The 43,970-nt window shown below is 59.2% G+C and carries 38 protein-coding genes; 27 read left to right on the top strand and 11 right to left on the bottom strand.

The features are described from left to right. Positions 1 to 93 precede the first annotated feature (93 nt). Positions 94 to 561 carry a hypothetical protein gene (locus DW913_RS09995; RefSeq protein ID WP_147349627.1) on the bottom strand — a complete coding sequence of 156 codons (468 nt, stop codon included), beginning with the start codon at positions 559 to 561 and terminating at the stop codon, positions 94 to 96. Positions 562 to 837: 276 nt separating this feature from the next. Here DW913_RS09995 and DW913_RS03920 point away from each other — a divergent pair, with 276 nt between their 5' ends. Continuing rightward, positions 838 to 1,269 (top strand): Hsp20/alpha crystallin family protein, encoded by a 432-nt coding sequence (locus tag DW913_RS03920; RefSeq protein WP_055251783.1) that lies wholly within the window; start codon positions 838 to 840, stop codon positions 1,267 to 1,269. Positions 1,270 to 1,351: 82 nt separating this feature from the next. Here the strand turns inward: DW913_RS03920 and DW913_RS03915 are convergent, their stop codons facing one another. Further along, a complete protein-coding gene (locus tag DW913_RS03915; protein WP_117797653.1) occupies positions 1,352 to 2,161 on the bottom strand; it encodes an MBL fold metallo-hydrolase in 810 nt (269 codons plus the stop codon). Between the two features lie 48 nt (positions 2,162 to 2,209). Here DW913_RS03915 and tilS point away from each other — a divergent pair, with 48 nt between their 5' ends. The 5 genes from tilS (at position 2,210) to DW913_RS03890 (ending at position 8,928) form a co-directional block, all read left to right on the top strand. Then, positions 2,210 to 3,751 (top strand): tRNA lysidine(34) synthetase TilS, encoded by a 1,542-nt coding sequence (gene tilS / locus DW913_RS03910; protein ID WP_199580746.1) that lies wholly within the window; start codon positions 2,210 to 2,212, stop codon positions 3,749 to 3,751. A gap of 147 nt (positions 3,752 to 3,898) precedes the next feature. Next, positions 3,899 to 4,447, top strand: coding sequence for a hypoxanthine phosphoribosyltransferase (gene hpt / locus DW913_RS03905; RefSeq protein ID WP_055251779.1), 549 nt, complete (start codon positions 3,899 to 3,901; stop codon positions 4,445 to 4,447). A gap of 61 nt (positions 4,448 to 4,508) precedes the next feature. After that, positions 4,509 to 6,587 (top strand): ATP-dependent zinc metalloprotease FtsH, encoded by a 2,079-nt coding sequence (ftsH, locus tag DW913_RS03900; protein ID WP_304999772.1) that lies wholly within the window; start codon positions 4,509 to 4,511, stop codon positions 6,585 to 6,587. A gap of 169 nt (positions 6,588 to 6,756) precedes the next feature. Further along, positions 6,757 to 7,947, top strand: a complete 1,191-nt coding sequence (locus tag DW913_RS03895; RefSeq protein ID WP_117797651.1) for a pyridoxal phosphate-dependent aminotransferase — start codon at positions 6,757 to 6,759, stop codon at positions 7,945 to 7,947. Between the two features lie 159 nt (positions 7,948 to 8,106). Then, positions 8,107 to 8,928: a phosphatase gene (locus tag DW913_RS03890; protein WP_117797650.1), complete on the top strand. Its 822-nt coding sequence runs from the start codon at positions 8,107 to 8,109 to the stop codon at positions 8,926 to 8,928. Positions 8,929 to 9,028: 100 nt separating this feature from the next. On the opposite strand, the gene rlmD is transcribed toward DW913_RS03890, so the two are convergent. After that, on the bottom strand, positions 9,029 to 10,477 hold the full coding sequence (gene rlmD / locus DW913_RS03885; RefSeq protein WP_117797649.1) for a 23S rRNA (uracil(1939)-C(5))-methyltransferase RlmD: 1,449 nt from the start codon (positions 10,475 to 10,477) through the stop codon (positions 9,029 to 9,031). A gap of 337 nt (positions 10,478 to 10,814) precedes the next feature. Between rlmD and DW913_RS03880 the strand changes: the two genes are divergently transcribed. The 4 genes from DW913_RS03880 (at position 10,815) to DW913_RS03865 (ending at position 15,618) form a co-directional block, all read left to right on the top strand. Beyond that, on the top strand, positions 10,815 to 11,675 hold the full coding sequence (locus tag DW913_RS03880) for a transporter substrate-binding domain-containing protein (RefSeq protein WP_117797648.1): 861 nt from the start codon (positions 10,815 to 10,817) through the stop codon (positions 11,673 to 11,675). Between the two features lie 150 nt (positions 11,676 to 11,825). Beyond that, the gene (locus DW913_RS03875) at positions 11,826 to 12,479 is read left to right on the top strand and encodes an amino acid ABC transporter permease (protein WP_233502679.1); all 654 of its coding nucleotides are present in this window, start codon (positions 11,826 to 11,828) and stop codon (positions 12,477 to 12,479) included. After that, complete coding sequence (locus tag DW913_RS03870; protein WP_117797647.1) at positions 12,472 to 13,236, top strand: amino acid ABC transporter ATP-binding protein; 765 nt, start codon at positions 12,472 to 12,474, stop codon at positions 13,234 to 13,236. The genes DW913_RS03875 and DW913_RS03870 overlap by 8 nt, the downstream gene beginning before the upstream one ends. Before the next feature lie 306 nt (positions 13,237 to 13,542). Then, a complete protein-coding gene (locus DW913_RS03865) occupies positions 13,543 to 15,618 on the top strand; it encodes a translation factor GTPase family protein (protein ID WP_117797646.1) in 2,076 nt (691 codons plus the stop codon). A 113-nt stretch (positions 15,619 to 15,731) separates the two neighbouring features. Here the strand turns inward: DW913_RS03865 and DW913_RS03860 are convergent, their stop codons facing one another. After that, positions 15,732 to 16,715, bottom strand: a complete 984-nt coding sequence (locus DW913_RS03860; protein WP_117797645.1) for a DNA/RNA non-specific endonuclease — start codon at positions 16,713 to 16,715, stop codon at positions 15,732 to 15,734. A 119-nt stretch (positions 16,716 to 16,834) separates the two neighbouring features. Then, positions 16,835 to 17,845 carry a LacI family DNA-binding transcriptional regulator gene (locus DW913_RS03855; protein ID WP_233541990.1) on the bottom strand — a complete coding sequence of 337 codons (1,011 nt, stop codon included), beginning with the start codon at positions 17,843 to 17,845 and terminating at the stop codon, positions 16,835 to 16,837. A gap of 415 nt (positions 17,846 to 18,260) precedes the next feature. Here DW913_RS03855 and DW913_RS03850 point away from each other — a divergent pair, with 415 nt between their 5' ends. From DW913_RS03850 to DW913_RS03820, 7 genes are all read left to right on the top strand, one after another. Next, a complete protein-coding gene (locus tag DW913_RS03850) occupies positions 18,261 to 19,733 on the top strand; it encodes a PTS fructose transporter subunit IIC (protein ID WP_117582933.1) in 1,473 nt (490 codons plus the stop codon). Positions 19,734 to 19,877: 144 nt separating this feature from the next. After that, a complete protein-coding gene (locus tag DW913_RS03845; RefSeq protein ID WP_055251764.1) occupies positions 19,878 to 21,146 on the top strand; it encodes a class II D-tagatose-bisphosphate aldolase non-catalytic subunit in 1,269 nt (422 codons plus the stop codon). 125 nt (positions 21,147 to 21,271) lie between these two features. Next, positions 21,272 to 21,955 (top strand): fructose-6-phosphate aldolase, encoded by a 684-nt coding sequence (gene fsa / locus DW913_RS03840; protein ID WP_006235616.1) that lies wholly within the window; start codon positions 21,272 to 21,274, stop codon positions 21,953 to 21,955. Between the two features lie 64 nt (positions 21,956 to 22,019). Further along, positions 22,020 to 22,850: a transketolase gene (locus DW913_RS03835; RefSeq protein WP_117797643.1), complete on the top strand. Its 831-nt coding sequence runs from the start codon at positions 22,020 to 22,022 to the stop codon at positions 22,848 to 22,850. Then, positions 22,850 to 23,788 carry a transketolase family protein gene (locus DW913_RS03830; RefSeq protein WP_117757860.1) on the top strand — a complete coding sequence of 313 codons (939 nt, stop codon included), beginning with the start codon at positions 22,850 to 22,852 and terminating at the stop codon, positions 23,786 to 23,788. The genes DW913_RS03835 and DW913_RS03830 overlap by 1 nt, the downstream gene beginning before the upstream one ends. A gap of 12 nt (positions 23,789 to 23,800) precedes the next feature. Next, entirely contained in the window at positions 23,801 to 24,253 is a 453-nt protein-coding gene (locus DW913_RS03825; protein WP_117797642.1) for a PTS sugar transporter subunit IIA, read from the top strand. Between the two features lie 244 nt (positions 24,254 to 24,497). Then, the gene (locus DW913_RS03820) at positions 24,498 to 25,148 is read left to right on the top strand and encodes an HAD family phosphatase (protein ID WP_158566188.1); all 651 of its coding nucleotides are present in this window, start codon (positions 24,498 to 24,500) and stop codon (positions 25,146 to 25,148) included. A 594-nt stretch (positions 25,149 to 25,742) separates the two neighbouring features. On the opposite strand, the gene DW913_RS03815 is transcribed toward DW913_RS03820, so the two are convergent. Further along, the gene (locus DW913_RS03815) at positions 25,743 to 26,621 is read right to left on the bottom strand and encodes an ATP-dependent sacrificial sulfur transferase LarE (RefSeq protein ID WP_117797640.1); all 879 of its coding nucleotides are present in this window, start codon (positions 26,619 to 26,621) and stop codon (positions 25,743 to 25,745) included. Between the two features lie 173 nt (positions 26,622 to 26,794). Between DW913_RS03815 and DW913_RS03810 the strand changes: the two genes are divergently transcribed. Further along, complete coding sequence (locus DW913_RS03810; RefSeq protein WP_117759233.1) at positions 26,795 to 27,445, top strand: HAD family phosphatase; 651 nt, start codon at positions 26,795 to 26,797, stop codon at positions 27,443 to 27,445. 201 nt (positions 27,446 to 27,646) lie between these two features. On the opposite strand, the gene DW913_RS03805 is transcribed toward DW913_RS03810, so the two are convergent. Further along, complete coding sequence (locus DW913_RS03805) at positions 27,647 to 28,852, bottom strand: ATP-binding protein (protein WP_117759248.1); 1,206 nt, start codon at positions 28,850 to 28,852, stop codon at positions 27,647 to 27,649. 213 nt (positions 28,853 to 29,065) lie between these two features. Continuing rightward, entirely contained in the window at positions 29,066 to 30,199 is a 1,134-nt protein-coding gene (locus DW913_RS03800) for a LacI family DNA-binding transcriptional regulator (protein WP_233541989.1), read from the bottom strand. Between the two features lie 312 nt (positions 30,200 to 30,511). On the opposite strand from DW913_RS03800, the gene glmS reads away from it, so the two are divergent. Then, the gene (gene glmS / locus DW913_RS03795) at positions 30,512 to 32,359 is read left to right on the top strand and encodes a glutamine--fructose-6-phosphate transaminase (isomerizing) (RefSeq protein WP_117797638.1); all 1,848 of its coding nucleotides are present in this window, start codon (positions 30,512 to 30,514) and stop codon (positions 32,357 to 32,359) included. Between the two features lie 120 nt (positions 32,360 to 32,479). Here the strand turns inward: glmS and DW913_RS03790 are convergent, their stop codons facing one another. After that, positions 32,480 to 33,181: a GntR family transcriptional regulator gene (locus DW913_RS03790; RefSeq protein ID WP_050766156.1), complete on the bottom strand. Its 702-nt coding sequence runs from the start codon at positions 33,179 to 33,181 to the stop codon at positions 32,480 to 32,482. 193 nt (positions 33,182 to 33,374) lie between these two features. On the opposite strand from DW913_RS03790, the gene DW913_RS03785 reads away from it, so the two are divergent. The 3 genes from DW913_RS03785 (at position 33,375) to DW913_RS03775 (ending at position 36,560) form a co-directional block, all read left to right on the top strand. Next, positions 33,375 to 34,409 (top strand): YeiH family protein, encoded by a 1,035-nt coding sequence (locus DW913_RS03785; RefSeq protein ID WP_117797637.1) that lies wholly within the window; start codon positions 33,375 to 33,377, stop codon positions 34,407 to 34,409. Positions 34,410 to 34,682: 273 nt separating this feature from the next. Further along, a complete protein-coding gene (locus tag DW913_RS03780; protein ID WP_117797636.1) occupies positions 34,683 to 35,900 on the top strand; it encodes a helix-turn-helix domain-containing protein in 1,218 nt (405 codons plus the stop codon). A gap of 84 nt (positions 35,901 to 35,984) precedes the next feature. Next, the gene (locus DW913_RS03775) at positions 35,985 to 36,560 is read left to right on the top strand and encodes a hypothetical protein (protein ID WP_147349626.1); all 576 of its coding nucleotides are present in this window, start codon (positions 35,985 to 35,987) and stop codon (positions 36,558 to 36,560) included. Between the two features lie 63 nt (positions 36,561 to 36,623). Here DW913_RS03775 and DW913_RS03770 read toward each other — a convergent pair whose 3' ends face one another. Continuing rightward, positions 36,624 to 37,145: a nitroreductase family protein gene (locus DW913_RS03770; RefSeq protein ID WP_117797634.1), complete on the bottom strand. Its 522-nt coding sequence runs from the start codon at positions 37,143 to 37,145 to the stop codon at positions 36,624 to 36,626. A gap of 295 nt (positions 37,146 to 37,440) precedes the next feature. On the opposite strand from DW913_RS03770, the gene DW913_RS03765 reads away from it, so the two are divergent. The 4 genes from DW913_RS03765 to DW913_RS03750 all read left to right on the top strand — a co-directional run bounded on the left by DW913_RS03765 (position 37,441) and on the right by DW913_RS03750 (position 42,137). Next, entirely contained in the window at positions 37,441 to 37,731 is a 291-nt protein-coding gene (locus DW913_RS03765) for a CDP-alcohol phosphatidyltransferase (RefSeq protein WP_118260475.1), read from the top strand. 176 nt (positions 37,732 to 37,907) lie between these two features. Further along, entirely contained in the window at positions 37,908 to 38,408 is a 501-nt protein-coding gene (locus DW913_RS03760; RefSeq protein WP_117797633.1) for a MarR family winged helix-turn-helix transcriptional regulator, read from the top strand. Beyond that, on the top strand, positions 38,408 to 40,132 hold the full coding sequence (locus tag DW913_RS03755; protein ID WP_117797632.1) for an ABC transporter ATP-binding protein: 1,725 nt from the start codon (positions 38,408 to 38,410) through the stop codon (positions 40,130 to 40,132). The genes DW913_RS03760 and DW913_RS03755 overlap by 1 nt, the downstream gene beginning before the upstream one ends. Before the next feature lies 1 nt (position 40,133). Beyond that, entirely contained in the window at positions 40,134 to 42,137 is a 2,004-nt protein-coding gene (locus DW913_RS03750) for an ABC transporter ATP-binding protein (protein ID WP_117797631.1), read from the top strand. A gap of 111 nt (positions 42,138 to 42,248) precedes the next feature. Here the strand turns inward: DW913_RS03750 and cysE are convergent, their stop codons facing one another. Further along, positions 42,249 to 42,953, bottom strand: a complete 705-nt coding sequence (gene cysE, locus DW913_RS03745) for a serine O-acetyltransferase (protein ID WP_117797630.1) — start codon at positions 42,951 to 42,953, stop codon at positions 42,249 to 42,251. A gap of 223 nt (positions 42,954 to 43,176) precedes the next feature. On the opposite strand from cysE, the gene DW913_RS03740 reads away from it, so the two are divergent. Further along, positions 43,177 to 43,815, top strand: a complete 639-nt coding sequence (locus DW913_RS03740) for a VTT domain-containing protein (RefSeq protein ID WP_117797629.1) — start codon at positions 43,177 to 43,179, stop codon at positions 43,813 to 43,815. Positions 43,816 to 43,970 lie beyond the last annotated feature (155 nt).

Here is a 43,970-nt window from a genome sequence, read left to right as displayed (position 1 = left end):
GGGGAGGCCTCGCGGCCTCCCCCTTTTTTGCGTTTACCGGGCATAAATGATTCATTTACGCCAGACGATTTAATTCTTTTTGGTATTGAGCTTTTATTTAAAGAAAATAAAACGAATAACAAGGGCAATTGCTATGGCTGCAATGATCAAAAGCAGGATTGTCAGTCGATGCTGCTTGCGTCGTTTACTTGATGAAACGAAGATTGATTTTCCCTGTTTTGGCGTTTCGAGATAGCGAGCCGAATGCGTCAAGGTTTGCTTTGGTCGAGGACCTCTTTGTTGATGAGCGGCGGATGCTTTCATCGGCTCATCACTAGCTGCGCTGTTTTTAGATAATGGTGCGTCTTTCAGATATACAGGGTCTCCCGAGGCGACGCCCATATGTTTGCGTCCCGTTTGGGCATCCTCGAGCGTTTGATATCGATTTCTCGTCACATACTCTGGCTCAGGATCATTAATGGGCTCTTGCGAGATGTGGGGGCGATGGAACCGTGGCGGCTGCGTGGAAGTTTCTTCCCCCTGCGTCTGCATAAACATTTTGTTCTGGTTTTGGTCGTCCATGATGCCCTTTAGCTCGTTACCAACAACGTGTACGCGCTCATTGTAAGCCCCTTGTTATTTGTAGCTGCGAACATACTCGTTATTTAAGCTCTGGTTCAAAGAACCTTAACCTTACTAAAACCTGAGTCAATTACACTTAGATATGCTTATAGTACTTGACTCAAAAAACTTTATAGCCAATGTATATATAAGCACTGTGTGGGCATATATATGAGCGTCAAAAGAAGTCCCAGTCACCTAGAAGATGGCTCGGCAGTCCTAAAAGGAGTGGTAAACATGGCAAGCATGGTTCCTTATCGTTCGGTTTTTGGCGTTCGTCCTTCTGCTAGCTCGCTGTTCGATCTGTTTGATGATATGACCGATCTTGCAAACAACTCGATTGCTTCCAAGGCGTTCCCCGTTGACGTTGAGGACAAGGGCGATGGTTATGAGGTCAAGGCCTATCTGACCGGCGTCGCTAAGGATGATATCGACGTTGAGCTTAACGAGGGCCGCCTGTCGATTAGCGTGAACGTTGTGGAGGACGAGGAGAACGAGGGCAAGAACTTCCTGCAGAAGGAGTTTAGCTCGTACAGCGCGACGCGCGGCGTGTATCTAAAGGACGCTTCGAGCGAGGGCCTCTCGGCTAAGTACGCTGACGGCATCCTGACCGTTACGGTTCCCAAGATCGTCGAGAAGAAGAACGTTACGAAGATCTCCATCGACTAACTTCGTTGGTGTTCTGCGCTATTAAAAGACAGCAAAAGGGGCTGGGAAGCGATTCTCGGCCCCTTTTGCTGTCTAGGACAGTCTATTGAATGGTTGCCGGCTGATACTGACTCGCAGGGCGTATCGAGAGTTTTCGCGATCCTTGGAGAAGGGTTGCGGAGCTGCCGACCTCGTCATCCAGGGTTGCGGCCAGAGCTTTGGCATAGCTTTTAACGGTAAGGCTCGGACGATTGTTATCTTGGCTGATATGCATGGCAATGAGCTGTTCGGTGCGATCGGTAACAAGTTCGCGCGCGGCTTCGGCGGCTTGACCATTGGAGAGGTGTCCCCTTGCAGACAGGATGCGCTCCTGAAGAAAGCGGGGATATTCTCCCTCGCGCAGCATGGCCACATCGTGGTTGCTTTCGAGCGCGAGGACTCGACAATCTTTGAGGGTGTTCATGGCTTGGCTCGATAGCTCTCCGGTGTCGGTGGCAAACCCAATGGAATCATCGAGAGCATTGAATCGATAGCCGACCGGATTGATGACATCGTGTGATGTTGAGTAGGTTTGCACGTGGATGCCGGCAATGGATAGGGCGTCACCGGGATCGAATTCCTCGACAAGCAAATGCGAAAGATTTTCTTTGCTCGAAAGAGTGCCCCTGCTGGCAAAGAGGGGGCCGTGCCAGTGCTTGCACCAGACATCGAGGCCCTTGATGTGATCGCTATGCTCATGAGTAATGAGAAGAGCCGAGACGTTGTCTGCCGAGAGCCCCAGTTCTGCCATGCGCTTTAATGTCTCGCGGCGAGACAGTCCGTCATCGACCATAATGAGCCCCTGCGGGCCCTCGATGAGTGCGCAGTTGCCTTTAGAGCCACTGCCGAGGATATGAAGGTGCAGGCGAGACATAAGATTCCAAAGGATACAATGGGTGCGAACGAATAGAGGAGGAAGCAAATGCCAACGGTATCTCAGCATTATGGACACCATGCTGCATCGTGGGCTGATGATAAAGCCTTGGCAACGCGGCAGACGGCTGCCCCCGTGGTGCTCATGGTATCAGGTGGTGCGGACTCGACGGCTTTGCTCCTTATGGCGTGCACATCAAAGTTGGATATTCTGGATGGGCGTGGTGTGGCCCCCATCGCGCGCGAGCGACTGCACGTGCTGCATGTGAACCATCATCTGCGCGGGGAGGCATCCGATGGCGACGAGGCCTTCGTGCGTGAGCTCTGCGCGCAATATGGTCTACCGCTGTGTGTTGAGCATGCCTATTTTGATGATGAATCGGGCAATATCGAGGCGGCTGCCCGCGAGGTGCGCTATGCCGCGGCGCGAAGGTATGTTCGCGAGCTCTGCGCCCAGACGGGGGCACCGCGAACGGCGGCTCGTATCTGCACCGCGCACACGTCTTCGGATCGCGCGGAAACGTTTTTGATGAACGCGATTAAGGGTTCGGGGCCCGCTGGTCTATCGAGCATACCTCGCCGGAGGAATATCGTGGTGCGTCCCTTGCTCGACCTGACTCATGATGAGCTCGTAGGCTATCTGCAGGTGCATGGTCAACCGTGGCGTGAAGATGAAAGCAACGAGGACGTTTCGTACTTGCGCAACTATGTGCGCCATCGGGTGATGCCGGTGGTGGCGCAGCGCAACGCGAGCGTCTGTAAGACGATTGGCGCCGCCTGCGAGATCTTAGGCGATGAGGATGCCTTTCTTTCCCAGCTTTCCGCACAGGCGTTCCGAAGCTGCCTGCGTAAGGAGGCGGCGGGTGCACTGGTCCTTGACGCTCGTCGACTGGCCGCGGCTGAGGTGGTAATCGCGCGGCGCATCGTGAGACTGGCGATTAAACGCATCGATCCGGACGCTCGTCCAGAGATGCGACATGTGGAGCGAGTCCTTTCCTGCGTTGCCGAGGGCGCCGGCTCGGTCACGCTTCCGGCGGGGATTGACGCACGCATTGAGTTTGGCATGCTGGCGTTTAAGGCGCCGGTGGCTCGCGAGGGCCTGGTCGCGGACTGGGTTACCGTACCCGGTCGTTTGCCGTTGGGCGGGGGACGTGTGCTGGTCGCAGAGCCGATGGCCGTTGAACCGGGATGCGATATCGTGCGCCGCGCCCGTGAGCTTGCGGCTGCCGGGGAAGTGACAGCTTTGGTAGACGCGGCTGCCCTGGGTTTTGCCGACAGCGATAGTGAGCGGATCCTGGCGGGCTCGCGTGGCGAGATCCCTGCCGAGGCGCGATTGGCGCGCCTGTGGGTGGACGGTCCCGCACCGGGAGATGTGATGTGCCCGTTGGGGATGAACGGCCGAAGCAAGAAAGTGTCAGACCTGCTGAACGAGGCTCGTATTCCCGTTTCTGAGCGCGCAGGCGTTCCTGTGGTGAGAACGGCTCCGGGAGGTGCCGTGGTATGGGTCGCCGGAGTTCGCGCGGACGAGCGTTTTAAGTGCACGGCCGCAACGCGCGTGGCATATCTGCTCCGCGTGGTCGATGCGGAATAGCGTCCCACGCCAGCTATTCTGTGCGACGTTGACGGTATTCCCGCGCTGATGGCGTACGGGCTGGAAAATATACCCCGTGCGCTGCTAGAATGTGAAGTTCGCGTCCATACGGCGGTGTGTGGGCGATAAGCACAAGAAAGGGTTGTCATGGCTTCTCAACATCCGGATATCGAGAAGGTTCTGTTTACGCAGGAGGATATCGACGGTATCGTCTCTCGCCTAGGCGAGCAGATTACTCGCGACTACGCGGGTAAGGATCTGGTGCTGATTGCGGTCCTGCGCGGCGCCGTGGTCTTTATGGGCGACCTGATGCGCAAGATCGAGCTGCCGACCAACATCGATTTCATGGCCGTTTCGAGCTATGGCGACGGTGTGAAGTCCTCGGGCATCGTGCGTATCATTAAGGACCTGGATATCGACATCCGCGGTCGCGACGTGCTGATCGTCGAGGACATTCTGGACTCGGGCCTGACGCTCAAGTATCTGATGAAGAACCTCGAGAGCCGCAAGCCCGCTTCGCTGGAGGTTGCCGCCTTCCTGTGGAAGGACGTTGAGGACCGTACCTCGGCCGTCACGCCCAAGTATGTTGGAACCCATTGCCCCGATGCCTTTGTGGTGGGCTACGGCCTCGACTATGCCGAGCGCTATCGTAACCTTCCGTATCTGGGCATTTTGAAACCGGAGGTTTATTCGTAAGATGCCCGACGACCGTAACGATAACAATTCCCAGACTCCCCGGGAGCCTAAGATCCCGGGGATGCCCGGAGGCAAGAAGCCCACGCGTACGGGCTGGCTGTATTTTATTTTGGCTTGCGCGCTTCTGGGCTACGCCTTCTTTAACATGGGCTCCGGCTTTGCCAATTCCAGCAATACCGTAAAGCTCGCGACGAGCGAGATGGTTAACGCCATTAAGCAGGATCGCGTCGAAGATTTGACCTATACGGTTCAAGACGGAAGCGTGGCGGGTCATTACTGGAAGACGAAAAAGGACAAGGGTGACACGAGCGAGCTCAAGAGCTTCTCCTCGACCTATGTCGGCTCCGATTCGCTTGCCGAGCTTATGGCGGAGCACCCCGATACCAAGTACATCGTCAACACCAATGACCCCGATTTTTGGGGCGACTTGGCGATGAGCGTGCTTCCGACGATCGCCCTGATCGCCATCATGTTCTACTTTATGCGCCAGATGATGGGCGCCAACAACAGGAACATGCAGTTTGGCAAGACCAACGCCAAGACCAACGAGGCAACGCGCCCCAAGGTCAAGTTTGAGGATGCTGCCGGTGTGGACGAGGCAGTCGAGGAGCTCGAGGAGATTCGCGACTTTTTGAGCGATCCGGACCGCTATCGCAAGCTGGGCGCCAAGATTCCGCGCGGCGTGTTGCTGGTTGGCCCTCCGGGTACCGGTAAAACCCTGCTGGCCAAGGCCGTCGCCGGCGAGGCGGGCGTGCCGTTCTTTAGCATCTCGGGTTCCGACTTTGTCGAGATGTTCGTGGGTGTCGGCGCCAGCCGCGTGCGCGACCTTTTTAAGGAGGCCAAGTCTCAGGCTCCGTCAATCATCTTTATTGACGAGATCGATGCCGTGGGACGTCAGCGCGGAGCTGGCTTGGGCGGCGGTCACGACGAGCGCGAGCAGACGCTCAACCAGCTGCTGGTCGAGATGGACGGTTTTGAGGAAAGCGAGTCGGTCATCCTGATCGCCGCGACCAACCGTCCCGATATCCTGGATCCGGCATTGCTGCGTCCCGGTCGTTTTGACCGTCAGGTTACGGTCGACCGTCCGGATGTGAAGGGCCGCGAGCAGATCTTGCGCGTGCATGCCGAGAACAAGCCGATGGACGAGGACGTGAAGTTTGAGAAGCTCGCCCAGATGACCGTTGGCTTCACCGGCGCCGATCTGGCAAATCTGCTCAACGAGTCTGCGCTGCTGGCTGCCCGCCGCCATCGTTCCGTGATCTCGATGGACGAGGTCGAGGAGTCGATGGAGCGCGTGATTGCCGGTCCGCAGCGCAAGGGTCGCGTGATGACCGAGGCCGAGCGCACCACGATTGCCTACCACGAGAGCGGTCACGCCCTGGTGGGCCACATCCTGGAGCATTCCGATCCGGTTCATAAGATTTCGATTGTCAGCCGCGGCCAGGCTCTGGGCTACACGCTGCAGCTTCCGCAGGAGGATCACTTCCTCAAGACCAAGAACGAGATGCTCGACGAGCTCGCCGTGTTCTTGGGCGGTCGCGTTGCCGAGGAGCTCATGTGCGACGACATCACGTCGGGCGCGAGCAACGATCTGGAGCGCGCAACCAAGATGGCGCGCGAGATGGTCACGCGCCTGGGCATGAGCGAGGAGCTGGGCACGCAAGTGTTTGGCGAGGCGCAACATCAGGTGTTCCTGGGCCGCGATTACGCCGATCACCAGGATTACTCCGAGGAGACGGCGCGCCGCATCGATATCGAGGTTCAGCGCATCATGCGCGAGGCCCATCGCCGTGCGGTCGAGATTTTGGATGCCCGTCGTGATCAGCTCGATCTGATGGCGAAGGTGCTGCTTGAGCGCGAGACCGTCGAAGGCGACGCCGTGAACGCCCTGCTCGACAACGGGTGGGATGCCTACCTTGAGCGCGAGGGCGATATCCTGGCGGCCAAGGAGGAGCGCAATGCCAAGGCGGCCGGCATGCCGACCAAGAAGCGCACGCCTCGCATGAGCGAGGAGGAGCTGGCGGCCGATGCCGCGGCTTTTGCGCAGGCGGCCATGCAGGAGGATGCCGAAGCCGCATCCGATGATGCTGGCGATGGCGATGCCGTCAACGCTGATGGCAACACCGACGCCGACAAATAGTTCTTGCAGTGAAAGCCTCCGCGGGGAAACCCGCGGAGGCTTTTTCTTCATCGATTGGGGACAGACTTAAATGAGCGTTTTCACGCATTTAAGTCTGTCCCCAATCAACATTGCTGCGGCACTTCGCCCGACTAAAGCGTACAATACCGCCTATGCGAAAGGGGAACAGATGATCAACGAAACTATGTTTGCTCGCGGTGCGGAAAGTTCCATCATCCGCGAGATCTTTAGCTATGGCCTTGAGCGCAAGGCGCAAATCGGCGCGGAAAACGTGTTCGATTTCTCGCTGGGCAACCCGAGCGTTCCTGCTCCCGCTGCCGTCGCGGAGTCCATCAAAAAGGCGCTTGAACTGCCGAGTGACCAGCTGCACGGTTATACGCCCGCTCCGGGCCTGCCGCAGTGCCGTACCGCCGTGGCTGAGTCTCTTAACCGTCGCTTCGGTACGAGCTATGAGGGCAAGGATGTCTTTATGACCGTGGGCGCGGCGGCTTCGCTCACCTGCACGCTCAATGCCGTTACGAACCCGGGTGACGAGGTCATTGTTATCGCCCCGTACTTCCCGGAGTATCGCGTGTGGATTGAGAAGGCCGGCTGTACGTGTGTCGAGGCGCTCGCCGATGAAGATACGTTCCAGCTGAGCGTGGATAACGTGCTCAAGGCGATTACCGACAAGACGGCAGCTGTCATCATCGACTCACCGAATAACCCGACGGGCGCCGTGTATACGCGCGATACCCTGACGCGACTGGCCAATGTTTTACGCGAGGTCAACGCCAGGCGCGATCCCGAGAATCCGATCATGCTTATCTCGGATGAGCCGTATCGCGAGATTGTCTATGGCGCCGAGGTGCCTTGGGTGCCTTCGATCTACGAGCACACCATCGTGTGCTACTCGTATTCCAAGTCGCTTTCGCTACCGGGCGAGCGCGTCGGGTGGATCCTGGTTCCCAATACGAATCCTCAGGCAGCTCGTCTAATGCCCGCCGTTGCCGGTGCCGCCCGTACGCTGGGCTTCGTGTGCGCTCCGGCGCTCTTCCAGCGCGTGATTATTGATTGCATCGATGAGCCGAGTGACGTTGAGGCCTATGCACGCAACCGCACGGCGCTTACCGATGCGCTGGCGGAGTACGGCTACACCTATGTTGAGCCGGATGGTGCATTCTACCTGTGGGTGAAGGCGCTGGAGCCCGATGCGAACGCTTTCTGCGAGCGCGCGAAGAAGTATGAGCTGCTCGCGGTGCCTTCGGATAGCTTTGGCATGCCGGGCTGGTTCCGCATTGGCTACTGTGTGAGCTACGAGACCATCGTCAATTCGTTGTCTGCCTGGAAGCAACTGGCCGACGAATATCGTCGAAAGTAAAGCGCTCTGCTTGCAATGTTTTACGTGAAACGGGGTTTGGTGCTAAGCCAGACCCCGTTGTTTATGCCGTTGTGTGATTGGGATGAAGCAGTTTTACGACTGCCGAAAGCTATGCGTACAATGAATATACGCGACGGCCATACTGGACAAGGAGACCCGATGCCCTACCTTCTTTCTTGTGATATTCATACTCATACGATGTTCTCTGCGCATGCGTACTCAACCATCGAGGAGAACATCTATTGGGCGGCAGAGCGCGGCCTTCAGGTGCTCGGTTCAGCCGATCATTTAAGCTCGATGGTTACGCCTTGTCCCAATGACCTGCGCAGTTTCCAATTCTTTATTAACCAGGATATCTGGCCGCGCATTTGGAGCGGCGTGCTGGTGCTTCGCGGCGCCGAGGCCGATATCGTTTCACTGGACGGCAGCTTGTTTGGCGAGGACATTCCCGTTTCGCTCGATATCGCCGGCGATTCGTATAGTCGTGAGCATTCGCTGTTCGATTTGGTGACGCGTAATTTGGATTATTTGGTGGCAAGCGTGCATAACCCGCAGTTTGCCGAAGGCGCGACGCTCGCCCAGACAACCGAGATGTACATCAATGCCCTGGAGCACCCCAAAGTGTTTATGCTGGGCCACACGGGTCGCTCGGGTGTTTCCTTTGATATCGATGAGGTGTTGTTGGCGGCAAAGGCCAAGCACAAGATTATCGAGATTAACAACCATAGTCTTGAGCATGGTACCGATGCCGAGCATTGGGGCGCTTGTCGCAAGATTGCCGAGCGCTGCGCCGAACTGGGCGTGGGGATTGGCGTCTCGACCGACGCGCACATTGGTATGGCAATTGGCAAGCTCGACCAGGCGCGCAAGATGCTCGATGAGATTCACTTCCCGCTGGATCTGATCGTGACGCGCGACCGCGAGACGCTGCTGCGCGAGATGGCGGCAGCCGGCGTGTGTGACCTGCGCAAGAGCATGTAACGGGCTCATATATTCAACGAAAGGGGGCGGTCCAGACGGGCCGCCCCCTTTCTTGTGCCGGTAGATTTTAAGGCATGTCCCAAAAATCTACTGGGGTGGGTTAGCGGCGCTCGAGGACCGCGACGGTCTCGGTGTGGTCGGTATGGGGGAACATGTCGACTGGCGTGATCTTGAGCAGGCGATAGCCTCCGTCGAGGAGCTGGTGCAGGTCGCGCTCTTGGGTCACGGGGTTGCAGCTGATATAGGTGATGCGGCGCGGCTTGAGCGCGCAGGCGGCCTCGAGGAACTCGGGGGTGGAGCCGGCGCGCGGCGGGTCGATGGAGAGAACGTCAACGCGCTCGTTGTTATCGGCGGCGTCCAGGATGTAATCGGTGGCGTCGTCGGCCATAAACCAAGCGCTGCGGGTGAGGCCGTTGAGCTCGGCATTGCGACGTGCGTCGGCAATGCCCGCCGGGTTGCGCTCCACGCCGAGCAGCATAATGCCAACACCCCTGTTCTGGGCATCCTTCGCGGCGCACAGGCCGATGGTGCCGCTGCCGCAGTAAGCGTCCATGAGAATGTCGCCCTGCTGCAGGTCCATGCCGTCAATCGCGAGCTGATAGAGCAGCTCGGTCTGCTGCGGATTGGTCTGATAGAACGCGGTAGGGGAGATATCGAATTCGCAACCGAGCAGCTGGTCGCGCATGCACTCGGCGCCATAGACGATACGAGTCTCCTCACCCAAGATGGCGTTACCGGGACGGCCGTTGATATTTTGGGCGACGGTGACGATATGCGGATCGAGCGCCGCGACGGCCTCAAAGAACTCCTGCGCATGCGGTAAGTCACGCTGGGCGGTCACGAGCGTAACCATGACTTGGTCGGTACGCCAGCCGCAGCGGACGACGGCATAGCGAAGCAAACCAAGATGCTTGTCCTCATTAAAGGCGGGAATATGCAGCCGCTCAGCTTCGCGCGCGATGCCGTTGAGAATCTGACGGGCACCCGGCGCCTCGACAGGACACTCGGGTACGGCGACGATTTTGTGCGTGCCGCGCTCAAAAAAGCCACAGCGGACAGTGCCCTCCTTACCGGGTGCAAACGGAGTGGCAGCTTTATGACGAAAGCCACGCGGCGCAGGATATTTACCCGGGTCGCCCAGGGTGACGCCCATACCGCGAATAGGATCAACGGCGATACCCTCACGCTCGCAGAGCTCAGCAAACAGCTCCTCCATAGCAGCCTGCTTGGTCGCCAATTGCTTCTTATAAGGACGATTGAGCGCCGTGCACCCACCACAAGCCCGCATGATGGAACAAGGCGACTTGGGATCCCCGATCTTTCGCGCAGGCTGAGCCGAATCCTTGCGTGAGTCCTTGGAACGAACGTGAGACGCTTTATCCCCGCCGTGACGAGAGCCAGAACGCTTGGTCTTAACCTTGCCTTTGGCCGACTTACCCTTCGCATCCTGAGATGGCTTGGATTTCTTAGAAGATTTTTTCTCCTCCGACCCCTCAGCCGCCTCGATCAAAGCACGACGAGCCTTACGCTCCGCACGAGATTCTGCCATCAATAACTCCACTAATTCATGAATTTAAGCTGCAAGTATTGTACCGTTCCAAGCCAGCAGACGATATGCAAGCGGTTTATTCGTGTTAGTGATAAGCCCAACGACGTTTGCCCGCCGGGTGCCGGGGCAGGGGTTAAGTTTGTCGCGAGTTCCGCACGAACAGGAGAGCACTTAATGTGCTCTCCGTCGTGAGCAGGACTGTAGAGCAGCAAACTTAACCCCTGCCCCGGCACCCGGCGGGCAAGCCCTCCCTTGTACTCCATCTCACTAAAGTGTATGATTCTGAACGTTACATGACTCACTTTACCTAACTAAAGTGCCATCAAGGGGGAATACCATGAATACCGATATGTCTCGTCGTCAATTTGTTGGTCTAGCCGGTTCGCTTGCCACGGTGCTTGGCCTCGGCCTGGTAGGCTGCGGCGGTGGTGCCGGCAAGGGCTCCGCTGCTGGCTCTGCCGCGGCCAAGGATGTGAAGGGCGCTGCGGAGTCCAAGAAGCTCGTGGTGGGCTTTGACAAGTCCTACCCTCCGTACGGCTTTGTGGGCGACGATGGCGAGTACACCGGGTTTGACCTCGATCTGGCTAAGGCCGTTGCCGATAAGCAGGGCTGGGATGTCGATTACGAGGCCATCGATTGGGATGCCAAGGACACGCTGCTCAACTCCGGCGCCATCAACTGCATCTGGAATGGCTTTACCATGGAGGGTCGCGAGGACGACTACACGTTTTCCGAGCCTTACATGCTCAACGAGCAGGTGCTCGTGGTCAAGAAGGACGCGGGTATCAAGAGCTGGGACGATCTTGCCGGCAAGACCGTGATTACCCAGACTGATTCCGCCGCACAGGATGTGCTCGAGGGCGACCAGAAGGATCTGGCCGCGACGTTTGCCACGCTCGATACCATCGGTGAGTACAACACGGCGTTTATGCAGCTCGAGAGTGGCGCAGTCGATGCCGTTGCCTGTGACCTCTCGATCGCTCAGTATCAGCTTGCCGCCAAGCCCGATGCCTATACGCAGCTCGACAAGCCGCTGTCCAGCGAACATTACGCCGTTGGCTTCAAGAAGGGCGACACCAAGTCCGCCGATGCCGTGACCGAGTCGCTCAAGGCGCTCTACGAGGACGGCACGGTCAAGGACCTGTGCGATAAATATGCAAGCTATGGTCTTTCCTTCGACAACTGGGTGCTCAAATAGCGGCTTTCCCAGGCACCCGATTTTGCCGTTCAAACCGTCGCTTGCGTACATTTAGTACGCGGCGCTCCTCTTTCACGGCAAACTCGGGCACCTGGAAAACCCGCTTTAGCATTGGGTTCGCTGTTCCGTTACTGTGAAAGAGAGCTTGGGTTGTCTATTCAGGTCATGATGCAGATGCTTGGCCAGGGATTCTTGGTCAGCTTGCAGCTGTTTGTGCTGACGCTGCTCGGGTCGATTCCACTGGGAATCCCCGTGGCGTTCATGCGCATGAGCAAAATTGCGCCGCTCCGCTGGATTGCGCGCATCTATATTTCGGTGATGCGCGGTACGCCGCTCATGCTACAGATGTTTGCCATCTACTTTGCCCCGTACTACGTGTTTGGCATCTCGCTCACGCCCGATTCCAAATGGACGGCGTGTGTCGTGGCGTTCATCATCAACTACGCCGGCTATTTTGCCGAGATCTATCGATCGGGCCTGCAGTCCATTCCGCGCGGCCAATACGAGGCCGCCGAGGTGCTGGGCTACTCGCGCCTGCAGACGTTTTTGTACATTGTGATGCCGCAGGTCGCCAAGCGCATTTTGCCGGCGATGGGCAACGAGATTATCACGCTGGTCAAAGACACGTCGCTGGCGTTTGCCATCGGCGTGGGGGAGATGTTCTCGACGGCCAAGGCGCTGGTTGCCTCGCAAGTGAGCATGGTGCCGTTTGCGATTGCGGCGCTGATCTACTGGGTCTTTAACTTTGTGGTCGAGATGCTGCTGGGCGCCGCCGAAAAGAGGCTGGACTATTATCATGACTAACTCGGTGATGAAAATTGAAAGCGCGCGCAAGGCGTTTGGCGGCAATGAGGTGCTCAAGGATATCTCGCTCGAGGTCAAGCGCGGCGAGGTCGTGGCGATTATCGGGCCTTCGGGCGGCGGTAAGTCCACGCTGCTGCGCTGTGCCACGCTGCTCGAGACGCTCGACGGCGGCTCGCTCTCGTTTGGCGACCTTGCCGTCGCGACGGATGCGGGTTCGGGCGCGATGTACGCAAAGGGCGATGTACCTAAACAGGCGCGCTCGCGGTTCGGTCTGGTGTTTCAGAACTACAATCTGTTCCCGCACTATACCGTGATGAAAAACATCACCGATGCACCGATCCGCGTGCTTAGGCGTCCGCGCGAGCAGGCGGAGGCCCGCGCACGCGAGCTTATTGCACAGATGGGGCTTACGGGTAACGAGAACAAGGTACCCTGCGAGCTTTCGGGCGGTCAGCAGCAGCGCGTGAGTATTGCCCGCGCCCTGGCGCTCGACCCGGAAATCTTGTTCTTTGATGAGCCGACCTCGGCGCTCGATCCAGAGCTGACGGCTGAGGTGCTGCGCGTCATCAAGGATTTGGCCGCGCAGAATATGACGATGGTGATCGTGACGCACGCGATGCAGTTTGCCCGCGACGTTGCCGACCGCGTGGTCTTTATGGATGGCGGTCGTATTGTCGAGGAGGGTCCTGCCGAGCAGGTTATCGATCATCCGCGCGAGCAGCGTACACGCGAGTTCTTGAGCCGTATCGAGGGATAGGCTCAGCTATTTGCTCAACTATTTATTGAGGTGAAACCGCCGCAGGTCTTATGATCTGTGGCGGTTTTTTGCATCCGCGGGGTTCAATAATCGCCTCGCAAGCTCGCTCTCTCCTCTCGCCGCCCGTATCCATACGCGTGCCGAAAGGTCTGCATGGACAGGCGACTGCAAGGGTAGGGTGGTGGCATAGGACATTTGGAGGGTGAGTCGGCTCGGCTGCCGACCATGCTGCTCCCGGGACGGCACCGACCGCGAACTCTCCCCGTTGGCGTCGCGCATCGCGCGCGACCCTGCAAGGAGGTCATCATGGGTGCTCCCAAGACCGGCAATGTAAGGAACGTGGTGCTCGTAGGCCAAGGCGGGGTGGGCAAGACTTCACTCGCCGAGGCCATGCTCCACCTTTCCGGTAAGACCGCCCGCCTGGGCGGCCACGACGGCACCAAGCCCACGCTCGACTATGACCCCGAAGAGGTCAAGCGTGCATTCTCCATCTCGACGACCATCGCGCCGATCGACTGGAAGGGCGCGCGCATCAATGTGCTCGATGCCCCGTGCTACCCCGATTTTATCGGCGACGCCTTTGCCGCGATGAGCGTCTGCGAGACGGCTCTGTTTGTGGTTGACGCCGAGGCCGGCCCGCAGCCTACGACGGTTAAGCTCTGGTATGCCGCCGAGGACCTGCGTCTGGCACGTGCGGTATTCGTAAACCGCCTGTCGCGCTCCGAGGCCAGCTTTGCGACCACAATGGACCTGCTGCAGGAGCGCTTTGGCACGCGCCTGGGCGCCGTGACCCTTCCCTGGGGCGAGGGCGAGGACTTTGACGGCATCATCGACCTGGTGCGCATGAAGGCGCGCCATTGCAACGGCATCGAAGCTGTTGAGTCGGAGATTCCCGAGGAGTATCGTGCCCAGGCCGAGGAGGCCCATGACCATCTGTGCGAGTTGGTGGCCGAGGCCGACGATGAGCTGATGATGAAGTACCTGGAAGGCGAGGAGACGCTGACGCAGGAGGAGCTTGAAGGCCTGCTGTCGAAGGCGATCGCCGAGCGCATCTTTGTGCCGGTCTTTGCGGGCGATTGCATTAAGGAGCAGGGCGTCAACTCGCTGATGGACGACATTGCCACGTACTTCCCGGCGCCGACCGACTACGGCGAGATGCCGCTTATCGACGGCGATTCGCTTAAGATCTCGAGTGACGATGATCGTCCGGTGGCGTTTGTGTTTAAGACGCTGGCCGATCCGCAGCAGGGTCGCATCAGCTTTATCAAGGTGCTGACGGGCACGCTTGAGCCGGGCCTTGAGCTGATCAACGCGCGTACCCGCAAGAGCGATCGTCTGGCTCACCTGTATGTGATGTGCGGCCGCGATATGACCGAGGTCGGTCACGCCTATGCCGGCGACATTATCGTGGCGCCCAAGTTGGCGGCCGAGACGGGTGACACGCTCTCCATTACCGGCAAGGTCGAGGCTGCGGCGTTTAAGTTCCCCAACTCGCAGTATCGCATTGCCATCGAGGCCGAGAACCGCGGCGACGAGGAGAAGCTCTACACGTTTATCGAGAAGGCCTGCAAGGCAGACCCGACCATGAGCATCGACCGCGACGAGGAGACTGGCCAGACCATTATCTCCGCCGTTGGCGAGGCGCAGGTTTCGGTGCTGCTCAACCGTCTGGAGGATCGCACCAAGGTTGCTGCCAAGAGTGTGCCGATCCGCATTCCGTATCGCGAGACCATTCGCCGTACGGCAAGTGCCCAGGGCCGCCATAAGAAGCAGACCGGCGGCGCCGGTCAGTACGGCGACTGCTGGCTGCGCGTGGAGCCGCTCATTGGGCCCGACGGCACGAGCGATGGCTATGAGTTTGTGGACGAGGTCGTGGGCGGCCGCATTCCGCGCTCGCTGATTCCCGCCGTGGACAAGGGCGTCCAGGAGACCATGAAGGACGGCATCATTGCCGGCTACCCGCTCACGGGCATTCGCGTGGCTGTGTACGACGGCTCGTATCACAGCGTCGACTCCAACGAGATGGCGTTCCGCGCGGCGGCCCGCATCGGCCTGCGCAAGGCATGCGCCGATGCCGACCCGGTGGTGCTGGAGCCCATCGAGGAAATCACGGTGACAATCCCCGAGAGCTACGCCGGTGCCGTGATGGGCGACATCTCGGCCTCGCGCGGTCGCGTGACGGGCATGGAGACCGATGAGCGCGGCGATACCGTGGTCATTGCCCAGGCCCCGTTGGCCGAGCTGACGGATTACTCGACGCGCCTGCGCTCCATCACGCGCGGCACGGGCGACTTTACCATGAAGCCCGCTGGCTACGAGCAGGTGCCCTATGACGTTCAGGCCAAGCTGGTCGAGCGCTATGAGGAGGGCCGCGCTAAGTAACGTGTGGCTTTGTCTGCGCCACGCATGTCGATGCAAGGGCCGCTCTGGGTGATCCGGAGCGGCCCTTTTTGATCCCTGGGGGATTGCAAATCGGTTCTTGTTGTGGCTCGGGGCTAATCCCCCGAGGTCTGGTTGCGGCCGGTGGCGTAGTCGATTTGCACATGCGGTTGCAGGTTGTAGCAGTACACGTGGAAGCACAACGTCTTGCCGTGATCCTCGACCGACTGCGCCTCGAGGCGGACACCGCGGCAGACGAGTTCCTCTTCGTTATACATGGGCGTGACGCGGTAGAGCACGTGGTTGCCCGTGTCGCGGATATAGCCGAGGATTTGCTCCTCAAACGGCAACATGCCCGTTTCGTTGAGATAGCGCGTGCCGGTGAGGAGATTCTTGCGGTTGGCGTTTTCGCCGCAGAGCGACCAGGCGATGAGGTGACAGCGGTTGTAGAGGCTCTGGCCTGGAATAAAGTCGTAGCGCTGCTGGTGCCAACCGGCAGGATGGATACGCGAGATATCGCCGCGCTTTCCCTGTCCGAGTGACTCGGGGCCTATGCAGGCGAGTGCTTTGCGGGTACGGCCCAGGCTGTCGAGCTTTGAGAACTTCTTAAAGCATCCTTCTTCGGTGGCCCGCTCGTATTCATCGAGCGTGAACGACGGTGTGCCGAGCGGGTGCGTGCCATCGGCGCGAAGGGCAACGTAGGGGTTGCCGGCGTAGTCGGGAATGCTGGTGAGGTATACGCCGCGCGCGCGGTCGAGATCGGGGTTTTCGACTTCGTCGATGGGGGTGGCAGTGCTATCTGCGGAAGTGTCGTCGCCGGTGCCGGTTGTGGTGGATTCGGAGCCATCGTCGGTGCTTTGGCCGCCTTCGGAATCCGTGGAGCTTGCCGTTCCTGATTCGAGGCGGGCGACCAGGTCAGCCTCGTCCTCGGTGCGGCTGGGGCTCTCGTTTTGCTTCTCGGCCAGGGCCGCCGCCTGCTCATCGCTTTGCGGCGACAACAGTTTGGGTGCCCCGTCGAGAGATCCTGTAAACAGCGCAAATCCCAGCACCACGGCGGTGCCGATGGAAAGTACTTGCTTGTAGGCGGACTTGCGCGACATGGGGGCTCCTGGATGGACGGTTGGGAATCTACCAGTCTAGCAGGAGCCGGCAGGGGCCGTTCTGCCGAACAAATACTTAAGATTTGGGACAAACACTCCTGATTAATTTGTCCCGCGGTCTAGATCGAGGTGGAGTCGAGCCAGTTGAGCTTGCACTCGAGAATGCGCTGCTCGCCGGGTTCGCTGCTGCCGTCAAGTAGGGCGAGCAACATCTCGGCTGCTTCGCGACCTTCCTGGTCGACGGGCTCGATGATGGTGGAGACGGTCGGTGTGGTGAGATTAGTCCAGTCTTCGCAGTTGAGTCCCAAAAGGCCGATTTGCTGCGGAAGCAGATGGGCCATGGGCTGAAGTGCCTTGTAGACGCGGGGGAGCGCCCATTGGTTTTGGACAAAGATGAGCGCACGCTTGGCGGGATTAAACTTGAATTTAAAGTACTCGGTAAGCTCGTTGATTGACGGCTTGTTGTGGTCGATGGGGATGGCTTTGTAGAGCTGCCCATTCGCGGCTAATGCCTCGGCATATCCCTGAAAACGTTCCATGCGGGTGCGCATTTCGGTCATATTGGCGGCAATGGAGAAAAAGTCCTCGTAGCCGGCATCGAGAAGCGCCTGCGTGGCATTGTACACGCCGTCGTAGAGGTTGGTTTTGATCCAGCTGGTGCCTGGGCTGTAGATGGCCGCATCGAAAAAGACGACCGGCTTGCCGGCGCGTCTAATGCGGTCGTGCACGGCTTTGAAGTTTGCCGTGGGCTGGATGATAAAGCCATCGACGCCCAGCGAGAGCATCTTGTCGACGTACATGAGCTCGGTCTCGGGGTTAAAGTTGCTCGTGCAAACGACCGTCTGGTAGCCCGCGGGGAGCATGACCTGCTCCATGCCATTGAGAACGAGCCCCGCCCATTTGTTGGTGTTATCCAAAATGATGATGGCAATGACGTGGGTTTGCTTGCCGGTGAGCGTCTGCGCTTGGGCGTTGGGAACGTATCCGAGTTCCTTAATGACGCGCGCGATTTTGTTCTGCGTCTTTTCGCTAAGCTTTTCTCGTTTGTCGTTGAGGTAATACGAGACGCTTGCCGTCGAGGTTCCCGCCTCTCGAGCGACGTCTGCGATCGTAACGCGCTGTTTTGCCACAGCGACTCCTTCCGACAGATGAGCATTTTCCAACATGATGACTTTGAGTCTTGGTGAGGGATACGCTTCGGTGAGCGACCTTTTCCTTTCATATGAGTATGCAACAAATGCGGTATACGGGTGGGGTCGAAATTTGTGACCGGCATGCGCATCTGCCGTCTACCGAGAAAATCAAATACTTCTTGACTTTTGAAATCGAGGGTAAAATCGCAGGATTCATTTTTGGTTAAACGCATAACTAAATAGCGTAACCAACGCTCTGACCTGCGCGTTTACCGAAATAAACTGGCATTAAGAAAAACGAGCACCTATATTGGTCTTGTCGAAAAGACAGCAAGTCCAAACGGCAGGGGATGCTCCGGAGGCCTCCGCAAACGGTGTCTTGCGCACGCAACTCTATGAAAAGAGGGAAGCAATGAAGATCGTAGGCGTTGCCGCCTGTACCGTGGGTATCGCCCACACGTATATGGCCCAGAAGGCGATTCAGGATGAATGCGCCGCTCGTGGCATCGAGTGCAAAGTCGAGGCTCAGGGTGGTCTGGGTATCGAGAATGAGCTCACGCAGGAAGACGTTGATTGCGCCGACCTGGTGCTCGAGTCCGTCGACGTGGGTGTCGAGAACGAGGACCGTTTTGAGCAGAAGATGGCCGAGGGCAAGTTCCTCAAGGTCGGCACCTCGGATGTAATCGCCGATCCGGTAAAGATTATCGACCAGGCTGTCGAGATCATCAAGGCGACGGGCGGTGCCGTTGACGCGTCCAAGGCCGAGGCCAAGGCAGAGAAGAAGGCCGTCTCCGCTGCCCCGCAGGCCCCGACACCGGCGTCCAAGCAGTCCATCTTTGCCGACCCTGGCAAGACGCTGCTCAATGCATTCAATACCGGTGTTTCCTATTTTATCCCCATCGTCGTTATCGGTGGCGTGTTCCTCGCCTTCTCGTTGGCATCCGGTACTGCCGGTGCTAGCGGCATGGAGGTCACCAACCCGTTGATGGTGAGCCTTAACACTATCGGCATGGCCGGCATCTCTATGATGATTCCGGTGCTTGCGGCATACATCGCCTACTCGATGGCCGGTAAGCCCGCACTTGCCCCCGGCTTCGTCCTGGGCTACTTGGTTAACAACGCCGTCGTCACCCCGAGCGGCAACAGCGTTTCGACCGGCTTCTTGGGCGCCATGATCATGGCTGTCATCTGCGGTTACTTTGTCCGCTGGATGAAGACCTGGAAGGTCAACAACACCATCCAGACCATCATGCCCATTCTGATCATCCCGATTCTGACCTCGCTCGTCCTGGGCATGGCTTACATCTACATCCTGGCCACGCCGCTTGGCTTTGTGATGGATTGGCTCACCAGCGTGCTCGGCAGCCTGCAGGGCGGCTCCGCCGTCGTCCTGGGCCTGGTCATTGGCGTTATGACCGCTTTCGATATGGGTGGCCCCATCAACAAGACCGCTTCGACCTTTACCATGGCCATCATGGCCTCCGGCATCTACGGCCCCAACGGTATGTTCCGCGTCGCCGTCGCCATTCCCCCGATTGCTTGCGGCCTCGCTGCGCTCATCGCCAAGAACAAGTTCGATGACGCTGACCGTCAGATGGGCATCTCTGCGCTGTTCATGGGCTGCATCGGTATTACCGAGGGCGCTATTCCCTTCGCGGTCAAGGATCTTGGCCACACCCTGCCCGGCATTTGCATCGGCTCTGCCGTGGGCGCGGCGCTTGCCGCCTTCCAGGGCATCGACTGCTATGTTCCGCATGGTGGCTTTATTGTCGCCCTGGCCACCAACAACGTCGCGCTGTTCTGCCTGGACATCGTGATTGGCTCCTTGGTCGCCGCTGCAATCCTGATTGCCATGAAGCCCACGCTCGATAAGCAGGCCAAGTAAACCTTTAAGGACTCCGGCTGTGCGGAGGGATGGATTTGACTCCGCACAACCGCCCCTACACAACAAAATCCATCCGCACTGATAGGGCCCACATCTGGGTCCCAGGGAACTTTTGTCAAAAATCCTCTGGAGAAGGAGAACAAAATGTCCAACCTCACCATCCGCCAGGCCGTTCAGGGCATGCTCAAGCTGCAGGACAGCGGCGATCACGCAACCATGGTCGGCATTGGCCCCATGAGCCCCAACCTGATTCAGGCCGTGTTCGAGCTTGCCAAGGACGAGGATTTCCCGCCCATGTTTATCGCTAGCCGCAACCAGGTCGATATGGACGAGATGGGCGCCGGCTACGTCAACGGTTGGGACCAGACGCGCTTTGCCGCCGACATTAAGAAGGTTGCCGACGAGGTGGGCTATACCGGTCCGTACTACCTGTGCCGCGATCACGGCGGTCCGTGGCAGCGCGACGAGGAGCGTAACGCCCACCTGCCCGAGGACGAGGCCATGGAGCTCGCCCGCAAGTCCTTTGTCGCCGACATGGAGGCAGGCTTTGACCTGCTGATGGTCGACCCCACCAAGGACCCCTATCAGATCGGCAAGGTTATTCCGCTCGACGTGGTGCTTCGCCGCACGATCGATCTTATCGACTATCTTGAGCAGTACCGTCGCGAGCATAACCTGCCCGAGGTTGCCTATGAGGTCGGTACCGAGGAGACCAATGGCGGCCTGACCTCCACCGACAAGTACGAGGAGTTCATTTCTCAGCTGCAGCCCGAGCTCGAGAAGCGCGGCTGCCCCATGCCCACCTTTATCGTCGGCCAGACCGGTACGCTCACCCGTTGGACCGAGCAGGTCGGTCATTACAACTTTAAGAATGCCCGCGAGCTCGCCGACATGGCCAAGCGCTACGGCGTGGGCCTGAAGGAGCACAACGCCGACTACCTGGACGACGCGACGCTGCTCGAGCACATCCCGGCACACGTGACCGCTTCCAATGTCGCCCCTCAGTACGGCACCGAGGAGACCCGCGCTTACCTCAAGCTCTGCGCTACCGAGCAGATTCTGGTCGACAACGGCCTGTGCGACGATCCCTCCGATCTGTATCACACGCTGCTGGTCAAGGCCATCAAGACCGAGCGCTGGCGCAAGTGGATGACCGGCGACGATGTCAACCTGCAGGTTGACGACATTCTGGCCGACGACGAGCTCAGCCTGAAGATTCTGGATGTCTCCGGCCACTACGCGTTCAACGATCCCGAGGTCAAGGAGCAGGTCGAGAAGCTCTATCGCAACCTCGCTGCCCAGGACATTGACGGCAAGCGCTTTGTGATCGAGCACATCAAGCGCCCGATCAAGCAGTACGTCGTCGGTCTTAACCTCAAGGGCGTCACGAGCCGCATCGAGAAGGCTCTCTAAGTAGCTTTTCCTACACGACGCCGGGCCTGGGGCATGTCCCAGCTGCAGGCCCGGCACATAGGACAAAGGGACATCCCCTTTGTCCTATTTTTTGAGTTTTGGATTCCTTAGAAGGAGTTTGCACCATGAAGTTCTTTATCGATACCGCCAACCTTGACGAGATCGCCGAGGCCAAGAGCTGGGGCTGCCTTGCCGGCGTCACCACCAACCCGTCCCTGTACGCCAAGACCGGCGGCAAGCTCGCCGACTTTGAGCCCCATATGCTCAAGATTGCCGAGCTCTGCGAGGGCCTGCCCGTGTCTGCTGAGTCCACCGCGACCACTGCCGAGGGCATGATCGAGGAGGGCAAGCGTCTTGCCGCCCTGGCTCCCAACATCGTGGTCAAGCTTCCCGTGTGCGAGGCCGGCCTCGCCGCCTGCCGCGCCCTGGCCGATGCGGGCGTGCGCGTCAACATGACGCTTGTTTTCTCGCCGACGCAGGCCCTCATGGCCGCCAACGCCGGTGCCCGCTACATCAGCCCGTTTGTCGGCCGCTTTGACGACATCGCCGAGGACGGCATCTCGCAGCTCGACAATGTCGTGACATGCATCAAGAACTATGACTGGACCGGCAAGAACGTCGACGACACCGTCGAGATCATCACCGCTTCGGTCCGCACGCCCAACCACGTGACCCAGGCGGCTCTTCTTGGTGCCGACATCGCGACCGTGCCCATGGCCGCTCTCAAGAAGTGCCTGCATCACCCGCTGACCGACCAGGGCCTCGCCTCTTTTGAGGCTGACTGGCAGAAGGTCGTCGCTCAGGCTTAACGACCGGGTTGCCCTCGGCATCGCGCCATCCGGTGCCGGGGTTGTTCTCAAGAGAGGAATTCGTATGACCAACCAGGAGCTGGCGAAGGTCGCCAATGAGGTCAGGAAGGGTGTCGTGACTGCGGTTCACGCGGCCAAGTCGGGACATCCGGGTGGATCGCTCGGTGCAGCCGACATCATGACGTATCTGTACTTTGAGGAAATGAATATCGATCCTGCCGACCCTCACAAGGCCGATCGCGACCGCTTTGTGCTCTCCAAGGGTCACGCGGCGCCGGGCCTGTATTCGGTGTTGGCAAATCGCGGCTATTTTCCCGTCGAAGAGCTCGAGACGCTCCGCCATATTGGCAGCCGACTGCAGGGCCATCCCAACATGAACGATACCCCAGGCATCGATATGTCCACCGGATCGCTCGGTCAGGGTATCTCCGCCGCGGTTGGAATGGCGCTCGCCGCAAAGCACTGGGGTGACAGCTACCGCGTCTACACGCTGTTGGGCGACGGCGAGTGCGAGGAGGGCCAGGTGTGGGAGGCGGCCATGTTCGCCGGCAACCACGACCTGGATAACCTCGTCGCTATCGTCGATCATAATGGCCTGCAAATTGACGGCAGTATCGACGAAGTTAACTCGGCTATGCCACTTGCCGACAAGTTCCGCGCTTTTAAGTGGCATGTGATCGAGCTCGCCGACGGTAACGACATGGCGCAGATTGCCGCCGCCTTTGCCGAGGCTCGCAAAGTGAGCGTCTCGCCTGTGGCCATTATCGCCGAGACGGTGAAGGGCAAGGGCGTCTCCTTTATGGAAAACCAGGTGGGCTGGCACGGCAAGGCGCCCAACGATGAACAGTTTGAGCAGGCCATGGCCGAGCTCGCAGCAGCAGGGGAGGAGCTCTAATGGCAGACGTCAAGAAGGTCGCCACGCGCGTTAGCTACGGCGAGGCACTTGTCGAGCTGGGCAATGAGCGCGATGACTTTGTAGTGCTCGATGCCGACCTGGCCGCCGCCACACAGACCGGTAAGTTTAAGGCCGCTCACCCTGAGCGCTTCTACGACGCCGGCATTGCCGAGAGCAACTTGATGGGGCTTGCCGCCGGCATTGCGACCACGGGTCGCGTCGCCTTTGCGAGCACCTTTGCCATGTTCGCCGCCGGTCGTGCGTATGAGCAAGTGCGTAACTCCATCGGCTATCCGCACCTCAACGTCAAAATTGGCGCTACGCATGCGGGCATCTCGGTCGGTGAAGACGGCGCTACGCATCAGTGCTGCGAGGATATCGCGCTCATGCGCACGATTCCGGGCATGACGGTGATCGTCCCCGCCGATGACATCGAGGCTCGCGCTTGCGTGCGCGCCGCCTATGAGTTTGAGGGGCCGGTCTACATGCGCTTCGGCCGCCTGGCAACACCGGTTATCAACGACCGCGAGGACTATGAGTTCAAGATTGGTCGCGGCGTGGTCGTGCGCGAGGGGTCCGATGTGACCATCGTCGCTTGTGGCCTCATGGTCGCCGAGGCGCTTGAGGCTGCCGAGGCGCTCGCTGCCGATGGTATCGACGCCGAGGTCATCAACATGCACACGATCAAGCCGCTTGATGAGCGCCTGGTGGTTGCCAGCGCCAAGAAGACTGGTCGCGTGGTCACCGCCGAGGAGCATTCGATTATCGGCGGTCTTGGCGAGGCCGTGGCCTCGGTGCTCGCGGAACAGCATCCGGTGCCGATGCGACGCGTCGGCGTGCGCGATGTATATGGCGAGTCCGGCCCTGCGGTCGATTTGCTGCACAAGTACGGTTTGGACGCCGACGGCATCGAAGCCGCGGTCAGGTCCGTGTTGTAAGGAAGGTTTTCCATGGGGTTTGTATCTGCCAACCAAGTGACGATTGGCTACGCCGCCGCCTCGCGCGAGGACGCGCTGCATTATCTGTCCGAGCAGGCTGTTGAGCTTGGTTTTGCCGATGACGCATCTGCTGTAGAGGCGGCTTTTATTGCTCGCGAAAACGAGGCCGAGACTGGCCTCGTCGCCGGTTTTGCCGTTCCGCATGCCAAGAGCGACGCGATCCATACGCCGGGCGTTGCCGTGCTCAAACTGGCCGAGCCCGTCGAGTGGCCGAGTTTCGATGGGGTGCCCGTCGATGTTGCGCTCGCACTGTACGTGCCCGCCGGCGAAGCTGGAACTACGCACCTGCGTCTGCTCTCCAAGGCTGCCGTGATGCTGATGGATGCCGACTTCCGTGACAAGGTGCGCGAAAGCACCGATCCCGTTGAGATTGCGGAGCTCATCAATAGCGGACTCGAAGACTAGAACGGTCATCCCGTTCAATCAATCGATCCTTCTCCAAGGAAAAGGGCCGCGACGCCATATAGGTGTCGCGGCCCTGTTTGCGTTTCCCCAGATAAAACCTGCCAAAATAAACCTGTCCCTTTTTGGCAGGTTACGTCATAAGGCTTCTGTCTATGTAACGAAAGTACAATATGATATATACGTTATATACAAGTTTGTGACGTGCAGTAGATTTGCGGTAACGCAAGCCGATGAAGGGGCCGATATGATCAAGGCTGTTATTTTTGACATGGACGGAACGCTGATCGATACCGAGCGTTTGGACATGAGGGCATGGAGGGTGGGCGCCGCTGAGCTGGGGATCGCGATTGATGATGCGTTAATCCATCAGTTTATCGGCCGTTCGAATGCCGATGTTAAGGACATCCTTGAGGCGCATTACGGCAAGGGCGAAACCGCCGACGCGATTTTTGCCCGCAACATTGAGCTACACACCGAGATGGCCAAGACCGACCTGGAGCTTAAGGCCGGCGCCGCCGAGTGTCTCGACGAGCTGCTGGCTGCGGGCTATCACGTGGGCCTTGCGACGTCGTCGCGCCGCGTTGCGGCCGAGCGCAACCTTAAGACGGTCGGCCTCTTTGACAAGTTTGAAACGGTGACCTTCGGCGAGGACGTCGCATATGGCAAGCCCGACCCCGCAATTTACCTGCTCGCTTGCGAGCGCGCGGGCTTTGCTCCCGAAGAGTGCGCCGTGGTCGAGGATTCTCGCAACGGCTGCGTCTCGGGTATCACGGCCGGCTGCCATGTCTTTGCTGTGCCCGATATTGTGCCGCTGCCGCAGGACGTGGCGGATGGCTGCGAGGCCGTTCTCGATACGCTGTTCGATCTGAAAGCGGCGGTCAAGGCCGTGCGCTAAAGGTGCGCGCCGAGGTCGATGACGGTGGCTTCGACGCAGCTGCTTGCCTGGGTGCTGGCGCGCTCGGCGATCTGGGCGCCGATGCCGTAGCTGTCGGCTGCGGTGTTCCATTCATTAGAGGGGTCGCGCTCGTCTCTCTAAATGTCTCTCTAAAGATAAAGTCGGTTAGAGAGACAGCCTTAGGTAATCTAGCAGCGAATTCGTTATATCTCTCTAAAGGTCTCTCTAAAACAAAGTGCTTATCTCTCTAAAGTTAGAGAGATAAATCTATTGGTTTAGAGAGACGGAATGCCAATGCTGCCGGATAAAGGACTCATTGAAGTAATGGGTTCATCGACGAGCTGTAACCGCCGCTATCGGAAAAAGTAGGTGCGGCCGAGACGCCTCTCAAGTGCCTCTCGAAGTTAGAGGGGTGCTAGAGAGGCAGTTGTCTTGCGACATTTTCCCAGATAAAACCTGCCAAAATAAACCTGTCCCTTTTTGGCAGGTCTGCGGGTCAATGCCCATCAAACGAAGTTGCGGTGGAATAGTTCCTGTTTGGGCCCGATAGGCCGCAAAACAGGAACTATTCCACCGCAACTTATTTGGGATGCGCTATTGATTCATGTTGCCGTGGATGTAGGGGGTGACCTCGGGGGAGATATGACCGCAGCCTAGGTTGCGCAGGGCAGATTCGATGGCGGCAGGAAGCGGGGCCTTGCCCCCGTCGTTGACCGCGGTGTTGCCGAGGGCGGCAATCTTGGAAACGTCTGCCGGCGCGGCCTCGATATGCATGCAGCCGCCGACCAAGCGCGCGCGGACCTGGTCCAGGCCAAGGTCGTGCAGGTAGTCCTCGCAGGCGCGAATCACATCGACCTTCTCGCGTGTGAGCTCCTCGCCCGTGGGGACGCGCGTGGCCAGACAGGCTCCTGCCGGCAGGTTCCAGACGGGATAGCCCCAGGCGCGCAGCAGCTCGCGCTCTTCGTCCTTGGTAAAGCCGACCTCCATAAGCGGCGAGCGCACGCCGAGCTCCTGGGCGGCGCGCATGCCGGGGCGGTAGTCGCTGCGGTCGCTTGCGTTGCTGCCGTCGATGACGGTGGGAAAGCCCAGCGACCTGGCGTGGTTGACGATGGCGGTAAAGCCGGCGCGCTTGCAGTGGTAGCAGCGGTCGGCGTCGTTGCAGGCTACCTGGGGGAGCTGCAGTTGATCGACCGAGAGGTTGAGCACGGGGAGCTTAAAATGCGGCCCCTCATCGGCCTGCCCGTCAATCGCCCGCTCAAACGAAGCCTGCTCGGGCGTGCCGATGAGCGGCGTGGTGAGGTGAACGAGAAGCGTGCTGGCGGGCATGATGCGGGCGCAGACTGCGGCCAAAAAGCTGCTGTCGACGCCACCGGAAAAGCCGATGGCGACGCGTCCGTATGCCAAAAGCAGCTGCTCGAGCGCTGTGAGTTTGTCCTGAAGCCCCTCTGCAGGTGCGGTGGTGTCTGAAAGCATGAATCGATCCTTGCCGTTGAGTACTCGGTCGAAAACTATAATCCTACCGAGCCGCTTGTCATAAGACTTCTATCTATGTAACGAAAGTGCAATATGCTATATACGTTATATACAAGTTTACAGGTGCGGTAAAGTTGCGGGAGTACAGCAGCGCGAAGAGATGGGGGACCGATATGATCAAGGCCGTTATTTTTGACATGGACGGAACGCTGGTCGACACCGAGCGTTTGGGTATCAAGGCGTGGAAGGCGGGCGCGGCCGAGCTGGGATTCGCGATTGATGATGCGCTGATCCATCAGTTTATCGGTCGTACGCTGCCCGATGTCATGCGCATCCTTGAGGAGCATTACGACAGCAGCGAAACCGCTGAGGCAATCTATCGTCGCCATAAGGAGATTCGCGACGAGATGGTCAAGACCGATCTGGAGCTTAAGGCTGGCGCTGCCGAGTGCCTAGGCGAGCTGCTGGCTGCGGGCTATCACGTGGGCCTCGCGACGTCGTCGCGCCACGTTACCGCCGAGCGCAACCTTAAGACGGTTGGCCTCTTTGACAAGTTTGAGACGGTGACCTGCGGCGAGGACGTCGCGCACGGCAAGCCCGACCCCGAGATGTACCTGCTCGCCTGCGAGCGCGCGGGCTTTGCTCCCGAGGAGTGCGCCGTGGTCGAGGATTCGCGCAACGGCTGCGTCTCGGGTATCACGGCCGGCTGCCACGTCTTTGCCGTTCCCGACATCGTGCCGCTGCCGCAGGACGTGGTGGATGGCTGCGAGGCTGTGCTCGATACGCTGTTCGATCTGACGGCGGCGGTCAAGGCCGTGTGTTAGCGTTCGCACGCAAGTCGCCATGCCCCGCGCCCGATCTCGCAGGACGGTGGCGGCAACGGCGCCTGCGTGAAGGCGCTGACGCAGTCAGCCCCTCTTATCACGCCAAGATTGCTGTTTTGGCCGATAAGAGGGGCATTGTGCTTTAAGCGACTGGGGCTGCGGCCTTGGTAAGGAGCTGGCGGAGGGTTATGACGTTACAAGTTACTCCAGGAGCCAGTCGATCACGTTGCGCTTGCGGACTCCTTCGTAGTTCGCGTCCGCAAACAGCGTGTCGAGCGTAAGAAGCGTCTTGGGGTAGTTGTCTCGGACTTTCTTAAAGGGGGCCAACTCTCGATTGAGGGTAGTTTCGTCGAGCGTTGTGGCTGAAACCTGAAAATAGGCTGTCTCGTCTGACTTTAGGGCAACAAAATCGATTTCCCCGCCGTCGATATCGCCCACGTAGACGTCGTATCCACGGCGTAGGAGCTCGAGATAAACAACATTTTCGAGGATATGACCGATATCGCTGCTTTGGGTTTTGACGAGAGCGCCTCTAAGTCCAAGGTCAACGGCGTAGTATTTGCCGTTTGTTGAAAGAAGCTGCCGACCGCGCACGTTATAGCGCGGAGCAAAGTACAGCACAAGGCTGTCTGTTAAGCCTTTGAGGTATTTGGCTACGGTTTTCTGGTCGGTTTTGTTGCCGTTGGACGAGAGCGTGTCGGAGATTTTTTTAATCGAGATCCGGTTTCCAATGCTATGGAGTAGGAACTTGGTGATATCGCGCAGGGTCGGGACGTCCGAGACCTTCAGGCGTTCGATAACGTCGCGTATGACGATGGTATCGTAGAGGCTCATAAGATAATCGCGCGCCTGGGGTCCCTGAATACCCGTCTCGGCGATAAAGGGAAAAGAGCCCCTGGTTATGTACTCGTCAAACAACTGCGCGGGAGCCTTTCCGTCATTGGTTTTTGCCGAGCAAAACTCTTTAAAGGATAGGGGCAGCATCTTGAGCTCTACGTAGCGGCCGGAGAGTAAAGTTGCCAGCTCGCTCGAGAGCAGATAAGCGTTGGAACCGGTTATGTAGAGGTCGACATTGTCCTTGATAAAAAGACTGTCGACGGCTTTTTCGAAATGCTCGACGTGCTGTATCTCGTCCAGAAAAACGTAGTTCATCTTATCGGGGACGAGTCTGGCGGAAATGTAGTCGTAGAGTGCTCTATACGACGTAAGCGACTCGAACTCCAGGTCTTCAAAGTTGAGGGATATAACCTGGTCGCCTGTGATTCCATGATCGCGCAGGTAGCTACGGTAGATTTCGAATAGCTTTGATTTGCCGGACCTTCGCACGCCCGAAACGACCTTGATGACGTGTGAGTCTTTCCACGAAATGAGCCAGTCGAGGTACTGTTTGCGATCAATCAGATTCATGAAACCCCTTTCTTGGCGAAAAAAACTGGAGCAAAATCAATACTTATAGGAAATATCTAAAAATATGGAATTGAGTCTATTTTAACAAAAAAGTTAATGAAAAATGGATTACATTCCATAAATATCTGTAGCCGCAGGTCCGGCTAAACGGAGAAGGCCCGTGGGGCCAGCAAAAACGCCGCAGCGGGACTGTTCCCGTTGCGGCGTTTTTTGTTACAGGTAGGCGCCCAGGTTGATGTCGGTTATTGGGGCCGCGGATGGGCCCGTCGGGTGCTGCTCGGCCTTTTGGGTGCTCACACGTTCGAGCAAGAAGGGGCGCACGAGCTCCTGACGGTTAATGTCCTCGGTGGCCGTGGCCGTGGTGACGGTACGCGCGGCGGAGCCGATGCGGACTCGTTTGGTCTTGGCGGCAGGTTTATCCTCGATTTGCTCCATGAGCAATTGAACGCCCTTGCGGCCAATTTCGTAGCCCGGCGGCGCCACGGTGGTAAGGGGAACCGACCCGCTCCATGCTAGGGGGTTGCCGTCGCAGCCGGCCACGCGGACCTGCTCGGGGACGGAGATGCCTTTGTCGACCAGCGCCGAGATAACGCCCGAGGCTAATACGTCGGTCAGACCGATGACAAAATCGGGGCGCTCGTCAGCAGGGCGCTCGGCAATCTGGGCACCGATACTGTAGCCGTCGGCTGCGGTATTCCATTCGCCGGCGTCGATGACTTCGATCTTGATATCGGGGTGTAGAGCGAGCGCTTTATGAATGCCAAGGACGCGCAGGGTGAGTTGCATAAATGCTGCTCGGCCGACGACGACAATATGGTGCGCTCCACGGGCGATGGCGAGTTCGGCAATGATGCGACCCTGGGCCTCGTTGTCGGCCGCTACATAGTAGCCGGGCTCGGAGCAATGGATGTCCAGGTGGACGATCGGCACGGGCATCTTGGCCATGACGGGATGCCAGTCGGGGGATGTCATGGGCTGAACCATGACGCCGGACATCTGGGTGCCCATAAAGTATCGCAGGTAATGGTCCTCGAGAATGTCGTCGTTATCGGCATTGGCGATGAGCAAGTCATAGCCGTGCTTGCGTGCCTCGTTGTGGGCACCGCTGGCAATCTGGAGCGAAAAGCCGTGATCGAGACGGGGGAGCACCAGGCCAAAGGACTTGGTGGCGCCGCCCGCGAGCTGACGGGCGCTTTGGTTGGGCAGGTAGCCAAGGCGATTGATGGTCTCGTTGATGAGCTTGAGGGTCTCGGGGCGCAGCTTTTCGGGGTGGTTGAGCGCGTTGGAAACCGTGCCCAACGAAACCCCAGCCTCGCGCGCGACGTCGCTGATTTTTACCTTTGCCATAGCGGCCCCTTTGATGCGTTTCAAGTACAAGGCAGATTGTAGCATCCCAAACCTACCAAAAAGGGACAGGTTTATTTTGGCAGGTTTTATCTGGGGAAACGCCGTTGCCAGCGCGACCACCACAAAGGTGCCTGTCCCCATTGTGGTGGTTTGGACCGGCTGGGCATGTGTGCATCGGGTGGTATCTAAGTTGAGATACCACTTCTGGTATATCAGCTTGCGCTTGCGTGAGTACAATACTCGAACGTTATACGTCTCAGCGCCCCCTGTGCGTGGACGTCTTGCAGTCACGCGAACGAAGGGATTTATCCTATGTGCGGAATCGTCGGCTACACCGGCTCTGATATTGCAAAGAACATCCTGGTCACGGGCCTCAAGCGTATGGAGTATCGCGGCTATGACTCCTCGGGCGTTGCGCTCGAGGTGGGCGAGGGTGCCGCGGCGCACCTCGACGTCATCCGCCGCGTGGGCAAGGTCGCGGGCCTGGAGAGCGAGCTTTCCAACATCGACAGCGACGCTACCTGCGGTATCGGTCACACCCGTTGGGCCACCCACGGCAAGCCCTCCGTCGTTAACGCCCATCCCCACACCAGCTGCGACGGTCGCATCGCCATCGTCCACAACGGCATCATCGAGAACTTCGCCGAGCTGCGCGAAGAGCTGGAGGGCCGCGGCCACCACTTTAAGAGCGAGACCGATACCGAGGTCTTCGCGCATCTGATCGAAGAGGCTTATGCCGAGACGCACGACCTGATGGCCTCCGTGCGCGAGGCTTGCACCCACGTGGTCGGTGCCTATGGTCTGGCCGCCGTGTGCGCTGACGAGCCCGGCGTGATCGCCGTGGCCCGCAAGGATTCCCCGATCGTGGTCGGCGCGGGCGAGACCGGCGCCTATGTCGCCTCCGATGTCATCGCGCTCATCGACGCCACCCGCGATGTCGTGGTGCTCGAGGACGGTCAGTTTGCCAAGCTCACGCCCGCAGGCGTCGAGTACACCGACGAGGCCGGCAACGTTATCGAGCCCAAGGTCACCCACATCGACTGGGACCTGGACATGGCCGAAAAGGGCGGTTATCCCGACTTTATGCTCAAGGAAATCCACGAGCAGCCGCGCGTCGTGCGCGATACCCTGGTGGGCCGCATGACCCCTGCCGGTGAGCTTGATATCGATGAGCTGGGCCTTTCGCTCGAGGAGCTCAACGATATCGACCGCGTCTACGTGATCGCTTGCGGAACCAGCTATCACGCTGGCCTCATTGCCAAGAATCTCATTGAGGGCTGGGCTCGCATCCCCACCGAGGTGGAGGCGGCCAGCGAGTTCCGTTATCGCAACCCCATCATTACGCCGACGACGCTTGTCGTTGCCGTGTCCCAGTCGGGCGAGACGGCCGATACCCTTGCCGCCATTCGCGACGCGCGCATCAAAGGTGCCAAGGTCTTCGGCATCACCAACGTGGTGGGCAGCCCCGTGGCGCGTGAGAGCGACGGCGTCATCTACACCAAGGCCAACAAGGAGATCGCGGTCGCCTCGACCAAGAGCTTCATCGGCCAGGTCGTGAGCCTGACGCTGCTGGCTCTGCTGCTAGCGCAGGTCAAGTACCGCTTGACCACTAAGCAGGCGCGCATGCTGTTCCGCGAGCTTTCCGATACGGCCGAGCAGATCCAGTGGATTTTGGATACCCAGACCGAGGCTGTGCATGAGGCCGCCCTGCTGTGCAAGGACGCGCAGTCGGCGCTGTTCGTGGGCCGTGGCATGGGTGCCGCTATTTCCTACGAGGGCGCGCTCAAGCTCAAAGAGGTCAGCTACCTGCACGCCGAGGCCTACGCCGCCGGCGAGATGAAGCACGGCCCCATTGCCCTGATCGACCCGGGCTTCCCCGTCATCGCTGTGGCCACCAAGAGCGCCACCTACGACAAGACCGTGTCGAACCTCATGGAGTGCAAGGCGCGCGGCGCCAAGGTCATCGTCGTTGCCACCGAGGGCGACGAGGAGATCGACAAGATCGCCGACTGCATCATCCGCGTGCCGGCAGTCCGCGACGTGTTCAGCCCCATCACGGCGAGCGTCCCGCTGCAGTTGCTCGCTCGCGAGGTGGCCATCCTGCGCGGTTGCGACGTTGACCAGCCTCGCAACCTGGCAAAGAGTGTCACAGTCGAGTAGCGGATGTTCCGCCGTTCTAACGACCAAGGGCCGGCTCCGCGTCATCAGACGGAGCCGGGCCTTTTTGTACGGAGAAACCACCACAAAGGTGCCTGTCCCCTTTGTGGTGGTTTTGGCAGGTTAGCGGAGCTTACTGGTCTCGAAGTACTCGGGGAACTGGTCCAGAACCTCGGTCTGGTTGCGGAACATCATATGCAGGTGTTTGCTGACCAAAAAGCTCGCCTCGATGGGGTCGCGACCGGCGATAGCGCGGCGAATCTGCTTGTGCTCGTTCACGATGTCCTGATTGTCGAGAACCTGCGTGGCGGCGCGCAGCCAGCGGAAGCGCTCCAGGTCGGCATTGGTTTCTTCGAGCCACGACCAAACGGTGCTGCGACATGCGATGCTAAAAATCATGTGATGCATGAGGTTGTCGCTCAAAAAGAAGCCGATGCGATCCTCTTCGGCCATGGCCTTTTCCTGCAGCACGATGGCGCGGTCGAGCTGCTCGATGCCGGCCGACGTGGCTCGCGCACAGCACTCCACGATCACCTGCTTTTCCAGATGTTCGCGGATGTAGCAGGCACTCTCGGCAAGGGTGAGGTTGATGGGCGAGACATAGGTGCCGCTCTGGGGCACGGTGCGCACCAGGCCTTCCTGCGCCAAGCGAACCAAAGCCTCGCGCACGGGCGTGCGCCCCATATCCAGGTCGTCGCAAAGTTGCTTGACGCCCAGCTTTTCGCCCGGCTTGTAGTCCAGGTAGACGATTTTGCGTCGAATGGTGTGGTAGGACTGGTCCTGTAGGCTCGTTTCCTGCTCGCCGACGTGCATCGATTCTTCCATAGCGCCTCGCAACTGTTCTATCAAACTCATATGTCAGTTGTTAATTATGCCGCGAATCAGCTCTCCGCGGTGGGTAATTCGGCTGTTGCCTGAGAACTATTGCGGCATCTTAGTCTGTGTTTGCGCAAGGCTGCGCTCAATGTTGCCGTATCATAAGCCGTCGCAAACGTGAAATAGAAAGAAGGAATCCCATATGCAACTGGCAAATATCGTACGCGAGCGCTGGAAAGGCGTTTTGTTCTGCCTGATCATCGCCATTCCCGCGACGTTGCTCGGCAAACAAATTGAGGTGGTTGGCGGTCCGGTATTCGCCATCCTCTTTGGCATGGTCCTGGCGCTCGTCTTTCCCAAGAATCGTCGCGAACAGCTCGCCGCCGGCGTCACCTATACGTCCAAAAAAGTCTTGCAGTACGCGGTTATCCTGCTTGGCTTTGGCATGAACCTCTCCCAGATTCTGTCCAAGGGCGCCCAGTCGCTGCCGATTATCGTGGCGACAATCTCGACCTCGCTTGTCATCGCCTTTGTGCTCTGCCGCGTTATGAACGTGCCGGGTAAGATCGCGACGCTTGTGGGTGTGGGTTCGTCGATTTGCGGCGGTTCTGCTATCGCCGCGACCGCACCCGTCATCGATGCCGACGATCGCGAGATTGCCCAGGCCATTTCGGTCATCTTCCTGTTTAACGTTATCGCGGCGCTCGTGTTTCCAACGCTCGGCGGTATGCTCGGGCTGACAGACGAGGGCTTTGGCCTGTTTGCCGGCACCGCCATCAACGACACCTCGTCCGTAACGGCTGCGGCGAGCGCCTGGGACAGCATGCATCCCGGCGCCAATGTGCTCGAGAGCGCCACGGTGGTCAAGCTCACCAGAACGCTGGCCATTATTCCCATCACGTTGGTCCTCGCATGTTGGCAGATGCATCTGGCGCGCAAGGCCGGCGGCGACGCTAAAAGCACGTTCTCGCTTAAACGCGCGTTTCCCATGTTTGTGCTGTTCTTTGTGCTGGCGAGCGTAATCACCACGGTGCTTCAGCTTCCCGCGTCCATTACGGCGCCCATCAAGGAGCTGTCGAAGTTCTTTATCGTGATGGCCATGGCGGCTATTGGCTTTAATACCGATATCGTCGAACTTGTCAAAAAGGGCGGCAAGCCCATCGCGCTGGGCTTTTGCTGCTGGATTGGCATTGCGTGCATGAGTTTGGGGATGCAGCACGTGCTGGGAATCTGGTAGAGAAGTAGCTTATTTGCGTGCTGCGTGCTGCGTGCTGGTGAGCGCATTCTCACGGTGGAGCGATAGGAGCTCTTGCGGGTATGGCTTGTCCGCAGGTTTATAAGTCCCGAAGAGCTCTTATCGCCCCGCCAGGATGGCGATGCGGGGCAACACCTATACTCGCAGGTCGGCGCTTTCTGCCCTATAGTGTTTGGTGAGCAATATCGTTCAATTTTGAAACACTCGGTCGTGCGACCGTCGGCGGCTGCACGTCGCCGCGGACAGGGGCAAATTATGGATAGCGATGCCAAGCTGAACATCTTGACCGAGGCCCTGGCTGCTGCCGGGGCCTCGGCATTGGCAATCGATGTGCGTGGGGACGTCGCGATTTCGACCATGAATGACGCGGCGCTTGAGCGGGATGTGGCGGCTTTTGTCGCTGAGCGCCTCGACCGTATAGGAGACGGCGCGCGTCTGGTTATGGGACGTGCAGGTACGCGCCTGAGTCTGACCGTTCGCCCCACCGACAAAGAGGGTGGGGGCCTTTGGGTCGTCGTGGTCCGCGAGGTGCGCGGCGCCGCGGCACATGCGGGCATCGAGTGGCTCAACGCCGACGAAGTTGAGGCCCGCTACGAATCGAGCGCGTACGGCATCGTTGAGGGGGCGGCCTCGGTAGCTGCGCCGGTCGCCGAGAGCTACGCGCGCGGTGTGCCCCTTATGCTCGAGGGCGAGCTGGGAGCGGGTCAGATCGAGATCGCCAAGCGCCTCTATCTGGACGGTCCTTTTGCCGATCAACCCTTTGTTGCCGTTGCGCTCGATGAGCTTACCGATCGCGGTTGGCGCCACGTGCTCAAAAGCGCCGAATCGCCGTTGTTCCAAACGGGGCTGACACTTTGCATTGCGGGCTGGAATGCGGTTGGCCCCCAGCGCCTTCGCGAGCTCGTTTCCACGATGGCCGACACCGCGTTGGCGACGCGCTGCCATGTGGTGCTGACGGCGAATGACATGCCGGGCGGCAGCGAAAGTGATCAAGCCGCCTTTGTGACCGAGCGCTTCGCCTGTGCGGTGAGCGTGGCGCCGGCAATCGTCGAGCAGGGAGCCGCGTCGACGAAGGTTGCGCGCTATTTGGAATATCTCGCTGGTGCATTTGGGACGGCAGCGCCCATGCTGTCTGCCGCGGCGACGAAGGCGCTCGATGCTTACCGCTGGCCGCGCAACTATCTGCAGCTCCGCGAGGTCTCGGAACGACTGTATATATTGGTGGGGACGGGCACGGTGGATCGCGCTGTGGCGGAGGAAGTGCTAGCCCAAGAGGACGTGATTAAGACCGCAACCTTTGGCGCCCCGACACTCGAAAGCGACCTGTATATCCTGCGACCGTTGGCCGATACCGAGCGAGATATCGCGCATCTGGTTGTAGATCATCTCCACGGCAACCGAACCCGTGCGGCGGAGGTGCTGGGCATAAGCCGAACAACGCTGTGGCGCTTGCTGAAGGACGATGACCGTTGAGCGAGGCGCCCGTGACCGCGCGCGACGCGTGTGCTACAGTCCAAAGCGTTATTGTTTCGATTTGGTTACGGCGTGCGGGGGCGTATGGCTGAGACTACAAAACCGAGCCGCAGAAGGCGGAGCGCCGCACCGGTCAACCGACGCACGACATCGGTGACGTGGGGCAAACACGCCTCGGGGTTTGATGGTTCGTTCAAGCGCACTAAATACGGCTATCCTTCGGCAAGCGCCCGCTTGGCCATGCAGGCAGAGTCCTCGTTGTGGGGCCGCAAGTGCGTGGTGGGCTCAAAGCTCAAGCACGACGGCACGCTCGGTTACATCAGCCGCGGGGCGGCTCGTCGCAGCGGACTCAATCCGGCTGGTTGGCATCGTTATGTTCCGATCGCGGTCGTCGTTGCAGTGATCGTCATCGCACTCGCTGCGCTTGGCTACGCCGGCGGCGGTGCCAACTTGGACGCGATGTTTAAATCGCCCGAGCTCGCGCATGCAGGCACAGAAATTGTCGAGGGCGCTCAGACCCAGACGGGCGTCGCGCCCCAGCGCGGTATCGTTGCGGCGGCCTCTACCATCGCCGACGCTCAAAAGGACGAGGGCGAACAAGGCGACGGCGCCGAAACGACCCACACGAACGAAACGACGACAACTCCATCGGCAAGATAAGTTGCGAGTGGGGTGGCTAAAATAGCCTCGTCCCAAATTAGCTACCCCTATGACGCTCTTGGGTTACCTTACGTAGACGACGTTGTCGCGGCGGGGTTTGGGCTCGGGTAGCGTGTCCTCGGCATAGCCCAGAATGCAGTGACCGACACCGCGCAGGCTGCCGTCGGCGGGCAGGCTCCAGCTGGCCAGCAGCTCCAGGCCCTCGGGCGAGTCAAAGACCTCATGCGCGCGGTGAATCCAGCATGAATCGACACCCAGTGCATAGGCGGCGTTGAGCAAGTTGCCCATGGCGAGCGAGCCGTCTTCCAGATGCGTGGGCACGTTGCGGTCGACCAGTACCACCACAACCGTTTTGGCTCCGTAGAAGGGGTCGCCGTTGCTACCCATGACTTGGGCGTTAAGCTGCGAGAGACGCTCGACGGTCGCGGGATCGGTGACGGCGACAAACGTCACCGGCTGGCGGCCCATGCCGCTCGGTGCATATTGGCCGGCTTCGATAATACGTGCAAGCTTTTCGGCCTCGACGGGACGATCGCTGTATTTGCGGCAGCTGCGGCGGTGAATGAGCGCTTTGATAGTCTCCATGGTGCCTCCTTGTAGTGGCGTTGCAGATGCCCCGTTCATACCCGTCGGGCTCAAACGATAGACGGTCAATTGCCCGGCCAAAAGGATAGATTCCAATTGGGAAAGTAGGTTTGCATAAAAGTACCTTCAGAATGTGACAAACAAATGGGATGGTTAAACGTTTTATCCCGTCTACCCTGCGGTTTTTTACCACTTGCCTAAATGACGAACGTATAACCTCTGATAAAGGTTTTACTAAAGGAGTACCAACGTTTATCAATGCGCCGTGGTGGCGCCGGGCCAGGAGGTAACTATCATGTTCCAGGCTGGAGATGTCGTCGAGACCGATTTCGAAGGATTTCTGAAGCTGCTGCGTTCCAAGACGCGCGCTTTCGTGTCGATTAACGATCACGAGTACTACATCACGCACACCGATGGCTATTGGCGTGTTCAGGATTGCGAGGCCCTCAACGATAAGGGCCACTTTACTGACTGCTCCGAGCTGGTCAACACGGTCTGCGAGGTCGTCGAGCTGCCTTGGATCTGCGGCAAGAGCCTGCATGATAGCTTCTCGGGCGCTACGGTCTACGAGGCTGTCGCCGCCTAGCAGCAAATAATCGATTTCCTCTCATGACCGCCGGCGCTGCCCCCGCGCCGGCGGTCTTTTTTATCGATATGTTGTATAGCTTGCGCGCTGCGAATGAAGCCCTTGACGATAGTCAAAACTCGGACTAATCTGAAATCTCAATTAGTCAAAATTCGGACTATCGAATGGTGGGAGAGATGGATTGCGCGGTTACGTCGGTCGATTTTGACCGGATGCTCAACGGGCTCGACCGTATTTACTCAGAGTTCGCGCGTGCCTGCGGCCTTTCGGATTGCGCCTATTGGATGCTCGTCGATATCAGCACGGCGGACGAAGACGTTGCCGTGAGCCAACTCACGAGCGAATGGTTCTATAGCAAGCAGGCCATTAACTCGGCAATTAAAACCTTGACGGCGCGAGGGCTTGCGACGCTGGAATTTGCCGAAGGCAGCCGCAAGAATAAGGTCGTTTGTTTGACCGATGAGGGCCGGCGGTTCGCCGAGCACCATGCGTTGCCGGCGGTTAAAGCCGAGCAGCGTGCCTTTGGCGCGCTCGAACCCTGGGAACAGCGTGAGATTATGCGTCTGGTCGGCAAGTTTTCCCACGCGCTCAACGAGGAGTGCGAGGCGTTTAAACAGCAGATAGCCGCTGAGAGCCAAGTGGAAAAACAAGAAGAGGGGGAGACGTGCGACTCTTAATGAGGTTTATGAGGCCGTATCGCGGGCTGATTGCGGTGACACTGTTTGTGCTGCTGATAGATAACGTCGGCACGCTGCTGGTGCCTACGATGTTGGCGAATATGGTCAATACCGGCATCACGACGGGTGATGTCGACTACATCCTGCGCAACGGCCTGTACATGCTTATCGCGACTGGCATGGCCAGCGGTGGCGCGGTGCTGGGCTGTTATCTTTCGGCTCGCCTGGCGGCCAACGTGGCCTGCGACATTCGCAACGCCGTCTACGACAAGTCACTCGAGCTGTCTGCCAGCGACTTTGAGCGCTTTGGCACCGGCTCGATGATCACACGCTCGCTCAACGACATCAACGTGATCCAGCAGGCGATTCTGCAGACGATTCAGCTGGTGCTGCCGGTGCCGTTTTTGGCCGTGGCGGGCATCATCTTTGCCTGGCATATCGATCCCGCCATGGGTACGCTGCTGGGTGCAGTCGTGGCGATTGTGCTGGTGGCGGCAGTCTTTACGGTCGCCAACGCAGCGCCGATTTTTATGCGCCTGCAGAGTTTTATCGACCGTATGAACGTGGTGCTGCGCGAGAACATCGTGGGCGTGCGCGTCATTCGCGCGTTTAACAAGGAGCGCCATGAGGAGCAGCGCCTAGACGAGGTGTTTAGTGATTACGCGGCCAACGCCATCAAGGTCAACCACCTGTTTGTGGGTCTCGATAGCTCCTGCTTCTTTCTGATGAATATCGCCGAGGTGGCGGTGCTGTGGGTGGGAGGCAATCGCGTAGGCGTCCACGCCATGCAAATTGGCAGCATCTCGGCCGTGTTGGAATACGCGCTGCTGATTCTGTTCTTTGTGATGATGGCGCAGATGGTGATCCTGACGTTGCCGCGTGCCGCGGCGTGCCTCAACCGTGCACAACAGGTGCTTCAGATTGAGCCGAGCATCGTCGATGGCGAGCGAACGCTCGACGCGGGCGCGTCCGACTCAAAGGACGGAGCAGACGCGGTCGCCATGTTCGACCATATGTCGTTCCGTTTTGACGATGCCGACGAGGACACCCTGTGCGACCTGAGCTTTGCCTGTCGTCGTGGCCAGACCACGGCGATTGTGGGCTCGACGGGATCGGGCAAATCGACGGTGGCCAAGCTCTTGTTGCGTTTCCACGATGCCTCGAAGGGCGCCATTCGCCTGGACGGCGTTGATCTGCGCGACCTTTCGCAAGATGAGATTCGCGGGCATATCGCTTACGTGCCGCAGAAGGCGTGGCTGTTCTCGGGCACGGTGGCGAGCAACCTGCGCTATGGCAACGAGGATGCGACCGAGGCCGACATGCTTCACGCGCTGCAGGTTGCCCAGAGCACCTTTGTGCTCGACCAGCCGCAGGGACTCGATACCCCGGTGGCGCAGGGCGGTACGAACTTCTCGGGCGGTCAGCGTCAGCGCCTGGCCATCGCCCGTGCGCTCATGAAGCACGCTGATTTGTATATCTTCGACGATAGCTTTTCGGCCCTGGACTTTAAGACCGATGCCGCCCTGCGCCATGCGCTGCAGGACGAGACGCGCGATGCCGCGGTACTCATCATCGCGCAGCGTATCTCGACCATTCTGCATGCCGACCAGATCGTGGTGCTCAAGGATGGCGAGGTCGTGGGCTTGGGCACGCACGACGAGTTGATGGAGACTTGCGAGGTGTACCGCGCCATTGCGGAATCGCAGATGAAGGGAGGTGAGTAGCATGACCGAGGGGCTCAAGAAGCAGGGCGTCGTTGATGACGCCGTGGCAGCGGGGACGGCTGAGGAGACGGCGGTCGCGCCCGGTCTGGACGATGCCGCCAAGGCTGCAGCCGAGCGCGAGGCTCGCCGCCAAGCGCTCTACGAGGAAAACGAACGCGCCGAGGACGAGCGCGCCCGTGCCGAGGCAGAGCGCATGCGCGATGTGGACGACGAGGACGAGGACGAGAAGCCCCGCGACACCTGGGCGACGGTGCGCCGTCTGTGGAGCGAGGCCGCCGGCGATCACTGGCGCTTTTACCTCGTGTTCGCGAGCATCGTGTTCTACGTCATCTTTAACACCGCGGCGCCGGCGTACAGCGCCCGCGTCATCGATGAGCTGTGGGGACACGTGAAGCTGGCGTTTGCCAACGACACCACCTTCAGTATCACCTGGGAGAACTGCGGCAGGACCATCTTTATCTACTTTATGATCTGGACGGCCGCCGCCTCGTTCTACGCGCTCCAGAGCTTTTTGATGTCGAGCGTGGCCGAACGCCTCAACCTGCGTCTGCGTAACCGTATCGCTCAAAAGCTCAACCGTCTGCCGCTTGCCTACTTTGACGCGCATCGCCCCGGCGAGGTCGTCAGCCGCGCGACCAACGACCTGGACAAGATGTCCGAAAGCATGCAGCGCGGACTGCTGCAGCTGCTGGTGTCGATCGGCACTGTGGTGGGCGCCGTGGGCGTGATGTTCGTGTTTAGCGTGCCGCTCACGCTGGTCTTTTTGTTCTTTACGGCGTTGTCGCTGCTGGTGACCAAAGTGGTCTCGCGCCGCACACATGACGTGACCGGCGAGCGCCAGGAGTGGGTGTCCAAGATTACGAGCGCGGTCGAGGAAGGCTACTCGGGCCGTCTGGTGATTCGCGCGTTCAATCGCGAGCGTCAGAGCTCTGCCGAAGTGCATGAGGCCTCGAGGGAGCTAGCGCGCGTGAGTACCAAGGCCGACTTTATGATCAATGCCGTCGGCCCTGCGGTGCGCTTTATCGGCCGTTTGGCGCAGATCGTGATTGCGCTGGTTGGCTGCAGCATGCTGGTCGCCGGTCACATGACCGTCGGCGTGTTCCAGGCGTTCTTCCAGTTTATCTACGAGGCGTCCGAACCCATGACGCAGCTGTCGTTTACCTTTAACTCGCTGCAGAGCGCGCTAGCGAGTGCGGAGCGCGTGTTCGACCTGCTCGACGAGCCCGAGATGGAGGCCGATCCGCTGCCGGACGAGGCTGCCAAGCTGCCGGGTCGCGTTGAGGGCCGCGTCGCTTTTGAGCACGTGCACTTTGGCTATTCGCCCGACAAGCCGCTTATGCGCGACGTGTCGTTTACCGCCGAGCCGGGTCAGAAGATCGCCGTGGTGGGAACCACGGGCGCGGGCAAGACCACGCTCATCAACTTGCTCATGCGCTTTTACGAGATTGACGGCGGGCGCATTACGCTCGACGGCGTGGATACGAGCCGCATGGATCGTGGCGAGCTGCGCCAACAGTTTGGCATGGTGCTGCAGGACGCCTGGCTGTTCGATGGCACGATTGCACAGAACATCGCCTATGGCTGTCCCGAGGCAACGCGCGAGGAGATTGTGGCGGCCGCACGCGCCGCGCAGGTCGACTTCTTTGTGCGCACCATGCCGCAGGGTTATGACACGCGGGTGGCCAACGATGCCGAGAGCATTAGCCAGGGCCAGCGCCAGCTGCTGACCATTGCGCGCGTGCTGCTCAACAACCCGGCGATTCTGATCCTGGACGAGGCGACCTCAAGCGTGGACACGCGCACTGAGCTTGCCATCGGCCGCGCCATGGACGCGCTCATGAGCGGGCGCACCAGCTTTGTGATCGCGCACCGCCTGTCGACGATCGTCGATGCCGACCTCATCCTGGTCATGGATCACGGCAATATCATCGAGCAGGGTACGCACAAGGAGCTGCTGGCTGCCGAGGGCGCCTACGCCGACCTCTACCTAAGCCAGTTCGCATAATGCGACATAGGGACGGCCCCTTTGTCGCATCGGAAATAAGGCGCGCCGGGGATGGATTCCCTGGTGCGCCTTTTGTGTCGGTGCCGATGTCATCTTGTGCTGCTTGCGTTCCTAGCGCTCGTCCACGAGCTTGGCGACGAGGGCCTTGAGCTCGGCCACCTCTTTCTCGAGCTCTTTGACGCGGCGGGCGTTCTCGGTGATGCCTTGACGGTTGAGCGCGGACTGCTCGGCGGCGTCGTCGGGCATGTACTCGCGATGCTGCTTGGCGTCGAAGCTCTCCTCGAATACGCGGCAGCCGTTGCGCTTGATGATGCGGCCTGGCACGCCCACGACGGTGCAGTTGTCGGGCACGTCCTTGACGACAACCGAGTTGCCGCCGATCTTGACGTTGTTGCCGATGCGAATGTTGCCGAGCACCTTGGCGCCCGTGCCTACGGTGACGTTATTGCCCAGGGTGGGGTGGCGCTTGCCGGTCTCGTTGCCGGTACCGCCGAGCGTGACGCCCTGGTAGAGCACGCAGTTGTCGCCCACGATGGTGGTTTCGCCGATGACGACGCCCATGGCGTGGTCGATAAAGAAGTGCTTGCCAATCTGCGCGGCAGGGTGAATCTCGACGCCGGTGATGTGGCGAGTGACTTGCGAGAGCACACGGGCGAGCGAGCGATGACCGTGCTCCCACAGCCAGTGCTCGGGCACGTGGTTCCACTTGGCGTGCAGGCCAGGATAGGAAAGGAAGATGACTAGACCGTTTTGCGCGGCGGGGTCCTGCGCCTGGACGGTCTTGATGTCCTCGCGAATGGTATTGATAAAGCTCACCGGCCGCCCTCCCTTAGCGCCATGGCAATGCGGTTCAATAAAGTATAGCGATTCGCTAGGGATTAGGAAGGACAATCTTGATGGCATTGCGCAACAGGTGTCAGTTATGCAAACTTGCTGGTAATGGAGTCATGCTTTTGTGGGGTTGCGCACGAGGGGGCGCCGCAACCGTATACTGGTCAACTTGGACGTATCCGCGCCCACAACTGAGAGGTTTTACTTCATGGGTTTCATCAATTTTATCGCCGAGCTGCTCAAAGACCCGCGCACCGCGATTGCCAGCTGGATCGCCGCCGGCCCGCTTATGGCCTACGGCTGCGTGTTCCTGATCATCTTTATCGAGACGGGCGTGGTGTTCTTCCCGTTCCTTCCCGGCGATTCGCTGCTGTTCGCCTCGGGTTTCTTTGCCCACAACGGCGGCTTTAACATCGTGGCGCTTCTGGCCACCGCATGGGCGGCTGCCATTTTGGGTGATCAGTGCAACTTTATGATCGGTCACTTCTTTGGCAAAAAGATCATCGCTTCGGGCAAGGTCAAGGCCATGACGCCCGAGCGCATCAAAAAGTCCGAGGACTTCTTGGACAAGTGGGGCCACCTGGCCATCTTCCTGGGCCGCTTCTTCCCGTTTATTCGCACCTTTGTGCCCTTTATCGCCGGCATGGGCGGCATGCACTGGCGTAACTTCGTTATCTTTAACGTGCTGGGCGGCATTACCTGGTCGACGCTCTTTACACTGCTGGGCTACTTCTTTGGCGGTATCCCCTTTGTGCAGGAGCACTTTGAGCTGCTGATCGTCGGCATCGTTGCCGTGTCGATCATCCCGACCGTGGTCGGTCTGGTTAAGGCCAAGCTGGGCAAATAGAACGCATAGCTCGAGGCAGCGCACAAACTGTGCCGTTGAGCCCCGTCACCGTTTACGGTGACGGGGCTCTTTAGTTTCGGTTGAATGAAAATACTTTAGTTAGTTAAAGAAAAACGTTTTATCCGACGCGTGCGGGGAGTACAATCTCGTGCATG

Origin of the sequence: Collinsella sp. AM42-18AC, from assembly GCF_003467965.1 — a bacterium.
Classification (GTDB): Bacteria; Actinomycetota; Coriobacteriia; order Coriobacteriales; family Coriobacteriaceae; genus Collinsella.
This window is presented reverse-complemented; position numbering and strand designations above follow the sequence as displayed.

Coding starts and splice junctions, on each gene's coding strand:
- glmS (WP_117797638.1), top strand. CDS start 30,512: ATGTGCGGAATCGTCGGCTACACCGGCTCTGATATTGCAAAGAACATC.
- DW913_RS03895 (WP_117797651.1), top strand. CDS start 6,757: ATGATCAACGAAACTATGTTTGCTCGCGGTGCGGAAAGTTCCATCATC.
- ftsH (WP_304999772.1), top strand. CDS start 4,509: ATGCCCGGAGGCAAGAAGCCCACGCGTACGGGCTGGCTGTATTTTATT.
- DW913_RS03860 (WP_117797645.1), bottom strand. CDS start 16,715: ATGTCGCGCAAGTCCGCCTACAAGCAAGTACTTTCCATCGGCACCGCC.
- fsa (WP_006235616.1), top strand. CDS start 21,272: ATGAAGTTCTTTATCGATACCGCCAACCTTGACGAGATCGCCGAGGCC.
- DW913_RS03845 (WP_055251764.1), top strand. CDS start 19,878: ATGTCCAACCTCACCATCCGCCAGGCCGTTCAGGGCATGCTCAAGCTG.
- DW913_RS03850 (WP_117582933.1), top strand. CDS start 18,261: ATGAAGATCGTAGGCGTTGCCGCCTGTACCGTGGGTATCGCCCACACG.
- DW913_RS03805 (WP_117759248.1), bottom strand. CDS start 28,852: ATGAATCTGATTGATCGCAAACAGTACCTCGACTGGCTCATTTCGTGG.
- DW913_RS03765 (WP_118260475.1), top strand. CDS start 37,441: ATGTTCCAGGCTGGAGATGTCGTCGAGACCGATTTCGAAGGATTTCTG.
- DW913_RS03920 (WP_055251783.1), top strand. CDS start 838: ATGGCAAGCATGGTTCCTTATCGTTCGGTTTTTGGCGTTCGTCCTTCT.
- DW913_RS03800 (WP_233541989.1), bottom strand. CDS start 30,199: ATGGCAAAGGTAAAAATCAGCGACGTCGCGCGCGAGGCTGGGGTTTCG.
- DW913_RS03775 (WP_147349626.1), top strand. CDS start 35,985: ATGGCTGAGACTACAAAACCGAGCCGCAGAAGGCGGAGCGCCGCACCG.
- DW913_RS03835 (WP_117797643.1), top strand. CDS start 22,020: ATGACCAACCAGGAGCTGGCGAAGGTCGCCAATGAGGTCAGGAAGGGT.
- rlmD (WP_117797649.1), bottom strand. CDS start 10,477: ATGGCAGAATCTCGTGCGGAGCGTAAGGCTCGTCGTGCTTTGATCGAG.
- DW913_RS03865 (WP_117797646.1), top strand. CDS start 13,543: ATGGGTGCTCCCAAGACCGGCAATGTAAGGAACGTGGTGCTCGTAGGC.
- DW913_RS03820 (WP_158566188.1), top strand. CDS start 24,498: ATGATCAAGGCTGTTATTTTTGACATGGACGGAACGCTGATCGATACC.
- DW913_RS09995 (WP_147349627.1), bottom strand. CDS start 561: ATGGACGACCAAAACCAGAACAAAATGTTTATGCAGACGCAGGGGGAA.
- DW913_RS03830 (WP_117757860.1), top strand. CDS start 22,850: ATGGCAGACGTCAAGAAGGTCGCCACGCGCGTTAGCTACGGCGAGGCA.
- DW913_RS03750 (WP_117797631.1), top strand. CDS start 40,134: ATGACCGAGGGGCTCAAGAAGCAGGGCGTCGTTGATGACGCCGTGGCA.
- DW913_RS03790 (WP_050766156.1), bottom strand. CDS start 33,181: ATGGAAGAATCGATGCACGTCGGCGAGCAGGAAACGAGCCTACAGGAC.
- DW913_RS03890 (WP_117797650.1), top strand. CDS start 8,107: ATGCCCTACCTTCTTTCTTGTGATATTCATACTCATACGATGTTCTCT.
- DW913_RS03740 (WP_117797629.1), top strand. CDS start 43,177: ATGGGTTTCATCAATTTTATCGCCGAGCTGCTCAAAGACCCGCGCACC.
- DW913_RS03825 (WP_117797642.1), top strand. CDS start 23,801: ATGGGGTTTGTATCTGCCAACCAAGTGACGATTGGCTACGCCGCCGCC.
- DW913_RS03780 (WP_117797636.1), top strand. CDS start 34,683: ATGGATAGCGATGCCAAGCTGAACATCTTGACCGAGGCCCTGGCTGCT.
- tilS (WP_199580746.1), top strand. CDS start 2,210: ATGCCAACGGTATCTCAGCATTATGGACACCATGCTGCATCGTGGGCT.
- hpt (WP_055251779.1), top strand. CDS start 3,899: ATGGCTTCTCAACATCCGGATATCGAGAAGGTTCTGTTTACGCAGGAG.
- DW913_RS03815 (WP_117797640.1), bottom strand. CDS start 26,621: ATGCTTTCAGACACCACCGCACCTGCAGAGGGGCTTCAGGACAAACTC.
- DW913_RS03755 (WP_117797632.1), top strand. CDS start 38,408: ATGAGGTTTATGAGGCCGTATCGCGGGCTGATTGCGGTGACACTGTTT.
- DW913_RS03880 (WP_117797648.1), top strand. CDS start 10,815: ATGAATACCGATATGTCTCGTCGTCAATTTGTTGGTCTAGCCGGTTCG.
- DW913_RS03915 (WP_117797653.1), bottom strand. CDS start 2,161: ATGTCTCGCCTGCACCTTCATATCCTCGGCAGTGGCTCTAAAGGCAAC.
- DW913_RS03760 (WP_117797633.1), top strand. CDS start 37,908: ATGGATTGCGCGGTTACGTCGGTCGATTTTGACCGGATGCTCAACGGG.
- DW913_RS03770 (WP_117797634.1), bottom strand. CDS start 37,145: ATGGAGACTATCAAAGCGCTCATTCACCGCCGCAGCTGCCGCAAATAC.
- DW913_RS03810 (WP_117759233.1), top strand. CDS start 26,795: ATGATCAAGGCCGTTATTTTTGACATGGACGGAACGCTGGTCGACACC.
- DW913_RS03870 (WP_117797647.1), top strand. CDS start 12,472: ATGACTAACTCGGTGATGAAAATTGAAAGCGCGCGCAAGGCGTTTGGC.
- DW913_RS03785 (WP_117797637.1), top strand. CDS start 33,375: ATGCAACTGGCAAATATCGTACGCGAGCGCTGGAAAGGCGTTTTGTTC.